Annotated in this window: 58 protein-coding genes (1 of these 58 cut by a window edge); 28 read left to right on the forward strand and 30 right to left on the reverse strand. The window is 68.0% G+C overall.

Annotated elements, in window-relative coordinates; genetic code table 11:
• Positions 1-440, forward strand: a 440-nt coding sequence (locus NX1_RS16710; RefSeq protein ID WP_068059602.1) for a nucleotidyltransferase family protein, incomplete at its 5' end; no start/stop codon positions are given.
• A gap of 15 nt (positions 441-455) precedes the next feature.
• Positions 456-1,496, forward strand: coding sequence for an XdhC family protein (locus NX1_RS16715; RefSeq protein ID WP_068059605.1), 1,041 nt, complete (start codon positions 456-458; stop codon positions 1,494-1,496).
• Positions 1,497-1,506: 10 nt separating this feature from the next.
• Here NX1_RS16715 and NX1_RS16720 read toward each other — a convergent pair whose 3' ends face one another.
• The 4 genes from NX1_RS16720 to NX1_RS16735 form a co-directional block, all read right to left on the reverse strand.
• Positions 1,507-2,601 carry an ABC transporter substrate-binding protein gene (locus tag NX1_RS16720; protein ID WP_068059608.1) on the reverse strand — a complete coding sequence of 365 codons (1,095 nt, stop codon included), beginning with the start codon at positions 2,599-2,601 and terminating at the stop codon, positions 1,507-1,509.
• A gap of 68 nt (positions 2,602-2,669) precedes the next feature.
• Complete coding sequence (locus tag NX1_RS16725; RefSeq protein ID WP_068059612.1) at positions 2,670-3,467, reverse strand: ABC transporter permease; 798 nt, start codon at positions 3,465-3,467, stop codon at positions 2,670-2,672.
• The gene (locus NX1_RS16730; protein ID WP_068059615.1) at positions 3,464-4,210 is read right to left on the reverse strand and encodes an ABC transporter permease; all 747 of its coding nucleotides are present in this window, start codon (positions 4,208-4,210) and stop codon (positions 3,464-3,466) included. The genes NX1_RS16725 and NX1_RS16730 overlap by 4 nt, the downstream gene beginning before the upstream one ends.
• Positions 4,207-5,049 carry an ABC transporter ATP-binding protein gene (locus tag NX1_RS16735; protein WP_068059618.1) on the reverse strand — a complete coding sequence of 281 codons (843 nt, stop codon included), beginning with the start codon at positions 5,047-5,049 and terminating at the stop codon, positions 4,207-4,209. Before NX1_RS16735 ends, NX1_RS16730 begins: the two co-directional genes overlap by 4 nt.
• Before the next feature lie 195 nt (positions 5,050-5,244).
• Here NX1_RS16735 and NX1_RS16740 point away from each other — a divergent pair, with 195 nt between their 5' ends.
• Positions 5,245-5,985 (forward strand): nicotinamide mononucleotide transporter family protein, encoded by a 741-nt coding sequence (locus tag NX1_RS16740; RefSeq protein WP_084501496.1) that lies wholly within the window; start codon positions 5,245-5,247, stop codon positions 5,983-5,985.
• 131 nt (positions 5,986-6,116) lie between these two features.
• Here the strand turns inward: NX1_RS16740 and NX1_RS16745 are convergent, their stop codons facing one another.
• From NX1_RS16745 to NX1_RS16770, 6 genes are all read right to left on the reverse strand, one after another.
• A complete protein-coding gene (locus NX1_RS16745; protein ID WP_068059621.1) occupies positions 6,117-6,908 on the reverse strand; it encodes a DeoR/GlpR family DNA-binding transcription regulator in 792 nt (263 codons plus the stop codon).
• 123 nt (positions 6,909-7,031) lie between these two features.
• Entirely contained in the window at positions 7,032-7,685 is a 654-nt protein-coding gene (locus tag NX1_RS16750; RefSeq protein WP_068059624.1) for a TetR/AcrR family transcriptional regulator, read from the reverse strand.
• A 313-nt stretch (positions 7,686-7,998) separates the two neighbouring features.
• Positions 7,999-8,937, reverse strand: a complete 939-nt coding sequence (locus NX1_RS16755; protein ID WP_218024136.1) for an extracellular catalytic domain type 1 short-chain-length polyhydroxyalkanoate depolymerase — start codon at positions 8,935-8,937, stop codon at positions 7,999-8,001.
• Positions 8,938-8,972: 35 nt separating this feature from the next.
• A complete protein-coding gene (locus NX1_RS16760) occupies positions 8,973-9,872 on the reverse strand; it encodes a carbohydrate ABC transporter permease (protein ID WP_068059628.1) in 900 nt (299 codons plus the stop codon).
• On the reverse strand, positions 9,869-10,750 hold the full coding sequence (locus NX1_RS16765; protein WP_218024137.1) for a carbohydrate ABC transporter permease: 882 nt from the start codon (positions 10,748-10,750) through the stop codon (positions 9,869-9,871). Before NX1_RS16765 ends, NX1_RS16760 begins: the two co-directional genes overlap by 4 nt.
• 1 nt (position 10,751) lies before the next feature.
• Entirely contained in the window at positions 10,752-11,996 is a 1,245-nt protein-coding gene (locus NX1_RS16770; protein ID WP_068059634.1) for an extracellular solute-binding protein, read from the reverse strand.
• A 126-nt stretch (positions 11,997-12,122) separates the two neighbouring features.
• On the opposite strand from NX1_RS16770, the gene NX1_RS16775 reads away from it, so the two are divergent.
• The 5 genes from NX1_RS16775 to NX1_RS16795 all read left to right on the forward strand — a co-directional run bounded on the left by NX1_RS16775 (position 12,123) and on the right by NX1_RS16795 (position 17,182).
• Positions 12,123-13,067 carry an SIS domain-containing protein gene (locus NX1_RS16775; protein ID WP_068059637.1) on the forward strand — a complete coding sequence of 315 codons (945 nt, stop codon included), beginning with the start codon at positions 12,123-12,125 and terminating at the stop codon, positions 13,065-13,067.
• An 85-nt stretch (positions 13,068-13,152) separates the two neighbouring features.
• Positions 13,153-14,130, forward strand: coding sequence for an ROK family protein (locus NX1_RS16780; RefSeq protein WP_084501497.1), 978 nt, complete (start codon positions 13,153-13,155; stop codon positions 14,128-14,130).
• Positions 14,131-14,188: 58 nt separating this feature from the next.
• A complete protein-coding gene (locus tag NX1_RS16785; RefSeq protein ID WP_068059640.1) occupies positions 14,189-15,352 on the forward strand; it encodes an N-acetylglucosamine-6-phosphate deacetylase in 1,164 nt (387 codons plus the stop codon).
• Positions 15,349-16,302 (forward strand): 1-phosphofructokinase, encoded by a 954-nt coding sequence (locus NX1_RS16790; protein WP_084501498.1) that lies wholly within the window; start codon positions 15,349-15,351, stop codon positions 16,300-16,302. The genes NX1_RS16785 and NX1_RS16790 overlap by 4 nt, the downstream gene beginning before the upstream one ends.
• A gap of 16 nt (positions 16,303-16,318) precedes the next feature.
• The gene (locus NX1_RS16795; protein WP_068059646.1) at positions 16,319-17,182 is read left to right on the forward strand and encodes a class II fructose-bisphosphate aldolase; all 864 of its coding nucleotides are present in this window, start codon (positions 16,319-16,321) and stop codon (positions 17,180-17,182) included.
• Here NX1_RS16795 and NX1_RS16800 read toward each other — a convergent pair.
• Both NX1_RS16800 and NX1_RS16805 read right to left on the reverse strand, forming a co-directional pair.
• Entirely contained in the window at positions 17,158-17,592 is a 435-nt protein-coding gene (locus NX1_RS16800; RefSeq protein ID WP_068059648.1) for a DUF4254 domain-containing protein, read from the reverse strand. The two genes, NX1_RS16795 and NX1_RS16800, sit on opposite strands and share 25 nt — an antisense overlap.
• A 138-nt stretch (positions 17,593-17,730) precedes the next feature.
• Positions 17,731-18,024 (reverse strand): site-specific integrase, encoded by a 294-nt coding sequence (locus NX1_RS16805; RefSeq protein ID WP_068059650.1) that lies wholly within the window; start codon positions 18,022-18,024, stop codon positions 17,731-17,733.
• Between the two features lie 189 nt (positions 18,025-18,213).
• Here NX1_RS16805 and NX1_RS16810 point away from each other — a divergent pair, with 189 nt between their 5' ends.
• Together NX1_RS16810 and NX1_RS16815 are read left to right on the forward strand one after the other, a co-directional pair.
• Complete coding sequence (locus NX1_RS16810; protein ID WP_068059654.1) at positions 18,214-19,074, forward strand: helix-turn-helix domain-containing protein; 861 nt, start codon at positions 18,214-18,216, stop codon at positions 19,072-19,074.
• Between the two features lie 25 nt (positions 19,075-19,099).
• Positions 19,100-19,318: a DUF397 domain-containing protein gene (locus NX1_RS16815; protein WP_068059672.1), complete on the forward strand. Its 219-nt coding sequence runs from the start codon at positions 19,100-19,102 to the stop codon at positions 19,316-19,318.
• 231 nt (positions 19,319-19,549) lie between these two features.
• On the opposite strand, the gene NX1_RS16820 is transcribed toward NX1_RS16815, so the two are convergent.
• The 4 genes from NX1_RS16820 to NX1_RS16835 all read right to left on the reverse strand — a co-directional run bounded on the left by NX1_RS16820 (position 19,550) and on the right by NX1_RS16835 (position 23,322).
• A complete protein-coding gene (locus NX1_RS16820; RefSeq protein WP_068059681.1) occupies positions 19,550-19,879 on the reverse strand; it encodes a DUF3349 domain-containing protein in 330 nt (109 codons plus the stop codon).
• A gap of 11 nt (positions 19,880-19,890) precedes the next feature.
• On the reverse strand, positions 19,891-20,175 hold the full coding sequence (locus NX1_RS16825) for a hypothetical protein (RefSeq protein WP_068059685.1): 285 nt from the start codon (positions 20,173-20,175) through the stop codon (positions 19,891-19,893).
• 9 nt (positions 20,176-20,184) lie between these two features.
• Entirely contained in the window at positions 20,185-21,534 is a 1,350-nt protein-coding gene (locus NX1_RS16830; protein WP_084501500.1) for an inorganic phosphate transporter, read from the reverse strand.
• A gap of 213 nt (positions 21,535-21,747) precedes the next feature.
• On the reverse strand, positions 21,748-23,322 hold the full coding sequence (locus tag NX1_RS16835) for an ATP-dependent DNA ligase (RefSeq protein WP_068059688.1): 1,575 nt from the start codon (positions 23,320-23,322) through the stop codon (positions 21,748-21,750).
• 92 nt (positions 23,323-23,414) lie between these two features.
• On the opposite strand from NX1_RS16835, the gene ramB reads away from it, so the two are divergent.
• Complete coding sequence (gene ramB, locus NX1_RS16840) at positions 23,415-24,821, forward strand: acetate metabolism transcriptional regulator RamB (RefSeq protein ID WP_068059691.1); 1,407 nt, start codon at positions 23,415-23,417, stop codon at positions 24,819-24,821.
• A gap of 202 nt (positions 24,822-25,023) precedes the next feature.
• Here ramB and NX1_RS16845 read toward each other — a convergent pair whose 3' ends face one another.
• Positions 25,024-26,259, reverse strand: coding sequence for an MFS transporter (locus NX1_RS16845; protein ID WP_068059694.1), 1,236 nt, complete (start codon positions 26,257-26,259; stop codon positions 25,024-25,026).
• 74 nt (positions 26,260-26,333) lie between these two features.
• Between NX1_RS16845 and NX1_RS16850 the strand changes: the two genes are divergently transcribed.
• Positions 26,334-27,173: a TetR/AcrR family transcriptional regulator gene (locus tag NX1_RS16850; RefSeq protein WP_068059698.1), complete on the forward strand. Its 840-nt coding sequence runs from the start codon at positions 26,334-26,336 to the stop codon at positions 27,171-27,173.
• 50 nt (positions 27,174-27,223) lie between these two features.
• Here NX1_RS16850 and NX1_RS16855 read toward each other — a convergent pair whose 3' ends face one another.
• Complete coding sequence (locus NX1_RS16855) at positions 27,224-29,050, reverse strand: acyl-CoA dehydrogenase (RefSeq protein WP_068059701.1); 1,827 nt, start codon at positions 29,048-29,050, stop codon at positions 27,224-27,226.
• A gap of 453 nt (positions 29,051-29,503) precedes the next feature.
• Here NX1_RS16855 and urtA point away from each other — a divergent pair, with 453 nt between their 5' ends.
• From urtA to urtE, 5 genes are all read left to right on the forward strand, one after another.
• Positions 29,504-30,775 (forward strand): urea ABC transporter substrate-binding protein, encoded by a 1,272-nt coding sequence (urtA, locus tag NX1_RS16860; RefSeq protein WP_068059708.1) that lies wholly within the window; start codon positions 29,504-29,506, stop codon positions 30,773-30,775.
• A 127-nt stretch (positions 30,776-30,902) separates the two neighbouring features.
• Positions 30,903-31,787 carry an urea ABC transporter permease subunit UrtB gene (gene urtB / locus NX1_RS16865; protein WP_068059711.1) on the forward strand — a complete coding sequence of 295 codons (885 nt, stop codon included), beginning with the start codon at positions 30,903-30,905 and terminating at the stop codon, positions 31,785-31,787.
• Positions 31,784-32,956 carry an urea ABC transporter permease subunit UrtC gene (gene urtC, locus NX1_RS16870; RefSeq protein WP_068059712.1) on the forward strand — a complete coding sequence of 391 codons (1,173 nt, stop codon included), beginning with the start codon at positions 31,784-31,786 and terminating at the stop codon, positions 32,954-32,956. The genes urtB and urtC overlap by 4 nt, the downstream gene beginning before the upstream one ends.
• Entirely contained in the window at positions 32,953-33,813 is an 861-nt protein-coding gene (urtD, locus tag NX1_RS16875) for an urea ABC transporter ATP-binding protein UrtD (RefSeq protein WP_068059714.1), read from the forward strand. Before urtC ends, urtD begins: the two co-directional genes overlap by 4 nt.
• Positions 33,806-34,498, forward strand: coding sequence for an urea ABC transporter ATP-binding subunit UrtE (gene urtE, locus NX1_RS16880; RefSeq protein WP_068059717.1), 693 nt, complete (start codon positions 33,806-33,808; stop codon positions 34,496-34,498). The genes urtD and urtE overlap by 8 nt, the downstream gene beginning before the upstream one ends.
• A 6-nt stretch (positions 34,499-34,504) precedes the next feature.
• Here the strand turns inward: urtE and NX1_RS16885 are convergent, their stop codons facing one another.
• The gene (locus NX1_RS16885; RefSeq protein WP_068059720.1) at positions 34,505-35,389 is read right to left on the reverse strand and encodes a nuclease-related domain-containing protein; all 885 of its coding nucleotides are present in this window, start codon (positions 35,387-35,389) and stop codon (positions 34,505-34,507) included.
• A 213-nt stretch (positions 35,390-35,602) separates the two neighbouring features.
• Here NX1_RS16885 and NX1_RS16890 point away from each other — a divergent pair, with 213 nt between their 5' ends.
• A complete protein-coding gene (locus tag NX1_RS16890; RefSeq protein WP_068059724.1) occupies positions 35,603-36,148 on the forward strand; it encodes a carboxymuconolactone decarboxylase family protein in 546 nt (181 codons plus the stop codon).
• Positions 36,149-36,306: 158 nt separating this feature from the next.
• Positions 36,307-36,684, forward strand: a complete 378-nt coding sequence (locus tag NX1_RS16895) for a VOC family protein (RefSeq protein ID WP_068059727.1) — start codon at positions 36,307-36,309, stop codon at positions 36,682-36,684.
• 61 nt (positions 36,685-36,745) lie between these two features.
• Here NX1_RS16895 and NX1_RS16900 read toward each other — a convergent pair whose 3' ends face one another.
• Positions 36,746-37,594, reverse strand: coding sequence for an SDR family oxidoreductase (locus NX1_RS16900; RefSeq protein WP_068059730.1), 849 nt, complete (start codon positions 37,592-37,594; stop codon positions 36,746-36,748).
• Between the two features lie 99 nt (positions 37,595-37,693).
• Here NX1_RS16900 and NX1_RS16905 point away from each other — a divergent pair, with 99 nt between their 5' ends.
• Positions 37,694-38,092 carry a winged helix-turn-helix transcriptional regulator gene (locus NX1_RS16905; protein WP_068059733.1) on the forward strand — a complete coding sequence of 133 codons (399 nt, stop codon included), beginning with the start codon at positions 37,694-37,696 and terminating at the stop codon, positions 38,090-38,092.
• Positions 38,093-38,139: 47 nt separating this feature from the next.
• Positions 38,140-38,556, forward strand: a complete 417-nt coding sequence (locus NX1_RS16910) for a PPOX class F420-dependent oxidoreductase (protein ID WP_068059736.1) — start codon at positions 38,140-38,142, stop codon at positions 38,554-38,556.
• A 93-nt stretch (positions 38,557-38,649) separates the two neighbouring features.
• Here the strand turns inward: NX1_RS16910 and NX1_RS16915 are convergent, their stop codons facing one another.
• Positions 38,650-39,348 (reverse strand): polysaccharide deacetylase family protein, encoded by a 699-nt coding sequence (locus NX1_RS16915; RefSeq protein ID WP_068060000.1) that lies wholly within the window; start codon positions 39,346-39,348, stop codon positions 38,650-38,652.
• A gap of 229 nt (positions 39,349-39,577) precedes the next feature.
• Entirely contained in the window at positions 39,578-40,978 is a 1,401-nt protein-coding gene (lpdA, locus tag NX1_RS16920; RefSeq protein WP_068059739.1) for a dihydrolipoyl dehydrogenase, read from the reverse strand.
• A 154-nt stretch (positions 40,979-41,132) separates the two neighbouring features.
• On the opposite strand from lpdA, the gene NX1_RS16925 reads away from it, so the two are divergent.
• Positions 41,133-42,179 carry an AraC family transcriptional regulator gene (locus NX1_RS16925; RefSeq protein ID WP_068059742.1) on the forward strand — a complete coding sequence of 349 codons (1,047 nt, stop codon included), beginning with the start codon at positions 41,133-41,135 and terminating at the stop codon, positions 42,177-42,179.
• A 434-nt stretch (positions 42,180-42,613) separates the two neighbouring features.
• Positions 42,614-43,648, forward strand: a complete 1,035-nt coding sequence (locus NX1_RS16930) for an NADP-dependent oxidoreductase (protein ID WP_068059745.1) — start codon at positions 42,614-42,616, stop codon at positions 43,646-43,648.
• Positions 43,649-43,654: 6 nt separating this feature from the next.
• Here the strand turns inward: NX1_RS16930 and NX1_RS16935 are convergent, their stop codons facing one another.
• Positions 43,655-44,629, reverse strand: coding sequence for a dipeptidase (locus NX1_RS16935; RefSeq protein WP_068059748.1), 975 nt, complete (start codon positions 44,627-44,629; stop codon positions 43,655-43,657).
• A 205-nt stretch (positions 44,630-44,834) separates the two neighbouring features.
• Between NX1_RS16935 and NX1_RS16940 the strand changes: the two genes are divergently transcribed.
• Positions 44,835-45,380, forward strand: coding sequence for an AMIN-like domain-containing (lipo)protein (locus NX1_RS16940; protein ID WP_068059751.1), 546 nt, complete (start codon positions 44,835-44,837; stop codon positions 45,378-45,380).
• A 118-nt stretch (positions 45,381-45,498) separates the two neighbouring features.
• Positions 45,499-47,568, forward strand: a complete 2,070-nt coding sequence (locus NX1_RS16945; protein ID WP_084501501.1) for a prolyl oligopeptidase family serine peptidase — start codon at positions 45,499-45,501, stop codon at positions 47,566-47,568.
• Position 47,569: 1 nt separating this feature from the next.
• Here the strand turns inward: NX1_RS16945 and NX1_RS16950 are convergent, their stop codons facing one another.
• The 6 genes from NX1_RS16950 to NX1_RS16975 form a co-directional block, all read right to left on the reverse strand.
• A complete protein-coding gene (locus tag NX1_RS16950) occupies positions 47,570-48,925 on the reverse strand; it encodes a WS/DGAT/MGAT family O-acyltransferase (protein WP_068059755.1) in 1,356 nt (451 codons plus the stop codon).
• Positions 48,926-49,059: 134 nt separating this feature from the next.
• On the reverse strand, positions 49,060-49,920 hold the full coding sequence (locus tag NX1_RS16955) for an alpha/beta hydrolase family protein (RefSeq protein ID WP_068059759.1): 861 nt from the start codon (positions 49,918-49,920) through the stop codon (positions 49,060-49,062).
• 62 nt (positions 49,921-49,982) lie between these two features.
• Positions 49,983-50,615 (reverse strand): TetR/AcrR family transcriptional regulator, encoded by a 633-nt coding sequence (locus tag NX1_RS16960; protein ID WP_068059761.1) that lies wholly within the window; start codon positions 50,613-50,615, stop codon positions 49,983-49,985.
• 252 nt (positions 50,616-50,867) lie between these two features.
• Positions 50,868-51,662 carry an HAD-IIA family hydrolase gene (locus tag NX1_RS16965; RefSeq protein ID WP_068059764.1) on the reverse strand — a complete coding sequence of 265 codons (795 nt, stop codon included), beginning with the start codon at positions 51,660-51,662 and terminating at the stop codon, positions 50,868-50,870.
• Between the two features lie 228 nt (positions 51,663-51,890).
• Positions 51,891-52,550, reverse strand: a complete 660-nt coding sequence (locus tag NX1_RS16970; RefSeq protein WP_157119813.1) for a DUF8020 domain-containing protein — start codon at positions 52,548-52,550, stop codon at positions 51,891-51,893.
• 326 nt (positions 52,551-52,876) lie between these two features.
• The gene (locus tag NX1_RS16975; protein ID WP_245668537.1) at positions 52,877-53,329 is read right to left on the reverse strand and encodes a MarR family winged helix-turn-helix transcriptional regulator; all 453 of its coding nucleotides are present in this window, start codon (positions 53,327-53,329) and stop codon (positions 52,877-52,879) included.
• Between the two features lie 104 nt (positions 53,330-53,433).
• On the opposite strand from NX1_RS16975, the gene NX1_RS16980 reads away from it, so the two are divergent.
• The 3 genes from NX1_RS16980 to NX1_RS16990 all read left to right on the forward strand — a co-directional run bounded on the left by NX1_RS16980 (position 53,434) and on the right by NX1_RS16990 (position 56,032).
• On the forward strand, positions 53,434-54,411 hold the full coding sequence (locus tag NX1_RS16980) for an SMP-30/gluconolactonase/LRE family protein (RefSeq protein ID WP_068059772.1): 978 nt from the start codon (positions 53,434-53,436) through the stop codon (positions 54,409-54,411).
• A gap of 18 nt (positions 54,412-54,429) precedes the next feature.
• Positions 54,430-55,119, forward strand: coding sequence for a ZIP family metal transporter (locus NX1_RS16985; protein WP_068059775.1), 690 nt, complete (start codon positions 54,430-54,432; stop codon positions 55,117-55,119).
• A 103-nt stretch (positions 55,120-55,222) separates the two neighbouring features.
• The gene (locus NX1_RS16990; RefSeq protein ID WP_245668538.1) at positions 55,223-56,032 is read left to right on the forward strand and encodes a DUF6585 family protein; all 810 of its coding nucleotides are present in this window, start codon (positions 55,223-55,225) and stop codon (positions 56,030-56,032) included.
• A gap of 39 nt (positions 56,033-56,071) precedes the next feature.
• Here NX1_RS16990 and NX1_RS16995 read toward each other — a convergent pair whose 3' ends face one another.
• Positions 56,072-56,344: the 3' portion of a Uma2 family endonuclease gene (locus tag NX1_RS16995; protein WP_068060008.1), read on the reverse strand. Its footprint extends 324 nt past the window's final position; 273 of the gene's 597 nt are visible here — the last part of the coding sequence; its start codon lies off the right edge, out of view; it ends in the stop codon at positions 56,072-56,074.

Below are 56,344 nucleotides of genomic sequence, written 5' to 3' on the forward strand. Positions count from 1 at the left end.
TCATCGTGGTGCTCGGCGCCACAGGGCCCGCACCGGAGGCGGTCGGACTGCCCGCGGGCGCGGTGCCCGTCTGGGCGGCCGACTGGGCGACCGGCGTCGGCGCCTCGCTGCGGGCCGGGCTGCGTGCGGCGGCGCTGACCCCGGCCAGGGCCGTCGCGATCATGCCGGTGGATACCCCCGATGTCGGCCCCGACGTCGTCGCGCGGGTCCTTGCTGCGGAGCGTGAAGCGGCGAGCGGGCTGGCCCGCGCTGTGTTCCATGACACACCTGGCCACCCCGTTGTGATCGACCACAAGCACTGGACCTCGGTGAGCGCCGAGGCGACAGGAGATTCGGGAGCGCGTACCTATTTGTCCAGTAGGGACGATATGGTGTGCGTCACGTGCGACGATTTGGCGACGGGAAGGGATCATGACTTTCCGGCCTCGACCGCACGCTGATCGGAGCGGAAACTGATGCGCGACATCATCGACGACCTCTTGCGGGTATGGCACTCGGGCCGGATCGGTGGCCTGGCCACCATCGTGCGGACCGTGGGTTCGGGGCGGCTGCCGGTGGGCACAGCGATGCTGGTCGACGCCAACGGCTCCGTGTACGGCTCCGGGATGGGCGGCTCGGTGGAGACCGCGATGCACGAGGCCGCGGTGACCGCGGCGCGCACCGGGCGGCGGACCATGCACCGCCTACCTGTGCCGCCCGGCGAGCCAGGAATGGAAGCGGGCGGCATGATCGATGTCTTCGCCGAACCCTTCTCCAGTCATGAATTCCCCGAATTCCCCACTGTCGCATCCGAAATCGCCGCGCATCGACGGGTTACGATCTTCACCGTGGTGTGGAACCCAGACCCCGATGTGATCGGCCAGCACCTGATCACCGGTCAGCGGCACAACACCGAACTGGTCGCGCTGCCCGAATCCGACGTGTTCATCTCGTCCTTCGCCCCGCCGCCCCGGCTGATCATCTTCGGCGCCAACTCCTACGCCGCCGCGCTGACCGTGCAGGCCAGGTTGCTCGGCTACCGCGTCACCATCTGCGATTCGCGCGAGGAGTTCGCCACGCCCGACGCCTTCCCCGGCGCCGAAGTGGTGGTGGACTGGCCGCACCGCTACCTGAACACTCTCTCCGCGGCGGGCGAAATCGACTCGACCACAGGCATTGTCGTGCTCGCCCACGATCCGAAGTTCGAAATCCCTTTGCTCACGGTAGCTTTGCGCTTGCCCGAGCTCGGCTACCTCGGCGCGGCGGGCTCGTACTCGGCGCACGCCAGGCGCCTCGACGACCTGCGCGCGGGCGGTTTCGACGAGGCGACGCTGTCGCGGCTGCACTCCCCCGCGGGCCTGGACGTCGGGGCGCGCACGGCGGCCGAAACCGCAGTGGCCATCGCCGCCGAACTGCTGGCCACCCGATCCGGTCGGTCGGGGCGTCAGCAGTCCGGGAATGCCGAGGTGATCCACGCCGAGCAGGCATTCGGCGCCAGGGCCACCGTCGGGTTGTGACGCCGCGGGCTCAGCCCTTCAGGCTCGGGTTCTCGGCGTAGACCTCGCGCAACACCGATAGGTCGAACAGCTGATCGGCCCTGATGTCGATCTTGGCGGTGCGCAGCGCGGCGATGTTCTGTTCGACCAGCGCGTCGGTCATGGTGAGCAGTCCGTTCGCGGCGGTGTCGGCGGAGACCACCAGATCGTTCTGCGCGATGGCTTCCTTGGTCTGTTCCGCCGGGTCGAGGTTGAGATCCTTGCCGTAGATTTCGACGGCGAGACGCGCGGATTCGGCGGGCGCGGCGACCGCGTCCTTCCACCCTCGGATCTCCGCCGCGAGGAACGCCTTGAGCTTCTCGCGCTCGTTGTCGATGGTGGATTGCTTCACCGTGAGCGTCTCCGCGACCAGCGGCAGGCCGAAATCGGCGAACAGGAAGTGGGCGTTCGCAAAACCCTTGGCGGCCAGCGTGATCGGCTCGTTCGTCACATAGCTGACCCAGCCGTCCACCTCGCCGCTGGCCAGCGGCGTCGGGTCGAACTGCGCGGGCACGATGGTCACGTCGCCCGGCTTCATGCCGTTGGCGGCCAACAGCGCCGTGAAGATGAGCTGATTGGTGTCCTGCACCCCGATCTTGCGGCCCTTCATGTCCTGCGGGGAGTTGATGGGCTTGGCCGCGGAGCTGACGATCGCGAACGGGTTCTTCTGATAGGTGGTCGCGACGATCTTGGCGGGCAATCCCTCGAGGATCGCGGGCGCGGTGGTCTGCGGCGCGGAAAGCCCGAGCCACACCTTTCCGGTGTCGAGCCCGGCCTCGACCGACGTACTCGCCGCGCCGCCCGCCATCAGATTCACCGAACCGAACCCGGCCTCCCGGAAATAGCCGCGGGAGTCGGCGAAATACTCGCCCGCGAATTCGATGTTCTTGATCCAGGACAGCTGGATCGCGACGGTCCCGAAGCGGGAGCCGTCCTGGATCGAGCCACTCGACGAGCCGCCCGCGTCGTCGCCGCAGGCGGCGAGCGCGCCGACGCCGCCGAGCGCGGCTCCGGTGAGCGCCGAATAACGAAGGAAGGACCTGCGGTTCAGGTTCGCCCCGAACGAAGAGCGTTGCACGGGTGTCATGGGCCGAATTTAGGTGGATTCGGTTTCGTTTTCTTTACTTTCACGTTCCCAATACCGAATCGCGACGATCAGTCGCGCCCGGCGTCGGGGCCGAACCGGGCGAGCACCAGATTCTCGACGACGCCGACGATCGCGTACAGCAGCACCGATACCAGCGTGACGATCACGATCGACGCCCACAACTCGTTGTACCGGAACGTGGGAATCGCGCGAATCAGGCTGGCTCCGAGACCGGTTCCGCTGCCGAGCCATTCGCCGATCAACGCGCCGATCAGGGCTCCGGGCACCGAGATTCGCGCCGCCGCGAACACCGCGGGCAAGGCCGCAGGCACCGCCACCATCCGCAGCGCCGTCCAGCGTGAACCGCCGTACGCAGCGATCAGTTCCATGGCCTGACGGGGTGCGCTGCGCAGTCCGGTCATGATCATCACCAGCGCCGGGAAGAGTACGACGATCGCGGCCATCACGGTCACTCCGCCGAGTCCGCGGCCGAACACCAGCACGATGATCGGCGTGAGCGCCACCAGCGGCACCGAACGCAGCAGCATGGCCACCGGCATGAAGGTGTGCTCAACGGTGCGAAACGACACGAACAGCGCGGCGAGCGCCATGGCCGCCGCCATGCCGACGCCGAAGCCGAGCGCCGCGTCGCGCAGCGTGATCTGCAGGTTGTCGAGAATGGCCGCGCGCGCTTGCGGCGCGCCGGGCGAGGTGACCAGATAGCGCCACACATCGCCGGGTGTCTTTCCCACCCGTGGACCCACCTGCGGGAACGCCTCCAGGAACCCCCACCAGATCACCAGCATGAGCAGCAGCGAGGTCACCAGCGGGAACAGGAACGCGCCGAGACGACGCAGCACGGTCATCGCGCCTCCTCCCCGGTCCACGGCGTGACCAACCGAGCCGTCAGCGCCACGATCGCGTAGCCGAGCCCGGCCAGCGCGGCGGCAGCCAGCGCCATGCCCCAGGTGCGCGGCACGTTGTAGGCGGTCTGCGCGGCGGTCAGCGCGACGCCGATCCCGCTGTCGACACCGCCCAGATACTCACCGATGATCGCGCCGAGCACGGCCGAGGGCGCGGCGATCTTCAACGCCGCGAATGTATTCGGCAGCGCGGCGATCAGCTGGACCCGGTACAGCCGTTGCCAGCGCCCGCCGCCGTAGGCGCGCACCAGGTCCAAGCTCGCCGGATCGGCCGAGCGCAGACCGGCGAGGGTGCCGACCATCGTGGTGAAGAAGCAGTACATCGCGGCGAGGAACACCGTCGGCGTGCGTCCGCCGAAGACCACCAGGATGATCGGGCCGAGCGCGAGCAGCGGCGTGCAGTAGGACAGGATCGCCAGCTGGGTGGCCAGCGACTCGAATTGCGGGATCAGCGCCACCGCCACCGCGAGGCCGATGGCAAGCGCGTTGCCCCAGAGGAAGCCTTTCAGCGCGCCGATCGCGGTGATCTCGAAGTTCGGGCCGTACAGCTGCCAGCCGTCGGTGTACATGGTGTGCAGCACCCGCCACGGGCTCGGGATGGTGCCGCCCGCGAGGCCGAGCGCCGCGGCGAGCCACCACACCCCGACGAGGCCCAGGATGCCGAGCAGTCCACCGAGCCGCTTCACGACACACCGCCCGCGTCCGGCGCACGATCGCCGCCGCGTTCGAAAGCGACTCCGCCCGTGCCGGTCTTGCCGAACAGCAGCTCGGAGAGATAGTCGGACAACTTGTGGAATTCCGGGGTGCGCATCATCTCCGGCAGCCGCGGCCGCGGCAGATCGATCTCCACCAGCTCGAGCACCCGGCCAGGGCGCGGGCTCATCACCGCCACCACGTCGGACAGGAAGACCGCCTCGGCGATGCCGTGCGTGACCATCAACGTGGTCGCGGGCTTCTCGGTCCAGATCCGCAATAGCTCCAGGTTGAGCTTCTGCCTGGTCATGTCGTCGAGCGCGCCGAAGGGCTCGTCGAGCAGCAGCACGGTCGGCTGCACGACCAGCGCACGCGCGATGGAGACGCGCTGCCGCATGCCGCCCGACAACTGCGCGGGTTTGGCCTTCTCGAAGCCCTCCAAGCCCACGAGCGCGACCAAGTCGGCGATCTGCCCGGGATCGGGTTTCAGACCGGCCACCTGCAACGGCAGCTTGATATTGGATTCCACCGAGCGCCACGGGAGCAGCGCCGCGTCTTGGAACGCGATTCCGAGCTCGTGGCGGCCGCGCAGTTGCGCGGGCGTATGGCCGTCGATCAACGCGGTGCCAGCGGTCGGTTCCTCCAATCCGGCCAGAATCCGCAGCACGGTGGACTTTCCACAACCGGAAGGACCGAGCAGCGACAGGAACGCGCCCTGCTCGGTATGCAGATCGACCCCGTCCAGCGCGTGCACCGTGCGCCGCCCGGGCCGGAAGGACTTGCTCAGCCCGTCGATATGGATACCGGTCCCCCCGGCGTGCTCGGTGCTCATTCGGCCACGATAGAAGGGCCTGGTTGCACCGATATTGCGATTCGCGTGGCCAGATTGCGCAATCGTTACGCGCCGAGGGTTTTTCGCGGCCATGCGCGGCGGATCGGGCGGCGACCGCACCGGACACGGCGTCCCACCGGACGGCGCCGGCCGCTGATATTTGGCATCACGCCGAGCCGAACCCGCCCCTCGCGGATGAGAACGCGAGTTCCGCTGGTTGCACAGCAGGTGAACCCGCTCAGCACCTTGCTCGACGCCGAACTGCACATCGCGGGCTCGGCGATCCTCTGGCGCGAGATCATCGGCAATGGGTTCGGCCTGGCCGCCGCGGTGGGCGGCATGCGGCGGCGCGTGTGGGCGTGGCCGGTGGGCATCGCGGGTAACGCGCTGCTGTTCACGGTCTTCGTCGGCGGCGTCTTCAACACGCCGCAGCAGCTGAACATGGCTGGGCAGGCCGGGCGACAGCTCATGTTCATCGCGGTGAGCGTGTTCGGCTGGTGGCAGTGGTACCGGCACGCGCGCCTCGACACCGGATTGGAGCACCGCGGCGTGGATCCGCGCTGGGCGACGACGCGCGAACGCGTGCTGCTGGTCGCCGCGATGCTCCTCGGCACGGTGGTCTTCGCCCAGCTGTTCGCCTGGATCGGTTCCTACGGCCCGTGGGCGGAGGCCTGGATCTTCACGGGTTCGGTGCTCGCCACCTACGGCATGGCCCGCGGCTCAGCCGAATTCTGGCTGATCTGGATCGCGGTGGACGTCGTCGGCGTCCCGCTCCTGCTGAAGGCGGGCTACTACCCGTCCGCCACGCTGTATCTGATCTACGCGGGGTTCGTCGCCTGGGGTTTCGCCGTCTGGGTCCGCACCATGCGCACCGAATCGACGAACACCGACACCCACCAGGCAGTGACGGTGTCGGGCCGCGCCGCGACCGGCTGATCACGCCCGCGCTGCCTCGCCGTCCCGCCGGCGCGAGCAGGTCTGCGAACACATTGCGTTGGGTAAGCGATATCGGCGAAAAAGGCCCGGCGCGTCTTGCGGCATGCCGGGCCGGTGGTCGCGAAGCGGAACTACACCAGGTCCACTCGGACCCCGGTCGCGCGGATGGCCGCGACGGCGGCCGGGTCGGCCTTGGTGTCGGTGATGAGGACGTGTACCTGGTCGATGCCGCAGATGCGGGCGAGGGCGGAGCGTTCGAGTTTGTCGGAGGTGGCGACCACCATGACGAAGCCGGAGCGGCGCACCATCTCCGTGGTGACCCCCGCCTCATCGATGTGCCTGCATTGCGCTCCGCCCTCGGCGGAGATCGCGTTGACGCCCAGAATCACCGTGTCCAAACGTAATTCGGCCAGCGCGCGCTCGGCGAGCGGCCCGTGCAGTTCGTAGGATTCGCGGCGCGCCACGCCGCCGAGACAGATGGTGCGCAGGTGCGGGCGCAGCACCATCTCGCCCGCGATGTTGAGCGCGTTGGTGACGATGGTCAGCTGGTCGTCGCCGGATCCGGCCAGATCGGAGCGGCCCGCAAGCGCCCTGGCCACCGCGGTGGTGGTGGTGCCGCCGTTCATGCCGACCACCGCGGCGGGGTCGACCAGCGCCGCGGCGTGCTCCGCGATGCGCTGTTTGGCCTCGCCGCCGGTCTGCCGGTAGCGGGCGGGCAGGTCGTAGGCGACCGTGGTGGCCACGACGCCGCCGTGCGTCCGGGTGGCCAGCTGCTGTTCGGCGAGCGCGGTGAAATCGCGGCGTACCGTCGCCGGCGACACCTGTAGCCGCTCGGCGGCCTCCTCCACCGAGAGCCGCCCCGATTCGGCGAGCAGCTCGAGCAGCCGGTTCCACCGCTGCGGACGATCCGTCGGTCCGGTCATCTCACACCGCCCCGACCCGGACGACGTGCCGTTTCTCCATGCACGCCAACAATCTGACCACAGCCACGCTGCCAAACCGTAGAGATTGCCCGCGCCGTTCGCCAATGCGGGCCACGCGCGTACTCACCCAGCGGCGAGCCCGGAATTGACCACGTAGGCGATCTCCTCGCAGATGTCGTCCAGCGAGATCCGCACGTCGGGCTGGGTGCTCTGCACCAGTTCCTGCGCCAGCGAGTTGACCGTCCCGAGCACCGCGAGGGCGAACAGATCGAAGCGGCGGCGCTTGGTTTCCCCACGTTCGACGGCGCGCTCGGCCTCGGCGATCAGCAGAGCCGAGAGCAGCCTGCGCTGTTTCCTGCGCCATTCCTCGACCACCGGGCTGACCCCAACCACCTCGACGTAGCAGACCCGAGCCGACCGCTGGTCGGCGCAGGTCACCTCGAGATACGCGCGGAACCCCTCGGCCACTCGCTGCGCCAACGGGTCGTTCGCGTTGTGCGCCAACGTTTCCGAAGCCCGCGCCACGGCCCGCTTGGTGATCCGGTCCACCAGGGCGATGAGCAGCGCCTCCCGGCTGCCCATGTCCTCGTAGAAGCTGCGCGTGGAGACGTTCGCTTCGGTGCACAGGCGCTCGATGGAGGTGGCCGCGTACCCCTGGGTGCCGAACAGCTCCAGTGCGGCGTCGATGAGCCGGGTCCGCCGCTGCGCCACGCGCTGCTCCTTGGACAGTCCCGCGTAATTGCGCCCGTCCGTGGATCCGCCGTCGTGCCGTGCCACGGCTCGATGCTACTCGTCTTCGGTGCGGTTCCGCGCCGCCGGAGGCAGCGGCCGGGCAGCCCCGCGGACGGCATCCGACCATGCGATCACCGCTGTCGATCCACCGGATCGCGAAGGCTTGCATCGTTGGGCGGCAACGGATTTGGGCACCCGCGCGAGCCGCGGCTCGTTCGGCACGCACGCGCCTCCTGGCCGCGGGTTGATCACCCTGGGTCTGCCGAACAGCCCCTCCCAGTCGGTGGTCGGCACAAGGACCACGCGCAATGCGGCGATTGTCGAGGCACCGCGTGACAGAATGCCGCGGGCAACGCGATCAGTGAGCGGAGAAGAAGTTCCAGATGGTCTCCGACGCGTCGATCTGGTGGCTGACGGGCCCGACCACGACCTCGGGCAGACGCCCCTCGCTCCCCGGCCAGGTGTGCCCGCCGTTGGTGATGGTGTAGAGAACGACGTCGACATTTCCCGGGCACCGCGACGCGTCCAAGGTGACGGAGGTGCCGTCGTCGGTGCGCGCGGGCAGCTGACTGCTGACCGGCGGCGGGCAGTTGTTCTTCGCGCGCCACAGCTGCTGGGTGGCCGCCACGGACAGGACCGGCTGGGTGCCCGCGGCGCCGCGATTACCCGACGTGACCCGAACGACCCCGCCTTCGTACGGCACGATCCGGTCGGCCGTTCCGTGTATCTGGAGGACCGGAAGTGGTTGGGCCAGTGTGCAATCGGGCTCGTTCGCGACGGCGAGCGAGCCCGCCACCGGCGCGATCGCGGCGAGCCGGCCGCTCAGGCGGCAGCCGAGATTCTGCGTGAGCATGCCGCCGTTGGACATCCCGGTGGCGTAGACCCGGGCCGGGTCGACGTCGTAGGCGGCGATCATGTGGTCGATCAGCGCCGCGACGAACCCGACGTCGTCGACACCGGCCGCGCCTGCGCGGGTATCGGCGCCCCTGCCGTCGTTCCACGACCTGTCGACGCCCTCGGGATACACCGCGATGAAGCCGTTGGCGTCGGCCAGGCGGTTGAAACCGCTCGTCTCCGCCATCTGCGCGGCGCTGCCGCCTCCGCCGTGGAAGACGAGGACCGCCGCGGGACGGCCCTGCGCGGGCGCCGCCGGGCGGTGGACCAGGTAGTGGCGTTGGGCGCCCGCGTGGTCGAGGGTGAGGTAGGGATCGTCGGGACTCTTCGCGGACGAATGCCCGCAGGCGGCGGTCAGGACCAAGGCCGCGCAGACGACGGCGCCGGCCAACGTTTTCAGCACGATGTCGATGGTAGGAGCCCGGCACGCGCCTCGCCTCACTTCACGCTGCCCGCGGTCAATCCCGCGACCAAGCGCTTCTCGATGAGGGCGAACAGGACGACCACCGGCACGATGCCGACGGTGGAGATCGCGAACACGTACTGCCACGCGGTGTCGTACTGGCCGACGAACTTGGTCAACGCCACCGACAGCGGCTGATTCTCCGGCGTGGTGAGCACGACCAGGCTCGCCGCGAATTCGTTCCAGCACGCGACGATCGTGAAGATGGTCGCGGTGACGATGCCCGGCCAGACCAGCGGCAGACTGACTTTGGTCAGGATCTGCCAGCGATTCAGCCCGTCCAACTGCGCGGCTTCCTCGATCTCCACCGGGATGGCGGCGAAGAAGCTGTGCAGGATCCACACCGCGAAGGACAGATTGAACGCGGCGTTCACCAGGATCATGGCCAGCCAGGTGTCGTTGATGCCGAGTGCGAAGAACTGCCGGATCAGACCGGTCACCAGCACCGTCGGCTGCAACATCTGAGTGATCAGCACCAGGCCGAGAAACGCGGCGCGTCCCGGAAACCGGTGTCGCGCCGTGTGATACGCCGCGGGAACGGCGGCGACTAGCACGATAAGCGTGGCGCTGACGGCGATGGCGACGGTGCTGACCATGTTGAACGGCAGCGGCGTTTCCGGGGTGTCCCACATCGTCGCGTAGTTGTCCGGGTGCCAGGACTGCGGCAGATAAGTCGGTGGGATACGCAGGATCTCTGCTTTGCTCTTCAACGAGCCGAGCACCATCACGACGAACGGCGTCAGGAAGATCGCGGCGATCACGAGGCCGATCGCCGTCAGGTCCCAACGACGACGCTTCGCTCGCGGTGGCGCCTCACTCCTTGTGGCGCTGGGCTTCTCGGCCGAGCACACCCTGATGTCGGTCCCTGCGGTCATGCGTCGACCTGCCGTGTCGGCCGCACCACTCGCGCGTAGATCGCGATGATCACCACGATCAGCGCGAAGTTCAGCACGCTCATCGCGGCGGCGGTGTCGATCTGCTGGTTCTGCCGGATCAGTTTGAAGGTCAGCGTCGTCGTGGTGTCGGCCGAGAAGCCCGCGATGCTGCCGGTGATCACCTGCAGGATCGGCAGCGAGTTGAACACGTTGATGATGTTGACGACCGTGGCGACGGCGATGGCCGGACGCAGCTGCGGCAGTGTGAGATAGCGGTAGCGCTGCCACGGTCCCGCGCCGTCGACCCGTCCCGCTTCCTCGATCTCGGCCGGAATGGATTGCAGCCCGGCCAGAATCGTGTAGGCGGTGAACGGGACCGAGACGAACACCGCGACACCGATCGCCACCAGGAACGCGGTCGTCGGCTGTTTGGTGAATCCGTATCCCCGGTCGAGCAGGCCGATGTCGACGAGAAAGCGATTGGCGATGCCGACGTCGGGATCGAGCATGTAGTAGAAGATCGTCGTCGTCATCACCACCGAGGCGGCCCACGGCACCAGGATCGCCAAGCGCACGGCGGTGCGGCCGGGGAAATCCTTGTTCAGGAACTGCGCCAGCCCTGCGGAGAGCACCAGGGTGATCAGCACGACGCTGATCACCCAGACCACGGTGTGCGCGAGTACCGTGCCGAGTTCGCCGATGTCGAACAGGGCACGGAAGTTCGCCAGTCCGGCGGGGCCGCGATCCTGACCGTAGGCGCTGAGGTCCCTGGTACTGGTCCACAGCATGTAGCCGACGGGGAACGCGACGATCGCCGCGATCAGCAGCAAGGCGGGCCCGAGCCACGGGACCGCCGCGAGCATCGCTCTGCGCCGCACGCTATTTCGCGGCTTCTTGAATGCGCGCGAGTACCTGCGCCGGGTCGGCGCCCTGCGCGATGGTGCCCATTTGCTGCCGGATGGCGCCTTGCGCCGCAGCCCATTTCGGATTGTTGCTCGGGTAGAACTTGGCCACCGGCAGCGTCGCGGCGAACGCCTTGGTGACCGGATCCTGCGCGAGTTCGGCTGCGCCGCTCTGGGTGATCGGGATGAAGCCCTCGTTCTTCACGAAATTCGCGTACACGCTCGCGCCGTAGAAGTAGTCGAGGAACTTCTTGATCGTCTCGGTCTTCCTGCCGTCCTTCTTGAACGCCATCAGGTGGTCGGCGACACCGAGAGTCACCGGTTCGCCGGATTTCGTCGGAGAGGGCGCGGTGGCGTACTTCAGCGCCGGATTCTTGGCGGCGATCTGGCCGATGGTCGGCGGCAGGCCTTCGATCATGCCGACCTTGCCCTGGATGAAGGCGTTGATCACGTCCTTGCGGTCGGTCGCGCCCGGATTCGGCTGTGTCGCATTGGCATCGATGAGCGAGCGCATGGCGCGGGCACCCTCCAGGTTGGCCGGGGTGTCGACGGTGATCTCACCGCCATGCGACCAGTCGCCGCCCGCGCCGAAGGTCCAGATCGAGGTCTCGCCCTGCGCCTCCTCGCTGCCGAGCGGCAGACCGTAGCCGGAGACGCCGTCGCCGAGCGCCTGGATCTTCGCCGCCGCCTCGGTGAGCTCGGCCCAGGTCTTGGGCGGCGCCGTCACCCCGGCCCGCGCGAAAAGGTCGGTGTTGTAGAACAGGGTGCGCGTCGAGGCGAACAGCGGAAGCGCGTACTGGGTTCCGTCGAGCGAGGCGTTCTTCGCGAAACCAGGCTGGATGTCGGCGAGCACCTGCGGGGAGACGATTTCGGCTGCCGGGTGGAGCATTCCGTCGCCCGCGAAACTGGCGTACGCGTCGATGTTCAGTACGTCCGGCGTGGTGGACTGCGACTGGAGCTTGGTCCGCACCACGTCGTTGATCGAGTTCCACGACTCCAGTTGGAGATTCACCTTCAGGCCGGGATTCTGCCGCTCGAACTCGGCGATGATCCCGTCCCACAGCGCCTTTGTTCCGTTGGCGCCGTCACTGTAGACCGGAGCGAGGAAGTTGATCGTGGTGGCGGAGTCGGCGGAATCGTCGGAGCCGAAGCCGCACGAGGCGACCGCGAGTGCGGCGGCCAGCGCGGCGCCCGTGAGCAGGCGGCGGAGTGGTCGTTTCACGAAGCGAACCTTTCAAATTTGCACCCCCGGCGCCTACCGACCGCCGATGATGAAGCGAAACGTGTCGATGGGTTGAATTTAGCGCGAATGATGATCAAATGTGACTGTTTTGAGCATTAAGTTGACATGAACGATCATTCGACCGATGCTGTTCTCGTGCCGCTCTCCGCGAACTCAGACCCCGCCACTCACCTGGCCACCGAGGTCGCCACCCAGCCCGACGACTGGGCGCGCGCCGCGAGTACCGCCGCCGAACACCGCGCCGTGCTACCACATCCGGGTGAGCGGGTGGCCGTGATCGGCTGCGGCACTTCACTGTTCATGTCGCGCGCGATCGCCGCGCTGCGCGAGGACGCGGGCCACGGCCTCACCGACGCTTGGCCCGCCAGTCAGGTGCGCCGCGGTCGCGACTACGACCGCTACCTGGTCATCTGCCGATCGGGCACCACCACCGAGGTGATTTCGGCGATGCGCGAAATCCCCGCGCATATTCCGCGCACGGTGATCTGCAGCAGCCCCGGCACCCCGGTACTGGACTTGGGCGACCCGATCCTCATCGAGGAGGTCGACGAGCGCTCGGTTGTGCAGACCCGCTTCGCCACCACCACGCTGGCGATCCTGCGCTGGCATCTGGGCGAGGACCTCGGCCCGGCCGTCGAGCAGGCGCGCGGGGTGCTCGCCGAGGATCCCGCGCGGTCGCTGGCCGGGGTGCGCGGCGCGGAGCAGATCACCTTCGTCGGTATGGGATTCGCGGGCGCGCTGGCCGAGGAGGCCGGGCTCAAGCTACGCGAGTCCTGCCAGTCCTGGGCCGAGTCCTACCTCGCGACGGAGTACCGGCACGGTCCGATCAGCATCGCGGCACCTGGCCGTGCGGTCTGGGCGCTCGGCCCACTGGTGCCGAACTTCGCCGCCGACGTCGCCGCCACCGGGGCGCACTTGGAACACCGCGATATCGATCCGATGGCGGAACTGGTCCGGGTGCACCGGCTCTGCGTCCTCCGCGCGGCCGACCTCGGCCTCGATCCCGACCATCCGCGCAGCTTGAATCGGTCAGTCGTCCTGGACCAGTGACCGGTACACCGCCGTGTTCACGCGCCCGCCCCGGTTCCCGGAGTCGCCGACGACAAGATCGCCGACGGTAACTACGCTCCCGAAGATGGACACACACCGCGTCGGCAGCAGCGCATCCGCGCTGGCTCCTGGCGCGGAGTCTTCTCTCGCGCCGGACGCGCTCACCTTGGGTTTGGACGTTGGCGGCACCACCATCAAGGGCGAGATCGCCGACGCGTCCGGCACGGCGCTCGCGGCGGGCGCGGTGCCGACCCCGCGGGGCGCGGCGGCGTTCGAGGCGATGGAAGCGCTGGGCGACAGCCTGCTCGCCGAGTTGCCCGCGGATCGACGTGGACTGCTCGGCCGGGCAGCGGTGCTGCTGCCCGGCATCGTCGACACGGAGCGGTCGATCGCCGTCTTCAGCGGCAATATCGGCTGGCGTGACGTGCACGTCGGCGATCGGTTCACGCGACACTGGGGAGTCCCGGTGTTGATCGAACACGATGTGGCCGTGGCGGGCTGGGCCGAATGGCGTTTCGGCGCGGGACGCGGCCACGACGACGTCGTGGTGATCGTGCTCGGCACCGGCGTGAGCGGCACGCTCGCCGCGGGCGGCCGTCTGGTGCGCAGCGGGTTCGGCCAAGCGGGCGAGTACGGACACATCCCCGTGCGACCCGCCGACGGGTTGCCCTGCCCCTGCGGCAATGTCGGCTGTGTGGAGACGCTGGCATCGGCGACCGCCATCACACGCAACTACATTCGTCGGTCTGGCCGCGAAGTCGACGGTGCGGCAGCGGTTTTCGCGCTTCTACCCGGCGCTCCCGCCGCAGCGCGAGCGGTGGACGACGCCGTGGCCGCGCTCGCGGACGGACTGCTCGGCGTCATCCACGCGGCCTGCCCAGAGCTCGTCGTGCTCGGCGGTGGCCTGGCCGGTGCGGGCGCCGCACTCAGCGAGCCATTGCAGGCCGCGTTGACGCAGCGCCTCCGCGTGGTCCCGGTCCCCGAGGTCGTGCTCGGCGAATTCGGCGCGCGCGCCGGACTCACCGGCGCGACTCTCTTCGCCAGGCATGGAGCCCTCCTATGAGTGAGCGAAGCCAGTGGTCTCGGCTCCACCGTGTCCGCGCGCGGCGAACGGAGGAGCGATGACAGGCACTTCCACCGAGCTGGAAATCCGCGGCCGGATCATCTCCGCGTCGTTCGACCTGACCGACGGCGTGATCTCGGTGCGCGGCGATCGCATAGTCGCGGTCCGGCCGATGGCCGAATGGCTCGCCTTCCAACCGGATTCGGCACCGCCGAAGTTCTCCGGCGTGATACTCCCCGGCCTGGTGGACATCCACAACCACGGCGGCTCCGGCCACCGGTTCGACACCGTCGACGCGGAGGAGGCGAGCGCGGCCGCCCGGTTCCACCACGCGCACGGTTCGACGACCGTGCTCGCCAGTGTGGTGACCGGGCCGGTGGACGACATGGTCGCGCAGATCACGACGCTGCGCACGCTCGCCGCAGAAGGCATCCTCGCGGGCATCCACGCCGAGGGCCCGTTCCTCGCGGCCGCCCGCTGCGGCGCGCAGGATCCGCGCTACCTGCTCGATCCCGACCCGGCCGTGATAGATCGACTGCTGGCAGCCGCGGACGGTTATCTGCGGGTGTGCACCATCGCGCCGGAGTTGCCCGGCTACGAGGCGGTGGCCCGACGGCTCACCGACAACGACGTGGCGATCTCGCTGGGTCACAGCGACACCGATTTCGCGCGGTTCCGTCAGGCGCTCGCGCCGAGCGGCTCGGCCCGCCTGGTGACCCACCTCGCCAACGGCATGCCGCCGCTGCACCATCGCGAACCTGGACCGGTCGCGGCCGCGCTCACCGCCGCCGCCTCGGGCCACGCGGTGGTCGAGCTGATCGGCGACGGTGTGCATGTCGACCCCGGTTTCGGCGCAATGGTTTTCGCGGCCGCACCGCGCCAGGTCGCGCTGGTCACCGACGCCATGCAGGCCGCGGGGATGCCGGACGGCGAGTATCGGCTCGGTCCGCAGGCCGTCCGGGTGGTCGACGGCGTTGCCAGGGTGGCCAACGGGTCGATCGCGGGCGGCACGGCGACTCTGGCGCAATGTCTTTCGTGGGCGGTCCGGGAGTGTGGCGTGCCGCTGCCCGACGCGGTGCGCGCCGCGACCGCCGTACCAGCCGCCGCCGCGGGCTTGACCGATGTCGGCGACCTCAGGACCGACCAGTACGCCGACCTGCTGATTGTCGATGACGACCTGCAGTTGCGCCGGGTGCTCAGACATGGACAGTGGTTGACGTGATCCTCACTGTGACAATGAATCCCGCCTACGACATGACCTATCGCGTGGAGCGTTTCGACCGGGGGCAGGCGCACCGCGTTCGCTCCGTCGAGCAGCGCATCGGCGGTAAGGGCATCAACGTGACGCGGGTGCTGAACCAGCTCGGCAAGTACGCGCGGGCGACCGGGTTCTCCGACCACGCCTTCGCCGCCGCCGCCGAGCTGGAGATGCCGGTCGATTTCGTGCACGCGTTGCCGTGGGTCCGGCGCACAGTGGTGATCAGCGAATCCCGCGACGGCACCGCGACGGCCCTGTGGGAGCCAGGCGCCCGCGTCTCCAACCCGCACGCCGCCGAGCAACTCGCCGTCCGGGTCTCGGGTCTGCTCCCCGATATCAACGGCCTCGTGATCTCTGGATCGCTACCGGGCGGCATAGACCCGGGCCTACCCGCCGAACTCGCCCGCTCCGCGGTCGCCGCGGGCGTACCCACCATCTGCGACGTGGACGGCGAGGCGCTGCGGCTGGCCTGCGCCGTCCCCGGCGTGATTCTGATGCCGAATATGGAAGAGCTGGAACGTCTTTCCGGACGGTCCCCGCAGACGCCGGAGGAGGTGGTTGCGGCCGCCCGCCCGCTGATCGATCGCGGCGTGCGAGCCGTCGTCGCCACCCGCGGTCCGGACGGCATGATCGCGGTCACCGAGGAGGGCGCGTGGTTCGCCGGGCTGCCCGAGCCACTGGCCGGAAATCCTACCGGCGCGGGCGATTCCGCCGCGGCGGCGGTGATCGCGGCGCTGTGCGCCCGCACCGAACCCGACTGGCCCGCGATCCTCACCGACGCCGTGGCCACCGCGGCGGCGGCCGTGGTCATCCCGGTGGCCGGTGAGATCGACCGCTGCCTGCGCACCCGTCTTACACCGACCGTCCGGGTCGACAAGCTCGCCGCCCCGGAGTCCGAAGAGACCACGCCGTGATCGCGGAGGCTCGTCGATGCCCCTGACCCCTGTACCCGATCTCATCGCCGCCGCGAGACCGGGCGGCCTCGGCGCCTTCAACGTGATCACGCTGGAACACGCGGAGGCCATCGCCGGCGCCGCCGAGGCCGCGAAACGACCTGTGGTTCTGCAACTTTCCGAGAACACCGTCCGCTATCACGGCGCTCTCGCCCCGCTGGCGCTCGCCTGCCTCCGCATCGCCGCGGACAGCTCGGCCCCCGTCGCGGTGCATCTCGACCACGCCACCTCCTTCGACCTGGTGGCCGCCGCGGTCGAGCTCGGCATCCGGTCGATCATGTTCGACGCGTCCGCCATCGACTACGCGGGCAATGTCGCCGCCACAACCGAAGTCGCGCGGTGGTGCCGCGACCGCGGGGTGTTCGTCGAGGCCGAACTCGGCGAGGTGGGCGGCAAGAACGGCGCGCACGCGCCCGGGGTCCGCACCGATCCGGACGAGGCCGTCGAGTTCGTCACCGCCACCGGCGTCGACGCGCTCGCCGTCGCGGTCGGTTCCGCGCACGCGATGCACGCGCGCACTGCCGAGCTCGACCTCGAGCTCATCGGCAGACTGGCCACGAAAGTCCCCGTGCCGCTGGTTCTGCACGGTTCCTCCGGTGTGCCCGACACGGGTCTGCGAGCCGCAATCGAGCACGGCATGACCAAGGTCAATATCGCGACGCGGCTCAATGTTCTGCTTTCCGAAGCGGTTCGCGGCGTCCTCGGCGGCGACGCCGAGCTTTCCGATCCACGCAAGTACCTCGCTCCCGGCCGCGCCGCGGTGCGCGCGGAGGTCGAGCGTTTCCTGCGTCTGCTGGCCGATCAACCCGAGAGCGCTCATCGGCAGGGACCGCCGAGGTAGGGCAGCCGGCGGATGCCCGCCGATACCTCGAGCGCCAAATCCTGGTACCCGAGCGCCAGTTCGGCGAGGCGCTCCCAATCGTCGTGCACCACCCAATCCGGTTCCGACGCCAGCGAGGCGAAGGCGCGGGCGGAGAACTGGGCGAGGCGGTCGATCACCATGCCGACGGATTCGGTGTGCATGTGCGCGCCGCCGTGCGCCGGCGGGAGTTCGGTGGCGACCCAGCGGTCGATGCCGAGCACCAGCCGCACTCGGTGCTGATCGATGTCTCCGGTGGCGTCGATTTCGGTGTTCAGTCGCTGTACGTGCAGCCCGCCGAGCGAGTAGGCGGCTTGCAGCACCGGGTGTTCGTCGCTGGGCTTGTTACGAAACGCCCTGAGCACTTGCTTTTTCGATGGCAGTGGTTCCACCGCGCATCCCCCTGTTCGAATCGTGGTGCGGGACAACGTTCTTGCGGGGCGAGACGCCCGAATCCGGCGCGCAGGCGGCCGGAGAAACATGCACAGTCCGGAGGCGCGACGCAGCGAGGCAGCGCCGACCGGCCGAATTCAGCGGCGACGACCGCCGCGATCGCCGAAGAAGCCGCGCGGTAGCGCCTTCTCCCAAGGCCTTTCGTTGACCGCGAGACCGATGGCCTCCAGCGCGGTGAGACCCACGTGCGAGGCCAGATCGTTCATCAGCGCGACGGTGTCGGCCGCCTGCATCGCGGCGGCGGCCTGCTCGGTGGTCAGCATCCGGCCGCGCAGATAGGACACCACCCAAGCGTCGTCGCTGACGCGCCGCGCCTGGTGCGGCGTTCGATCGCCGACCATCCAGAAATTACCCACAACATGCACAGACATCCGACCCCTCGATCCCGCCGGGCGGGACCGGCCGGCGAACACCCGCGATGTGACATGAGACATACTGAGGCTAGGTGAGTATCGCGTTGCGAGTCAAGTTGACCATTCGACCGGGTTGTGCGGGCCGGTCAACGCGGGGAGTACGGTTCTCTGCACGCATCGCTAGAGCTGGAAGGACACCATCCAACGATGGCACCACTCTCGCCGACGGTCGCGCGTCGGGAACTGATGCTCCGCATCGGGCGGAGGCGCAAGCAGAACGATGTCAGTGTGTCCGCGATAGCCAGGGAACTAGGCTTCTCGATCTCCTACTGGTCGAAGGTGGAAAAGGAGCACGTCCTCGCCGAATCGAAACTGGACGAGCTGATGAAGCTGCTCGATTTCGACGAGGCGGAACGCCAAGAGCTGCACGAACTTCGCGACGTCGCCAGGCAGCGTGGCTGGTGGACGAACTACTCCGGGCTGCTTTCCGACGAGATCAGCCGCCTGTACGGCCTCGAACACGGCGCCGACAGTGCGCGCACCTACGAAAGCATCCTGATTCCAGGCCTTTTGCAGACCGCCGACTACGCACGCGCGCTCATCGCGAACGATCGCGCGCGGATCCGCCAAGTCGAGATCGACCGGCTGGTGGAGATCCGGCTGCGCCGCCAGCAGCGGCTGAAGGGCGCGGAACCGTTGCGGCTCACCGCGATCGTCAACGAGGCCGCGCTGTCCCAGCAGATCGGCGGCCCCGAGGTCATGTCGGACCAAGTACGTCACCTCGCCGCGCTCATCGAGGAGCACGTGGAGACCTTGGACCTGCGCGTCATTCCGTTCGAGGCGACCGGCGGCGGGTTGCTCGGCGGGGCGACGTTCCATCTGCTCGGCTTCGACAAGTCGGTGATGCCCGATGTCGCGTGGACCGAGACGCTGGTCCACCACGCCGTCATCGAGGAGACCGAGCCGGTGCGCCACCTCGATACCTTGTTCGCGAACGCTTTGGCCGAACAAGCACTTTCGCGCGAGGAGTCGCTGTCGGTGCTGGAAAGCAAGATTTCCGGCGGGTAGCGATTCCGGCACGTAGCATCGCGGCATGAACAGCATGTCGTCAGCCGGGACGGGCTGGTTCAAGTCGTCGCATTCCAGCGATTCCGTGGCTTGCGTGCAGGTCAAGTTCGAGCCGGGCCGGGTGCTGATCCGGGACACCAAGTACCGTGGCGTGCGGGACCGGCGGCCGATGCTCACCTGCTCGCCCGCGGACTGGGCCGCGCTCACCGCGGGCATTCGGGCGGGCGAATTCGACCGCCGCTGAACTTGGTTCACAGCCGACTCCCAGCCACGGCACCGCCGATCTCGAGGTGGGCGGCCGAGGATCGACACCGTCGATGAACGGAAGGCCCCGCGGCGCTCCACGCGGGGGGCCTCCACTTCCCTTCGCGACACGGTCGCTCACTGCCCTGAGCACCACACCGCCGGTCCGGCGGCGCCGCCCCTCGCAGGCGCCGCCGGCCCGCACTACGGGCGAGTCGGCGTCGGCTTCGGTTCAGTCCGCCTCGGGCAGCGGTTCGGCCAGCGGCCAGCCACCCGCCGCGAGATGCGCGGCGACCCTCTCGACATCCCGCTGATCCGGCTGTTCCATGGCGATTCTGGCGATCGCGGCCACGATGTCGTCGTGCCCGATCTCGGAGTCGGGATTGCCGCTCGCCAACTCCTCGGCGATGGCGGCCACCTCGTAATCGGTGAGGTGGCGATGCAGCACCGCGAACAGCGCGACGTAATCCGACTGCGGAATGCCCTGCGGGTATCCGGCGCGCAGCCAGCCGATGACGCGGCCGAGGACCTTGGGCCGGGAGGTTTGCGTGTGATCGGTCAATGCAGCGCCCTTCAGGACTGTCCGAACAGGTGAATGCCGAACTTGGCGGCGAGGAACGCCTTCGCGGTGTAGAGGATTCCGGTGACGATCGCGAGGACGATCAGCGCGAAACACGCGTAGGCGCCGGCCAGTGCCGGGTAGTTCCTTCGGGCGACGCTGCCGTCCCGGCCAACGGTATCGGCCGAAGACCACAGCCGCACCCCGACCGCGAAGACGATCGGCAGCCCGGCCCCCAGGATCAGGGACACCGCGACCACCTTCCACAGCGAATTCAGGTTCGTGACGAGCGTATGCACTGCTGCTCCCTAGAGCTGGGCCGAACGGGTGGGCGGATGCGCGGGCGTGGCGGGGCCGCCATTGCTTGGTTGGACGTCGTGCGCGCGATCGTCACCCGGGTGGCCGTTGCGCGGTCGGATCTCGTGCGGTTGATCGCCACGGGGTCGATCTTCACCGCGCGGTTCGTCGCCGGGCTTCGCGGCGCCTGCGGCGACCGTCGGCGTGTCCGAAGGCCCTGGCGCGTCGCCGCCCGGCCACTCGTTGACGTTGGTGGTGTCGACCGGGTTGCGACGAGACCGCAGCCACATCGCCGCGGCAAGCACGACGAGAAGTCCGAACACCACCAGCACGCCGGGCAGGCCGCCGATGAAATGCGCGATGGCCCAGCAAATCGCGCCCGCCAGACCGGCCAGCGGCAGCGTGAGCAGCCATGCCACGACCATCCGTCCCATCACCGACCAGCGCACCTCGGCGCCTTTGCCGAGCCCGCTGCCCAGGATGGAACCGGTCGCCGTCTGGGTGGTCGAGAGCGGCAGCCCGAAGTGGGCCGAGGTGAGGATGATCGCGGCGGAGGAGGACTCGGCGGCCAGTCCCTGCGGCGACTCGATCTCCACCAGCCCCTTGCCGAGGGTGCGGATGATCCGCCAGCCGCCGAGATAGGTGCCCGCGGCGATGGCCACCGCGCACGCCGCCATCACCCACAGCGGCATCTCGTCGTTCTTGGTGAGCGTCCCGTGCGCGACCAGCGCGAGGAAGATGACACCCATCGTCTTCTGCGCGTCGTTGGTGCCGTGCGCGAGGGAGACCAGCGAGGCCGAACCGATCTGTCCCCAGCGGAAGCCCGCCTTGACCTTATCTTCGTCGGACTTCGCGGTGATCCGGTAGACCCATCGGGTGCCGACGGCCGAGACCAGGGCGGCGACCACCGGGGCGAGCACCGCGGGCAGCACGATCTTGGTGAGCACGCCGTCGGAGCCGGACGCCCAGATCACCCCGCCCCAGCCGAGCGAGGCGATGGTGGCGCCGATGAGGCCGCCGAACAGCGCGTGCGAGGAACTCGACGGCAGGCCGAACAGCCAGGTCAGCAAATTCCACAGGATGCCGCCGACCAAACCGGCCAGGACGATGATCAGCAGATCGTGTCCGCTCACCGCACCGAGCTGCACGATGCCTTTGGCCACCGTGGCCGCCACCTCGACCGAGAGAAACGCGCCGATCAGGTTCAACACCGCCGAGACCGCGACGGCGACCCGCGGCCGCAGCGCGCCGGTCGCGATGGACGTCGCCATGGCGTTCGCCGTGTCGTGAAAGCCGTTGGTGAAATCGAAAGCGAGTGCCGTGACTATCACGATCAGCAGAACCAGTAATTCGACGGTCACGACTCCAGTGTGAGGCACCGCCGGTGCCGATTGCCATGCGGTAACCGCCTGCCGGACAGCCATCCGGATGCGCTAGCGTGGACGCCCGTGGTGGCGCCCGGCGCGGTCGTGAACCGCGAACCGCGCTTGTGACCTGGTCAGACGCTCAGCGACGACCGGAGGACATCGAACCGGCGCGGCCGCGGTGGACTCGATCGTCGACGCGCCGCAGACCTACGGCAGCAGCGCGCGGACGGCGTCGATGGTGTCGGCGTCGATGGGCTCTTTGTCGGGCCGATACCGGACGACGCGAGCGAACCGAAGCGCGACGCCGCCGGGATAGCGCGGACTCACCTGGACGCCGTCCAGAGCGATCTCCACGACCAGCTCCGGCCAGAGGTAGACGGTGTGCTGGTCGCGAGAGCGCTCGTGGCGCGGGAACTCGGCGGTCTGCCACTGCAACAACGCGTCGGTGAGGCCCTTGAACGTCTTGCCGACCATGACGGGCTCACCGGTCATCGGGTCGCGCGCGCCTAGATGCAGATTCGACAGATAACCGGTCCGGCGGCCGTAGCCCCACTCCGCGCCGAGCACGATCAGGTCCATGGTGTGCGTCGGCTTGATCTTCAGCCAGGCGCGGCCACGGCGACCGGCGGCGTACGGCGCGGTCAGCGACTTGACCATCACGCCCTCGTGCCCGGCGGCCAGCGCGCCGTCGAAGTATTCGGCGGCGGCCTCCGCGTCGGGCCGGATCAGCGCGGGAATGGTGTGCTCGCCCGCCACCTGCGACAGCGCGGCGCGCCGCTCCGAGAGCGGGGCGTCGAGCAGGTCCCGGCCGTCCAGATGCAGGCAGTCGAAGAAGTACGGGTGGAGCAACAGCTCCCTGGTCGAGCTCACCGCGGGAACCAGCGGCCCTGCGGCGGCGCCGGGCGGCAGTTTCGCCTCACCGCTCGGATCGGCGGTGGCGAAGCGGCTCATGGTCTCCTGGAACGGCCGTGGCCGCCCGGAATCGTTGAGCGCCAAGGTCTCCCCGTCGAGCACGACGCTGGTGCACCGCAGCCCCGCGACGAGCCGCACCAGTTCGGGCACGCCGGCGGTGATGTCGCGCAAGGTCCTGGTGAAGACGCGGACGTCGGTCCCGTCGCGGTGCACTTGGATTCGCGCGCCGTCCAGCTTGTGCTCGACGCTGACCTCGCCGTCGAACTCGTCCATCGCCTCGTCGAGCGCCGAACCCGGTGAGGCGAGCATCGGCTGGATCGGCCTGCCCACCTCGAGCCGGAACGCGGCGAGCGCCTCCGCCCCTCCGGTCAGCGCCGCGGCGGCGGTGACCGGCAGCTGCCCGGAGAGCATGTACGCGCGCCGGACCTGATCGACGGGCACCGCGGCGGCCGCGGCGACCGCCTCTGCGACGAGCGCGGTCAGCGCGCCCTGCCGGATCTCGCCGGTGAGCAAGCGCAACAGGAACGACTGCTCGGCGGCAGTGGCCGAAGACCACAGCGTGGTCAGCAGCTCCTTACGCCGGTTGGCCGATCCCTTTCCCGCGACGGTGGCCAGTTCGCCGAATACCTTGTCGACCGCCGCGACCGATAGCGTCGCCACCGGTGACGGCGTACCGTCCAGCCCGGTCAGGGTGCGCCAGCCGGTGCCGATGCGGCCCTGGCGCAACTCGCCCGAGACCCACGCGACAACGGGCGCGAGCTCGTCCGGCGCGGCCGCGCCGAGCAGCTCCGCCAGCGCGGCCACCTTCGTTTTACGGGACCGAGTCGCGCGAACGGTCTCCGATGTCTCAACGACTTCCGAGAACAGCACCCTTCGACGGTAACCCGAGGCTGTGACATATTGCTCAGCTCCACTGTTAATTTCCATTGGCAAGGCTGCGAAACAGCCCATAAACTGGACATATGGCCAAAACGTACGTCGGCGCGCGCCTCCGTCAGCTGCGCACCGAGCGAGGGTTGAGCCAGGTCTCGCTCGCCCAGAAGCTGGAGATCTCGGCCAGCTACCTGAACCAGATCGAGCACGATGTGCGCCCGCTCACCGTGCCCGTGCTGCTGAAGATCAGCGAGGTCTTCGGCGTCGACGCGACCTTCTTCTCCTCCGCCGACGACACCCGGCTCATCGCCGAGCTGCAAGAGGTCGTCATGGATCAGGAGCTCGGCATCGAGGCCGATACCCAGGAGATCGCCGACATGGTCTCCGCGCATCCGAGCCTTGCCCGCGCGATGGTCGCCATGCACAACCGTTACCGCAACACCAGCGCCCAGCTCGCGGCCGCCACCGAGGACCGCTTCGCCGACGGCGCGGGCAGCGCCACCATCAGCAAGCCGCACGAGGAAGTGCGCGACTACTTCTATCAGCGGCAGAATTACATCCACGAATTGGACACCGCCGCAGAGGAACTCACGGCCCGCATCCGGTTCCACGGCGGCGACGTGCCCAGCGAGATCGCGAGCAGGCTGCGCTCGCACGACGTGAAGATCCTGGAGCGCATCGATCTCGGCGAGGGCGTGCTGCACCGCTACGACACCGAGTCCAGGGTGCTCGAGATCGCTCCGCACCTTTCCGGCGGCCAGCGCACCTTCAAGCTCGCCGCCGAGCTCGCCTACTTCGAGTGCGGCGATCTGCTCGAAAAGCTGGTGGAAGAGGGCAATTTCGCGTCCGAGGACACCCGCAGGCTGGCGATGCTCGGCTTGGCCAACTACTTCGCCGCGGCCACCGTCTTGCCCTACACGCATTTTCACGAGGTGGCCGAGGACTTCCGCTACGACATCGAGCGGCTCTCGGCGTTCTTCAGCCAGAGCTACGAGACCATCTGCCATCGGCTGTCCACGCTGCAACGGCCCAAGCTGCGCGGTGTTCCGTTCTCCTTCGTCCGGGTCGACCGGGCGGGCAATATGTCCAAGCGCCAGTCCGCCACCGGTTTCCACTTCTCCTCCAGCGGCGGCACCTGCCCGCTGTGGAACGTCTACGAGACCTTCGCCTACCCCGGCAAGATCATGACCCAGATCGCGCAGATGCCCGACGGACGCAAGTACCTCTGGATCGCCCGCACCGTCGAGCGGCGCGCCACACGCTACGGCCAGCCGAGCAAGACCTTCGCGATCGGCCTCGGCTGCGAACTGCGCCATGCGGGCCGGGTCGTCTACGCCGACGGCATCGACCTCGACGAGGTGCAGCCGACCCCGATCGGCGCCGGCTGCCGCGTCTGCGAGCGCGCCAATTGCCCGCAGCGCGCCTTCCCCCCGCTCGGCAAGGTGCTCGACATCAGCGAGCACCGCAGTTCGGTCTCGCCCTACGTGCTGAAATGACTTCCGCCACTTGATCAGCGGTCATCGCCGAGCCCGAGTCTGCCAACCCGCCACAGTCCCACCACTGACGTTCCCACATATCGCGTGTACGCCTCACACAGGCGGTGCCTATGTGAGGCGTACGGAATGCGTGTGACGTTGAAATCACTTGCGGCACATCGAGGGAGCGCGGCTTCGGAGCGGTGGCACCGCGAGCCTCAGGTCACCCCGCGGTTGTCATCGCCCGCTGAATGCGGACGCCGAGCAGGGTCAAGCCGAGCGCGGCGAGCAGTAGGACCGCCAGCGTCCACGCCAGTGCCGAAAAGCCGTGCGGCGCGGCGGCTGCCGCCACCACCGGACCGACCGTCGCGCCGACGTAGAAGCTGAACATCGCCACCGATGAGGCCGCGGCCCTGGATTCGCCGCCCAGCTCGCCCGCGCTCTGCAACACCGCGGGCGCGATGATGCCCAGTCCGCCGACCAGCACGGCGAGAAGCACGGTCAGCACCGCCAGATGTGCGCCCTCGAAGGTGGCCGTGACCATGGCCGCGGCCGCGATGAGCACGCCGAGCATGATCTGGCCGTGTTTGGTCAGCCGCGCCAGCGGGACCGCGAGCAGCGGAAGTGCGAACATCACCGGCAGCGCTCCCGCGCGCAGCGTCAACAGTTCGCCGGAACCGTGCACGATGCCGACCAACTCGATGCCGGTGTACACACCCACCATCACGGCCATGCTCAACGCGCCCGCGCCGAGCATCGGCAACAGCGGACGGATGCGCAGCACCGCGGGGATGGCGGCGTAGCTGTGGCGCAGCGGCCGGTCGCGGCCGGTCGGCGCGTCGTCGAGCATCACCGCGCGCAGCGCGGCGGCCAACACCACGAAAATCATTGCCGAGCCGAGGAATACGGCGCGCCACGGAAACGACGCGACGAGAGATTGCGAGACGATCTGGGCGACCACCGTCGCGGCGAGAAACGAGGTCGCCACCGACATGGTGACCACCGCGCGATGCGCGGGCGCGACACGAGTCGCGACGTAGGCCATCAGCGCGGGCGGAATCGAGCCGACCACCAGCCCCTGCACGATGCGCAGGGCGACCGCCACCGGCGCACTCACGGCCAAACCGGTCAATAGGGTGACCACTGCGGCGACCAGCATGCCGGTGATGAGTACTTTGCGATGGCCATAGCGATCCGAGAGCGGGCCGAAGAGCACGAAACCGCCCGCGTAGCCGAAGGCGAATGCGCTGATGATCCAGGTCATCACGCCCGAGCCCACTTGCCACTCGGCCCGCATGGCCGTGAAAAGCGGAATCGGTACGTACATCTGGCCGGTGGCGAGGAGAGCGGACAGGACGAAGACGGGCAGGATGCGACCGGTGTGCGCCCCCGGCGAGAGTTCGCGCGAGGACGAGCGGACCGGAGCACCGGTCACGGCGGGGATTGTCGGCGTTGCCATAGCGACGAAGGTACGACCGCGCCGGCTCGATGTCAACCAAATAGTTGGTTTAAAACGGTGGTAAAGTCTGTGCCATGACGGTCACCACCAAGCGCAGCGACGCCACCAGGCAGGCGCTGCTGCAGGCTGCCCGCGCCGAATTCGCCGAGCACGGCCTCTCCGGAGCGCGCGTCGACCGGATCGCCGAGGCGGCCGGTGTGAACAAGGAGCGGATCTACGGACTTTTCGGCAGCAAGGACAAGCTTTTCGACGTCATCGTCGTCGACACCATGCGCGAATTCATCGACGTGGTGCAGCCGCTCGCCGAATCCGATCCCGGCGAGTACGTGGGCAAACTGTTCGACTATCACCGCGCGAACCCGCAGCTGCTGCGCCTCTTGCAATGGGAAGCGCTGCACCGCGGCGCGGAAGCGCACGACGTGAACGGCTGGCGCGCCGCACACTACGAGCGCAAGTTCGACTACGCGCAGCAGACTTTCGCGGACGAGCCAGATCCGAGGCTCGTGCTTCTGGCACTGTGCGGTCTGGCGAACTGGACCCACGCCGTCCCACAGGTCACCCGGCTGCTGCTCGGCGCGGCGGCCGAGGACACCAACGCCACCCGTGATTTCATGAAGCGGTTCGCCAGATCCGCGCTGGGCCATGCCGCGGCGGAGCGGCCGAGGCATGTGGTCAACAGGTTGACCGGCGAGCAGATGACCGCGACCGAACCCCCGCCCGCCGAGGACAACGACCCGGTCGACCGCGCGGCAGCCCGGCTACGCGCGGCGCAGGCCGCCGCGGAGACCGCGCGCGAGGAACTCGCCGCGGCCCTCCGGGCGGCGCACGCCGAGGGCGCGGGCGCCAACCAACTCGCCAGGCAAGTCGCCGGAACCCTGTCCCGCCCGGTCGTGCTGAAACTCCTCGCCGACTGAGCACCGGCCCGAGCTCCCAGAACGAACGTCGAGGCGCTCGACCGCCGTACTCAGAACGCCGCTTCGTCCAACTCCATGATGTCGTTGTCGATCGCCGCGAGAACCTTCCTGGTCGCCGTCAGCTGCGGCAGCACGTTCTTGGCGAAAAAGCTCGCCACCGCGACCTTTCCGGCATAGAACGACCGATCCTTCGGCTCCGCGTCACCGGTCAGCGCCGCTGCGGCGATCTCGGCCTGGACGAGCAGTCGCCAGCCGATGAGCAGGTCGCCGACGGCGAGCAGGAAGCGCACCGATCCGAGGCCGACCTTGTACAGCTCGGCGGGCGACTGCTGGGCCGCCATCACGAATCCGGTGAGCGTCGCGGCCATCGCCTGCACGTCGGCCTGCGCCGTGCGCAGCAGTTCGCGTTCGGTCTCGAAGCGCCCGCTCGGGGCGTCGAGGAAGGCGGCGATCCGGCCGTCGACGTGCGCGAGCGCCGCGCCCTTGTCCCGAATGATCTTGCGGAAGAAGAAGTCCTGCGCCTGGATGGCGGTGGTGCCCTCGTACAACGAGTCGATCTTGGCGTCGCGGATGTACTGTTCGATCGGGTAATCCTGCAAGTACCCCGAACCGCCGAGTGTCTGAAGGGATTCCGTCAGATACTGGTAGGCCCGCTCCGAGCCGACGCCCTTCACGACGGGCAGCAGCAGATCGTTCACCCGTTGCGCCAGGTCGGTGTCGGCGCCCGAAACCAGCTGCGCCACATCGGCATTCTGATGTGCGGCGGTGTAGAGGTACACCGCGCGCAGACCCTCGGCGTAGGCCTTCTGCAGCGCCAGCGAGCGACGCACGTCCGGGTGGCGGGTGACGGCGACGCGCGGGGCCGCTTTGTCCGCCATCTGGGTCAGGTCCGCGCCCTGCACGCGCTCCTTGGCGTAGGCCAGCGCGTTCAGGTATCCGGTCGAGAGGGTGCCGGAGGATTTGATGCCGACCATCATGCGGGCGTTCTCGATCACCTGGAACATCTGGGCGATGCCGTTGTGCACGTCGCCGACCAGCCAGCCCTTGGCGGGGACCGCGCCGCCGAAGGTCAGCTCACAGGTCGGCGAGGACTTCAGGCCCATCTTGTGCTCGACGCCCGTCACGTAGACGCCATTGCGGTCGCCCAGCTCGAGCGTCTCGTGGTCGAACAGGAACTTCGGCACGTAGAACAGCGACAGCCCCTTGGTGCCGGGCCCGGCGCCTTCCGGACGGGCCAGCACCAGGTGGAAGACGTTCTCGGCGGTGTCGCCGACATCGCCGCCGGAGATGAAGCGCTTGACGCCCTCGATGTGCCAGGAGCCGTCCTCCTGCGCGATCGCCTTCGTGCGGCCCGCGCCGACGTCCGAGCCCGCGTCCGGCTCGGTCAGCACCATCGTGCCCTGCCAGCCCTTCTCGTAGCCCAGGGTGGCCCAGTGCTTCTGCTGCTCGTTGCCCACGTTGTACAGCACCGACGACATCACCGTGCCCATGCTGAAGAAGCTGGCCGACGGGTTGGCGCAGGTCATCATCTCGTTGACCGCCCAGACCACCGCAGCGGGCGCGGCCGTGCCGCCCATGCCCTCCGGCATGCCGAGCCTGCCCCAGTCGGCCTCGCGCACCGCGGCGACGGTTCTGCGCAACGGCTCCGGTACGGAGATCTCGAAGGTGCTCGCGTCGTAGACGACGGGCTCACGGTCGGCCGCGACGAAGGAATCCGCGATCGGGCCCTCGGCGAGACGCTTCACCTCGGCGAGGATCTCGCGCACGGTGTCGGAGTCGAGGTCGCCGTAGGCGCCGGTATCGAGGAGTTTGTCCAGCCCCAGCACCTCGAAAAGGTTGAATTCGATGTCGCGTACGTTCGCCTTGTAGTGCCCCACCTAGTCCTCCTCGACTCATGCGCCGTGGTCCCGCCACTCCATGCTCCGACGCTTTTGACGATGTACAAAACGCAGCCTGCCGCACCGGGAATCGGCTACGCAACCGTAGGGAAATCCGGGACGTCGGAAGCCCGCCGATGACCGGGCGCCGCGACGAGCAACGGTGAAGCATCCACTCGTGGACGCGTAATAACTCGCCGGTATTACGGTCCGGCTACGGACCTCACCCCGATCGACCTCAGGGTTGCGAAAAGGTTTCACACGGGCGAAACATCGGCAACGGACTCGTCACCGAGAGATATTCCGGCGCAACAACTTCTGTCTACTCTTCGCACCACGAATACGCGTTGTATACACCCCGGTCGACAGCCGTGACCGGGGCAAACGCGGCGTATTCGAGCGTGGCGCAGCCAGCGCCGCCGCACACCGGACGAAGTGAGAGGGTTCCGCCCGATGTCAGATTCCCGTGCCGCTCATCGGCATCGTTCCCGCCTGACCAGAGCACTGGTCGCGCCAACCGCGGTTGCGCTCGCCGGCCTGTTGCTGACCGCCTGCGGCGCCAAGGACGACGCCGCCACCGGCTCCAACGCGGCCTCCTGCGTCGACACCTCGGCAAACACCATCAAGGTCGGTTCGCTGCACTCGCTGTCGGGGACCATGGCCATCTCCGAGGTCACCGTCGCCAACTCCACCAAGCTGGCTGTCGACCAGATCAACGCGGCGGGCGGCGTGCTCGGCAAGAAGATCGAACTGGTGCTGGAGGACGGCGCTTCGGACCCGAAGACCTTCGCGGAGAAGGCCGAAAAGCTCATCAGCTCCGACTGTGTCGCCGCGGTGTTCGGCGGCTGGACCTCGTCGAGCCGAAAAGCCATGAAGCCCAAGTTCGAAAGTCTCAACTCACTGCTCTACTACCCCGTCCAGTACGAGGGCCTGGAGGACAGCAAGAACATCTTCTACACCGGCGCCACCACCAACCAGCAGATCGTGCCCGCGCTGGATTATCTGAAGCAGAAGGGCATCACGTCCCTGTACCTGGTCGGCTCCGACTACGTCTTCCCGCAGACCGCCAACCGCGAGATCAAGGCGTACGCCGCGGCCAACGGTATCGAGATCAAGGGCGAGGACTACACACCGCTCGGCTCCACCGACTTCTCGACCATCGTCAACAAGGTACGAAATGCGAAGGCGGGCGCGGTCTTCAACACGCTCAACGGCGATTCGAACGTGGCCTTCTTCCGCGAGTACACCAACGCGGGCCTGAAAGCCACTGAGATGCCAGTGGTTTCGGTGTCCATCGCCGAGGAAGAGGTCGCGGGCATCGGCGCGCAGAACATCGCGGGCCAGCTGACGGCGTGGAACTACTACCAGACGGTCGACACCCCGCAGAACAAGGCGTTCGTCGACGCGTACAAGGCCGCCTTCGGCGCGGACAAGCCCACCTCGGACCCGATGGAGGCCGCCTACGCCTCGGTCTACCTGTGGAAGAACACCGTCGAGAAGGCGAAGTCGTTCAAGGTCGAGGACATCCAGGCCGTGGCCGACGGCGTCAGCTTCGAGGCTCCGGAGGGCCTGGTCACCATCGACGGCGCCAACCACCACATCACCAAGACCGCCCGCATCGGCGAAATCCGCGCCGACGGCCTGATCTACACGGTGTGGGACTCCGGCAAGCCCATCCAGCCCGACCCGTACCTGAAGTCCTACGGCTGGGCCAAGGGCCTGTAACAACGCCACCCTGCTGCGGCCTGGGGCTGGTGGGAACGCATCACCCGCGCCCTGCCAGCCCCGTCCAGGGTGAGTCTTACGAGCCCGTTCGCGCGCGCCGGCGCGCCAACAACACAGGAGCTACTTCATGGACGTGTTGATCGGCCAGCTCTTCACTGGGTTGAGCCTGGGATCTATTCTGCTGCTCGCCGCCCTCGGCCTCTCGCTCACATTCGGTCAGATGGGCGTGATCAACATGGCACACGGCGAATTCATCATGGCAGGCTGCTACACCACCTACGTCGTGCAGAAGGTGATCTCATCGGCGGGGGTTTCGCTGCTGGTGTCGCTGGTCGTCGGGTTCCTGGTGGGCGGCGTGCTCGGCGCGGCGCTGGAGATGGGCCTTATTCGCTGGATGTACGACCGCCCGCTGGACACGCTGCTCGTCACGTTCGGCGTGGGCCTGGTGTTGCAGCAGTTCGCGCGCGACATCTTCGGTGCGCCCGCCAAGAACGTCCTCGCTCCCGAATGGCTCAGCGGCGGCGTCACCATCATGGGCGCGGTCGTCCCGAAGACGCGCATCTTCATCCTGGTCCTTGCGGTTCTCGCGGTGACCGTGCTCGCGGCGGCGCTGAAGGCGACGCCACTCGGCAGGCGCATCCGCGCGGTCGTGCAGAACCGCGGCCTGGCCGAAACCAGCGGCGTCTCCAGCCGTTTCACCGATATCAGCACCTTCTTCATCGGCTCCGGTCTGGCCGGCGTCGCCGGCGTAGCGCTCACACTCATCGGCTCCACCAGCCCCACCATCGGCCAGAGCTATCTGATCGACGCGTTCCTCGTCGTGGTGATCGGCGGACTCGGTCAGATCAAGGGCACGGTGATCGCCGCGTTCGCGCTCGGACTGCTCAATTCCTACATCGAGTACGAGACCACCGCGTCCATCGCGAAGGTCGTGGTCTTCGTGCTGATCGTCGTCTTCCTGCAGATTCGCCCGCAGGGCCTGTTCACCGTCCGGACAAGGAGTTTGGCATGACCACGCTGACCAGACACTGGCGTGAGCGCTCCTCGCTGACCACGCTCGGCGGTTTCGCCCTCGCGGCGATCCTGCTGTTCGCGGTGGCGCCCGCGGTGCTCAGCGACTTCCGGCTGAACCTGCTCGCGAAGTTTCTGTGCTTCGCGATCGTGGCCGCGGGCATCGGCTTGGCGTGGGGGCGCGGCGGCATGCTGACTCTCGGCCAAGGCGTGTTCTTCGGCATCGGCGCGTATCTCATGGCGATGCACCTGCAGATGTCCGACGCCGCGCGGCTCGGCAACGACGTGCCGGAGTTCATGGAGATCGCGGGCATTCGCGAATTGCCCGGATTCTGGCAGCCTTTCGCGTCCGCGCCGGTGGCGATCATCGGCATTCTGGTGCTGCCCGCCGCGGTCGCTGCCCTGCTCGGCTACGGCGTATTCAAGCGCAGGGTCAAGGGCGCCTACTTCGCCATCCTGAGCCAGGCGCTGGCCGCCGCGCTGGCCATCCTGCTCACCGGGCAGCAGGCGCTCGGCGGGTTCACCGGGCTCTCGGACTTCCGCGCGTTCTTCGGTTTCAAGCTCTCCGACCCGGTCAATCGGCAGATGCTGTTCTTCATCGCGGCGGGGACGCTGCTGGTGGTGGTCGCGCTGGTTCGCCAGTTGATGCACAGCCGCTACGGCGAATTGCTGGTCGCGGTGCGCGATCAAGAGGAGCGGGTGCGCTTCCTCGGCTACGACCCGGCCAATATCAAGATCGTCGCGTACGTTGTCGCGGCCTTCTTCGCGGGCATCGCGGGCGCGCTGTTCACGCCGATCGTCGGCATCATCTCCCCCGCCGACATCGGCGTGGTGCCCTCCATCGCCTTCCTGATCGGCGTCGCCATCGGCGGACGCACGACACTGCTCGGTCCGGTGCTCGGCGCGATCGGTGTGGCGTGGGCGCAGACCGCGTTCTCCGAACAGTTCCCGTCCGGCTGGACCTACCTGCAAGGCGTGTTGTTCATCGTGGTCGTCGGATTCGTCCCGGCCGGGCTCGCGGGTGTCTGGCCGATGGCGAAGGGCGTCCTGGAGGGCAGGTTCCGTCGCCCGGGCTCGGGCTCGCCGGTCACGGTCCGCGAGAGCGCGCCGCCTGCTGACGCAGTACCCGTCGAACCGAAGGTCGCCGAGGAGAAGGTGGAATCCCGATGACGACATCGACCAGTGAACCGAAGCTCGGCGGCAACGCGGGCATGGACAGCGAATACCTCGAGATCCGCGGGCTCTCGGTGAGTTTCGACGGATTCAGAGCGGTCACCGACGTGGATCTGACGGTGTTGCAAGGCGATCTGCGCTTCCTCATCGGACCCAACGGCGCGGGCAAGACGACGCTCATCGACGCGATCACCGGCCTCGTTCCCGCGACAGGTTCGGCGCAGAAGTCCGGCACCGAACTGCTCGGCAAGAAGGTGCACCGGATCGCCCGCCTCGGCGTCGGGCGAACGTTTCAGACGGCGAGCGTGTTCGAGCAGCTCAGCGTGTTGCAGAACCTCGACATCGCGGCGGGGGCGGGTCGTTCGCCGCTGAGCTTGTTACGCAGGCGCAAGTCCGTGCTGCCGAGTATCGAAGAGGCGCTGGAGATCACCGGCCTGGCCGCCCTGCGCGACCAACCCGCCGGCGTGCTCGCGCACGGCCAGAAGCAGTGGCTGGAGATCGGCATGCTGCTGGTGCAGAACGCCGCCGTGCTGCTGCTCGACGAACCGGTCGCGGGCATGAGCGCCGAGGAGCGCGAGGAGACCGGAAACCTGTTGCGCCGCATCGGCGCCGAACGGGTCGTAGTGGTGGTCGAGCACGACATGGAGTTCATGCGCTCGTTCGCCACGTCGGTGACCGTCCTCGCGGGCGGCCGGGTGCTCAGCGAGGGCACCGTCGAACAGGTGCAAGCCGATCCGCGGGTGCAGGAGGTCTACCTCGGCACCGCGGCGGCCATCGGCACCGAGCTCGAAGACGAAACCACCGCGCACAGCGTCGAAGCCTCAGCGCAGAACAAGGAGTCCGCCGATGCTTGAACTGATCGACGTCCACTCCGGCTACGGCCGCACCGAGGTGATTCACGGCGTGTCGGTGACGGTTCCCGACGACAGCGTGGTGGCGATCATGGGCCACAACGGCGCGGGCAAGACCACGCTGTTGCGTACCGCGGTCGGCTTGATCGCCACCAAGTCCGGGCGGATCGCCTTCGACGGCGAACCGATCACCAAACTCTCGCCCTCGCGCCGGGTGAAGCGCGGCATCGCGTACGTACCGCAGGGGCAGCAGAGTTTTCCACAGCTCTCCACAGCGGAGAACCTCCAGGTGGTGGCCGACGGGCGTAAGCGCGGCAAGGCGCTGATCGACGAGTCGCTCGATCTCTTCCCCGCGCTGCGGGAGCTTTTGAGCCGCAAGGCCGGTCTGCTCTCCGGCGGTCAACGCCAGCAGCTGGCCATCGCGCGCGCCCTGATCACCGAACCCAGGCTGCTCATCCTCGACGAGCCGACCGAGGGCATCCAGCCGTCGGTGGTGGCCGAGATCGAGCGCACCATCATCGAATTGACGACGAGGGGCGGGCTGAGCGTGCTGCTGGTCGAGCAGCACATCGGTTTCGCTCTGCAAGCGGCGCAACGGTATTACGTCCTGCAATCCGGCCGGGTCACCTCCACCGGCGACGGCGGGGCGCGCGCGGAGACCGAAGTCCGCTCGGCGATGGCGATCTGAGGCCGTTCAGCAGTCGGTCTGGAACGGATAGCAGTCGCGCGGCCGGTACGGCGGCGGGGACGGGACCACCGTGCTCGACGTGGCCTCCCGCTCCGAACCGGGATGCGGCTCGTCGCGCGCCACCGCGGTGACGACGACGCCGAACACCACCAGCATGCCGATCACTGCCGCCGCGACGACCGCCCAGATCGCCGCGTGCTGGGAGCGAGTCGACGGGCGCGGCGGCGGCGGAGCGGGCGGCGTTGGCGCGAGGGCGGCGACCGGCAGGTGCGAATGCGCCGCGAGCTCGTCGAAGCCGTCGGCGATCAGTTCGGCCCGCGACGGCGCCGTCACGCCGAGCGCCGTGGCCGCCGAGATGACCCGGTCCGCGCTCCAGCTGCGCGGCCCGGCCGCGAAACCTTCCAAGTAGATGCGTAATTCGGTGGCATCGGGGACATTGGCGACGACGACATCGACACCCGAGCGCACATTCGTCCGCGCGGGGCGCACCACAACGCCACGAAAGGGGATCAGCGCGACCACGCCGCACACATGGCCCGGATCGATCAGCGCCCGTTCGAGTTTGCTCTTGACCGCGTACACGGCCTGTTCCAGGCGTTGGATCGGATGCGCGGCGTTCTCGTCGTCGAAATCGGCGGTGGTGTCGCTGATGGTGAACGGCTCGTCGTCCGAGACGCCGAGAATGCCGCTCTGGCGTCGCCGGAAACCTCTGACCTCGACCACCGTGACGCCGCGCGGCGTGATCACCACCGCGTCGATCTGACGAGTTCCGTTGTCTCCCACCTGCGCGTCGACCGCGGCGAAGGCGGTCGACGGAAAGGCCCGCAGGCAGTCGACGAATTCCTGCTCGGCACCGGAGAGCTGCGCTCCGGGCCTGATCTTCACCAGCATGTGCCTCGACCCCTGCTCAACCTGTGTTCGCACCAGCAGCGCAGCCCGCCCACGGCCCCGGCGGTCCGCACCGGTACTGATGATGCCGGTCCGCACCCGCGAAAACCACTGGAAAGCGGAAAGGCGCGGGTAGGCTCGGCTCTCGGTCCGGCGCGAGGCGACCGGACCCGAACACGATGGCGGGGAGGCCCTCACCGCGCGGAAGGCGGAAGCATGGTTTCGATGTCGCAACCACGGATCGCACCGGGACGTCTCAAGGAACTCGGGCCGGTGAATTGGGCTGTCTGGCAGGTGCTCTCGCGCGCCGCGGGCACGTCCGACGCGCACCTGTTCAGCACGCTCGGCCGCACCAAGGGACTCTTCCGCGGCTGGCTGCACTACTCGGGGCGCTTGATGCCGGGCGGACGGCTGCCGCGGCACGAATCCGAGCTTGTCATCATTCGCGTCGCCCACCTGCGCAGCTGCGAATACGAGATGGACCATCACATCAGGCTCGGCCGTCGCGCCGGCGTCACGCCGGAGATCCTGGAGCGGCTGCGCACCGGAGCCGCCGATCCCGATTGGACGGACAAGCACCGCGCGCTGCTGGAGGCGGTCGACCAGCTCGTGGCGACCCGCGACATCGACGACGCCACCTGGGCGAGGCTGGCCGCGTACTACGACGAGCGCAGCCTCATCGAGATCGTGCTGCTGGTCAATCAGTACGAGGGACTGGCCTCGACCATCACCGCCCTGCGCATCCAACGCGACGGACTCTGAGCGCACACCGGTTTCCGATCGGGCGCGGCGCGGCGCGGCGCGGCGCGGCGCGGCGCGGGAGAGTAGGGCGTGATCCAGGTCATAGTGCACGTCGCCGGAAATTTCTCTACAACGTACACCGTACTAAGTACAGAGTTTTTCCGCCCCGAGGAGCACCCATGCGCATCACCGCATCCGCCATCTCGCTCAATGTCGCCGACCCGCAGGCTTCGGCGAAGTTCGTGATCGACCATCTCGGGTTCACCGAGAAGATGTCCGCCGACGGGTTCGTCTCGCTGGAGCGGCCCGACGCCGGGATGAATCTCATCTACCTGCGCACCGGCCTGCCGACCTTCAAGCCGGCGAGCGCGGCGGGCAGCGCCGGCGACGGGTTGCTCGTGGTGTTCGTTGTCGACGACATCGACGCCGAGTACGCCCGCCTCCAGACCGAGGGGGTGCCGATCGTTACGCCCATCGAGACCGAGGAGTGGGGTGAGCGGTACTTCCAGATGACGGACCCGAACGGGATCGTCGTCCAGCTCGTGCAGTGGGTATGACGCCGAACGCCGGTGCGCGGTCCACCAGCGTGGATCGCGCACCGGCGCAAGCGTTCTCGGCTCAGGAGAGGGCGGCGCGGAAGACCTCGACCGCCGGGGTCGACGGACGACCGAGCAGCTTCTGCAGGTCGCCTGAGTCGACGTCGAGCACGCCCGCGGCGATGCCCGTGTCGGCGTCGGCCAGCGCCTTCGCGTATACGGCGGGCAGTCCGGCCTGTTCGAGCACAGCGGCGTAATCCGCCTCGGCGAGATTCTCGTAGCGCACCGGCTTGCCAGCCGCCTCCGAAATGGCCTGCGCCAGTTCGGCATAGGTGAGCCGTTCGTCACCGCCCAGCTCGTATACCCGCCCCTCGTGGCCGTCGGTGGTGAGCACGCGCGCCGCGGCGGCCGCGTAGTCCGCGCGGGACGCGCCGGCCACCCGGCCCTGTCCCGCCGCGCCGTGCAGCACACCGGATTCCACCGCGTGCGCCAGGCCGCCGAGGTAGTTCTCCCAGTACCAGCTGTTGCGCAGCAGCGTGTACGGCACGGTGGATTCCGCCAATACCGCTTCGGTGCCGCGGTGCTCCTGTGCCAGAATCAGCGGGTTCTCGGTGGCGCCGGGAATGCTGGTGTAGGCGAGCAGTTGGACGCCCGCGCGCTCGGCGGCGCGAATCACGTTGGTGTGCTGCCCGACTCGCTCACCGAACTCGTTGCCGGAGATCAGCAGCAGCCGGTCGACCCCCGCCAGCGCGCGATCGAGCGCGGCGGCGTCACCGTAGGCGGCCTGCCGCACGTCGACGCCGCGCTCGGCCAAGTCGGCGACCTTCTGCGGATCACGCACGATCGCGACGGGGGTTTCGCCCGCGCGCAGCAGTTCTTCGACGACGAGCCGACCCAGCTGTCCGCTTGCTCCGGCGATGGCGACGGTCATGACTTCCTCCAAGGTTGTGCACTGAACTGCTTGTACTAACTATTAGTAAGTACTATGCATTCCGTGGATACTTTGGTCAAGTCGGGTACTATCGAGAACATGACCACCCAGCGCATCCCGTCGGAGGACACCGACGACCCGACGCTGGAAGCCGACGTCTTCGCGCGGAATTGCACGTCGAGACCGGTTTTGCAGAATGTGGCGAGCCGGTGGGGCACTCTCGCCATGGTGGCGCTGCGGGAGGGGCCGTACCGCTTCAGCGCGCTGCGCAGACGGGTCGACGGTGTGAGCGAACGCATGCTCTCGCAGACATTGCAAGCACTGGAACGCGACGGCATGGTGCATCGCGAGGTCAAGGAGACCATCCCGCCGCGCGTGGAATACACGCTCACCGAACTCGGCGCCGAGGTGGCCGACCAGCTCGAGGCGCTCATTCAGGTGGTGGAGACGAACATGCCGCGAGTCCGCGAGGCCCAGGCCGCCTACCACCGCGATTGATCGCACCCGCCGGGAACGACCGCGCCCGGCGATAGGTTGCAGGAGACATGGAACTCTCCGAAGCCGTCGATTTCGCTCGCTCCGCTCGCCGTTCCGTGCTGACCACGATCCGCCGCAACGGCAGGCCGCAGCTGTCCAACGTGCTGCACGTCGTCGGAGACGACGACATCATCCGCATCTCCATCACCGCCGACCGCGCCAAGTATCACAATCTGCGCCGCGACCCCTGGGCGGCGCTGCACGTCACCCGCGACGATTTCTTCGCCTACGCCGTCCTCGAAGGGACCGTCGAACTCACGCCCGTCGCCGCCGACCCCGACGATCCCACCGTCGAGGAGCTCGTCGCCTACTACCGCGCGGCCTCCGGCGAACACCCCGACTGGTCCGACTACCGGCGCTCGATGGTCGAAGAACACCGCGTCCTCGCCCGCTTCATGCCCAACAACGCCTACGGCACGCTCTGATCCACTCGATCGCACCGTGTGACGAACCAGGCACCGGCCGATGCAACCCAGTGACGACGAGTTCGAACACGCCTCGGCCCGGTAGTCGCCCACTCAGCGGGTGAGGAGTTGGGAGACAGGGAGGAAGGTGTAGCCGTCGGCGCGCAGTTCGGCGACTATGCGCGGGATCGCGGCGAGGGAGTCCGGGTTGCTCATTATGTGCAGCAGGATGATGGAGCCGGGGCGGACCTCGGCGACGGTTTCACGGACGACTTCGTCGGTGGTGGCAACCTTGCCGGAGTCCGGTTCCACGTCCCACATGACGGTGGTGCGGTCGTGGTCGGCGAGGTATTCGGGCAGCGACCAGAGTTTCTTGCCGTAGGGCGGGCGGAAGGTGATGGGGCCGCGGTAGCCGGTTTTCGCGATCTCGGCGTCGGTATCCTCGATCTCGGCGCGCACGGTCTCGTCGGAGACGAACACCATGCGGCGGTGGTTGTAGGTGTGGTTACCGATCTCGTGACCCGCGGCCGCGATCGCCCTGCCCGTATCGGGCCGCGCGGCGAGATCACGCCCGTTCAGGTAGAAGGTGGCCGTAATGCCCGCGTCGGCAAGTACTTTCAGCACCTCGGGCGCGTTGTCGGAAGGTCCGTCGTCGAGCGTCAGCGCGACCACCTTGTCCGCGGTGTCGACTCGATCCACCAGCCGCCCCGCCACCTGGTACGTGCGTGAGTTCATCAGGAAATAGGTGCCGACCGCCACCAGCACCACGAGCACGAGGGCGAGCGCGAACCCGACCGACAACCGGCGAAGCATCTTCGCTGTATACCAGAAATCCCGGCCGAACCACTTCCGCGCCAACGGCATTCGGCCGAGGCAATATCCCCGCTCTCCCAACCACCCCCAGGGCGAGTCTTACGAGCCCGTTCACGGCCCGTCTCGCTTCCGAGCGGTCGAGACGCACGCGACGAAGTCGCAAGTCTCGACCGCTCGGAAGCGAGACACTAGGGGGCCGCGAACCCGCGCGCGCCAGCGCGCCGACAACTCAGAAGTTGATCATGTGGCCCGCGAGACCGTGAATGGCCTCCTGCAGCGCCTCGCTGAGCGTCGGGTGGGTGTGCACGTTCCGCGCGAGCTCGTTGACCGTGAGATCCCACTTCTGGGCCAGGGTCAGCTCGGGCAGCAGCTCCGAGACGTCGGGTCCGATCAGGTGGCCGCCGATCAGCTCGCCGTACTTGGCATCGGAGATCAGCTTCACGAAACCGGTCGCGTCGCCGAGACCGTGCGCCTTGCCGTTGGCGGTGAACGGGAAGGTCGCGACCTTCACGTCGTAGCCCTCGGCGCGCGCCTGCTCCTCGGTGAGACCGAAGCTGGCCACCTGCGGCTGACAGAAGGTGGCGCGCGGCATCATCCGGTAGTCGCCGAGGGCGAGGGTCTCCGCACCGCCGATGGTCTCGGCGGCGACCACGCCCTGCGCCTCCGCGACGTGCGCGAGCTGCAGCTTCCCGGTGACGTCGCCGATGGCGTAGATGTGCGGCACGTTGGTGCGCATGTAGTCGTCGATCGCGATGGCGCCGCGCTCCAGCTGCACGCCGGTGTTCTCCAGGCCGTAGCCGTCCACTCGCGGCGCGAAGCCGACGGCCTGCAGCACCTTGTCGACGGTGACGGTCTCCAGCGCGCCGGTCTTGTTGTCCTTGATCGAGACGGTGACCTTGGCGCCGTCGTCGTCGATGGACTGCACGGCCGCACCGGTGGTGATGGTGATGCCGAGCTTCTTGTACGCCTTGGTGATCTCCTTGGAGACGTCGGCGTCCTCGTTGGGCAGCGCGCGGTCGAGGAACTCAACGATGCGCACGTCGACGCCGTAGTTCTTCAGGACGTAGCCGAACTCCATGCCGATCGCGCCCGCGCCGACGATCAGGATCGAACCGGGCAGGTCCCTGGTGAGGATCTGCTCTTCGTAGGTGACGACGTTGGCGCTGAGCTGGGTGCCAGGCAGCAGCTTGGTGACGGTGCCCGTCGCGATGATCACGTTGTCGAACGTGACGGTCTCGGTGCCGCCCTTGGACAGCTCGACCGAGAGCGTGTTCGCGTCGACGAAGGTGCCCTTGCCGTCGAACTCGTCGATCTTGTTCTTCTTCATCAGGAAGTGGACGCCCTTGACCCGGCCGTCCGCCACCTTGCGGCTGCGGTCGAACGCCGCGCCGAAGTCGAAGCTCGCCTCACCGGAGATGCCGAAGGTCTTGGCTTCTTTGGTGAAAATGTGCGCGAGCTCGGCATTGCGCAGCAACGCCTTCGACGGGATGCAGCCCACGTTCAGGCACACACCGCCCCAGTATTTCTGCTCGACGATCGCTGTTCGCAGGCCGAGTTGAGCGGCGCGGATCGCGGCGACATAACCGCCGGGACCAGCGCCGAGAACGACGACATCGTAGTGGGAAGTCACGTCACCGAGCCTAACTCCGCCGCGCTGAGTTCACCCATCGTCCCCCCGCTTCGGTGAGAAGCCGGGCGCGCGGGGTCGGATCGGCGCGGGACGAGGGCCGCCGAGGCGGCGACGACCTAGGCGTGAGCGGCCTCGACGGCACTACTGTTGGCTCGTGACGAACAGCGGATCGAGCGGCGTGAGCCCGTCCCGGCCGCTGGACCCGATCGACGGCACCACCTCGACTCATCTCGTTCGCCTTGTCCGTGATGTCGTCCGGTCGACGAACGCCGGCCCCGCGCGGCTGGCCCGCATTCCCGCCATCGACGACGCCGCGCTGACCGGCGAACTCAACCGGATTCCGCTGCGCTCGCTGATCGATCTGTGGGAGTTGCTCGCGCTGACCAGGCCGGAGCCGGGCGCAGGTCTCGCGGTGGCGGCCGCCGCACCGCTCGGCACCCTGACGACGTGGGACTACCTCGTCACCAATGGGCCGACGCTGGCCGACGCCCTGCGGGCGGCCCAGCCCTATCACCGGTTGGTGACCGCCGCCGAGGAGGGCTTCGAGCTGGACCATCCCGGCGAACTCACCGTCGGCTACCGCACGTCGGCGGGCGACCCCGCCGTCGCGGCGGTGGTCAACGAGTACGTCCTCGCCTACTACCTGCGGCGCGCCCGCGAGGCGACCGGCCGCGAGGTGATCCCCGCCCGTCTCACTTTCAGCCGGTCCGCTCCCGCCGACCACGACGCGCTGACCGCAGCCTTCGGCACCGATCGCATCGAATTCGACGCGCCCTCCGACACCATCACCTTCACCGCGGCCGACGCCGACGCCCCGCTGCCGCGCGACGACCCGATGCTCGCCGAGCTGCTCCGCAACCACGCCGACCTGGTGCTGGCGGCGGCCAAGCCGCTCCCCGGCCCGCTGGAAGCATTCCGCCTCGCCCTGAACGCGGCCCTCGACGAGGGGCAGCCATCGCTTTCCCCGGTCGCCCGCCGGTTGGCCGTGAGCCCACGCACTTTGCAGCGCCAACTGGCCGAACACGACACCGGCTGGCGCCAGGAGATCGACCTGGCCCGCTACGAACGCGCGACATCCCTTCTCGACCAGGGACTTACCACCGCCACCGTGGCAAGCCGTCTCGGCTTCACCGACGACCGCGCCCTCCGCAAAGCCTTCCACCGCTGGACCGGAACATCTCCTTCCGCCCGGCACACCTGACGCCGCGCTTCCCGACGGTGCTCAGCCGGCGAAGTGCGCAGCACCCGTAAGACCACACCTGCCACAGCGGCGAGCCCACCGCCGGCCCGCGAGTGCGCGCTACGTCGTCGCACAGCTTCCATACGCCTGGCAGAACGCCTACCTCCTGCGAAGCGTGCATCCCCGCTGCGAGGCCATACCCATCGGTAGAACCACACACGCCGGTCTGCCGTCCGGCCGTGCCGTCACATATGTCGCCCGCGCTTCACAGACGGGCTCGCCCGTGTGAAGCGTTCGCAGCGCCTGTGGGGCCACGCCTGCCTCAGCGCCGAGAGCGTGGCGTGTTGGGACCGGGCGGTGGCGTCGCGGGACCTGGGACGGGTGCTTGGGCGCTCATAGCGTCATGGGTGCCGGATGGAACGGTCCGGAATGTCCCCGAAGGAATTGCGAAACATATGAACACTCAATCGATTTCAACCACAACGTTGCCAGTGAGCACGCGTGGAATCCAGCTGGCGTCGCGTCCTGATGGTGCGCCGACGGCGGCGAACTTCGCGTTGGCGACCCGTCCGATTCCCGAACTCGCGGAGGGGCAGATTCTGGTGCGCAACACCTGGATGTCGGTCGATCCGTACATGCGTGGGCGGATGGACGATCGCCCGTCCTACATCGCTCCGTTCGAGGTGGGTGAGGTCATGGAGGGCTCGGCGATCGGGGAGGTGATCGCCTCGCGGTCGGCGCGGATCGCGGTGGGCGATCAGGTGACCCACTTCGCGGGCTGGCGCGAGCACGCGGTGGTCGACGCGGAGTTGGTGACGCCGATCGACACGGGCTCGGCTGCGCCGCAGCGCTTTCTCGGCGCGTTGGGTACCACCGGCCTCACGGCGTACGCGGCGCTGACCGACGTGGCGCCGGTCCGGCCCGGCGATACCGTCCTCGTTTCGGCGGCGGCGGGTGCGGTGGGCAGCGTCGCCGGGCAGATCGCCAAGGCGCTGGGGGCGGGGCGAGTGGTCGGCTCGGCGGGCGGACCCGCGAAAACCCGCCTGTCGCTGGACGAATTCGGATTCGACGCCGCCATCGACTACCGCGCGGGCGACCTGGCGGGACAGCTCGCCGCGGCGGCGCCGGATGGCATCGATGTCTACCTCGACAGCGTCGGCGGCGAGCTCCTGCGCGTCGCCGTGGCGGCCATGCGACCGAGGGGACGCGTCGCGCTGGTCGGCGCGATCAGCGGCTACAACGGCGCCACCGGTGAGCCGGGCCCCGACCTGTACCTGGCTGCCACCAAAGAGGTTTCGCTGCGCGGCATGCTGGTGACCAGTTACCTTCCGCTCTCCGGCGAGTACCTCGCGAAGGCCGCCCGCTGGCTCGCCGACGGCACCCTGCGCACCAGGGAAACCGTCTACGAAGGGCTCGAGCAGGCGCCCGCCGCGTTCCTCGGCGTACTGTCCGGAGCCAACACCGGCAAGATGCTGGTGCGCTTGGGGTAAGCCGATTCAGCCCCGCCACACCTGCTCGGCGACCCGGCGAAAGTTCCCGCCGAACACCGCGACTCGCTCGTCCTCGGTGAACCCGCGCGCGGCGAGTTCCGCGTCCAACCCGGCTCCCACGCCGACACCTAGCAGGTCCTCCGGCGGAACCCATTGGAGCGGACCCCATTTGGTGTACGCATCGGAGAAGGCCGTGGGGTTGGCGAGCAGTTCGGCGTTGAAGTCGGCGGCGTCGAAGGAGTAGTCGGAGCCGATGCCGATGTGTTCGACGCCGACCAGGTCCGCGCCGTAGCGGATGTGGTCGGCCATCGCCGCGACGCGCTCGGCTCGCTCGTCGGGCGCGTTGCGGCCCAGGAAGATTCCGACGCCGTTGATGCCGATGACGCCGCCGGTCTCGGCACACGCCCTGGCCTGGTCGTCGGTGATGTTGCGCGGGTGATCCCACAGGGCGGCGAAATTGGCATGGCTGTAGATCATCGGCACGGTGGTGCGCGCGGCGAGGTCGAGTCCCGTGCGCCGGGAGCAGTGCGAGCCGTCGACGAACACGCCGACCTCGTTGAGCTTGCGCACCAGGTCCCTGCCATAGGTGGTGAGGCCGGTGTCCTCGGTGTCCAGGCAACCGCAGCCCGCCTCGTTGGCGTGGTTGTAGGTCGGCAGCAGCGAGCGCACGCCGAGTTCGTGGAACACCTCGACGTTGTCCAGGTCGCCGCCGAGCGGACCGGCGTCCTCGAGATCGAAAGAGAGCGCGATCCGCTCAGGATCCCCGATGTCGTCGAGACCGGCGACCAGCCGGAATCGCCCGTCCGCCAGCGCATCACGGCGGAACTGGCGCACCAGCGCCAGCGCGTCGGCGGTGCGCTGCGGCGAGTATCCGATGTTCACCGACAGGTGGGAGCCGAGCGGATACCTGGCCAGCTCCGTGATGTCCGCGGAGGGCAGCAGCGGCAGACAGCAGTGCTGTTCCCACAGGAAGGGAGACAAATTCGGACTCCTGTCGCTCGGTACGGGACTCCGATCCTAGAAGCGGAGCCGAACGGAACCCGTCCCGAACTCGCGCGCGACGAAGCCGACGGCAGCCATGAGCGGCGAATTCGAGACGCATCCGCGACTCGGCCGTGGCTAACGGAACGTCGGATTCGACCGATTTCCAAGTTGTTTCGATCCCCAATGCCCAAGGCGGTGCGACGTGCGTCGCTTCCTCGTACTGATTTCCGCGCTGATCGCCGGAATCGGACTCCTCATCGTTCCCGGCCCGGCCCTCGCGACTCCCTCCTACTGCGGTTTGGACTGGGGTTCGATGGACAAGTCGAACCCCGGTCACTCGACCGCTCCGATCACGAATGTGCGTTCCGGTCGCCACCAGTGCTTCGACCGGCTCGTCATCGACGTAGCGGGCCCGGTCACCGGCTACCGGGCCGCCTATGTCGGCTCGGTGACGATGGACGCGTCGGGTGCGCCCGTGCCGCTGCGCGGCGACGCGTTCCTCAGCGTGACGGTGCACGCGCCCGCCTACGACGACGCGGGCAACGGTACCTACCAGCCCGACGATCGCGGCGAACTGGCCAGAGTCGGCGGTTATCAAACCTTCCGTCAGATCGCCTGGGCGGGCTCGTTCGAAGGCCAGACCACCTTCGGTGTCGGCGTGCGCGCGCGGCTGCCGTTCCGGGTGTACACGCTGGACGGACCCGGCGCAGGATCGCGGGTAGTGCTCGACGTCGCACACTTCTGGTAACCGCGCACGCAGGGAGGACGTCGCTCAGCAACAATAATGATATGAGGGAACGCAGTGAGCGAATCATGTGCCAGCGCGCTTCGCGCATGCCGGAGCCGAGCGCCAGCGAGGCGCAGGCATGAGCGGCGTTGAGCAGAACGTGACGGATCCCTACCTCTGGCTCGAAGAAGTGACCGGCGAGCAACCCCTGGCATGGGCGCGCGCACACAACGAGGTGGTCGGTCAGCGCTTCGCGTCGACCGAGCGGTTCACCGACCTGGAGCGCCGCATCCTTGACATGCTCGACACCGATACCAAGATCGCCTATCCGGGCCGTCGCGGGCGCTGGCTGTACAACTTCTGGCGCGACGCCGAGCACCCGCGCGGCCTGTGGCGCCGCACCACGTTCGCCGAGTACGCCAAGGACTCGCCCGACTGGGACATCCTGATCGACCTCGACGCCCTTGCCGACGCCGAGGACGAGAACTGGGTGTGGGGCGGCGCCGCGGTGCTGCGTCCCGAGCAGTCGCGCGCGCTCGTCAGCCTGTCGCGGGGCGGCGCCGACGCCAAGGTAGTTCGCGAATTCGACATCGAGCGAAGGGAATTCATCGACCCGGCGGACGGTGGCTACTTCCTGCCCGAGGCGAAATCCGAGATCAGGTGGATCGACGTCGACTCGGTATACGTCGGCACCGACTTCGGCCCTGGTTCGCTGACCGAATCCGGCTATCCACGCATCGCCAAGCGCTGGCGCCGTGGTACCGAACTCGCCGATGCCGAAACGGTTTTCGAGGGCACGGTGGACGACGTCGCGGTGTCCGCGGGCTACGACCGCACGCCCGGCTACGAACGCCATTTCGTCGGCCGCGCCACCGACTTCTTCAACGAAGAGGTGCACCTCATCGAGCCGGACGGCTCGCTGCGCCACATCGACGTGCCGAGCGACGCCAGCGAGTCCTGGTACAAGGACTGGCTGCTGGTACGGCTGAAGTCGCCGTGGGAGGTGGGCGGCGTGACCTATCCGGCCGGCGCCCTGCTGGCCACCGATTTCGAGAGCTTCCTCGCCGGCGCAAGGGATTTCGAGGCGCTCTTCACGCCCGACGCGCACACCTCGCTGCACGGCTACGGCTGGACCGAGAACCACCTGCTGCTCATCACCCTGCAAGACGTCCAGACCAAGCTGCACGTGCTGACCCCGGGACCGGACGGATGGACCGTCGAGCCGCTGGCCGACACCCCGCCGATGGCCACGACCAGCGTCATGAACCTGGACCCGCTCGAGGGCGGCGACGAGTTCATGCTCACCACGAGCGGATTCACCACGCCCGCCACACTGCTGGCCAGCGCGGTCGGCGGCAGCACCGAGCAACTCAAGCAGGAGCCCGCCTTCTTCGACGCGGACGGCGTGGAGACCGAGCAGTTCTTCGCCCGGTCCGACGACGGAACGATGGTGCCGTACTTCGTGATTCGGCACCGCGACAGCAAGGACGTCCCCGGTCCCACCGTCATGTCCGGCTACGGCGGCTTCGAGGTCTCCCGCACACCCGCCTACAGCGGCGCCTCCGGCATGGGCTGGCTGGAGCGCGGCGGCACCTGGGTGATGACCAACATCCGCGGCGGCGGCGAGTACGGTCCCGAATGGCACACGTCGGTCCAGAAGGCCAACCGCCACAAGGTCTACGAGGATTTCGCCGCCATCGCAAGGGATCTGGTCGACCGTGGCATCACCACGCCCGCGCAGCTCGGCGCGGTGGGCGGGAGCAACGGCGGTCTGCTGATGGGCGTGATGCTGACCCGGTATCCGGAACTGTTCGGCGCCATCGTCTGCCAGGTCCCGCTGCTCGACATGAAGCGCTACCACCTGCTGCTGGCGGGCGCCTCCTGGATGGCGGAGTACGGCGACCCGGACAAGCCGGAGGAATGGGAGTACATCGGCGAGTACTCGCCGTATCAGAACACCAGCGCCGACGCCGACTACCCGCCGATCCTGATCACCACCTCCACCCGCGACGACCGCGTGCACCCCGGCCACGCCCGCAAGATGGCGGCGCTGTTGGAGGAGCAGGGCCACACGTTCTGGTACCACGAGAACATCGAGGGCGGACACGGCGGCGCGGCGGACAACAAGCAGATGGCTTTCCAGGCCGCGCTCATCTACGAGTTCTTCACCCAGATGCTCATGGAGGGCGACGAACAGCGGGCGCGCTGAACTACGCCGTGACGTGCTCGAGCTCTGTCAGCCCCTCCTCCAGGTGCCGGAGAATCCGCTGGAGGTGGGGCACGCTGCGGCGGCAGCCGACCACGCCGAAATCGAGGTTGCCCGCGTTGGAGGTGACGGTGATGTTGAGCGCCTGACCGTCCAGCACGATAGACATCGGGTAGTTGCCGTCCAGCCGCGCGCCGTTCCAGTACATCGGTTCGCGCGGCCCCGGCACATTGGAGATCACGATGTTGAACGGCGGGCGCGTCATGGCGACGAAGCCGGGCACGCTCGACAGGCCGAGCGGCGCGATCATCAACGCCGACACCGCGAGCGCCTCCACCTTCGGCATCTGCGCGAACAGCCGCTTGCCCTCGCTCATGGACGCGCTGACCGCGCGCAGGCGCTCGCCCGCGTCGGACAGATCGGTGCCGAGGTTGCACAGAATGGTGCCCACCGCGTTGCCGCTCGCCTCGCCCGCGCCTTCCCGCCGCAGCGACACCGGAACCATGGCGATCAGCGATCGATCCGGCAGCGCGTTGTGTTCGAGCAGATAGGCGCGCAGCGCCGCCGAGCACATCGTGAGCACCACATCGTTGACGGTGACGCCCGCGGCCGCCTGCACCGCCCTGATCCGCGCCAGCGGCCACGACTGCGCCGCGCATCGCCGCGCTCCCCCGATCGGCACGTTGAACATGGAGTCCGGCGCGTCGAACGGAAGGGTGAGCCGATGCTCCGCCAAGGCCTGCTTGGCCAGCCTCAGCGTCGATGGCGCGAGCCTGCCGAGACCGCGCAGCGCACCCGTCGCGCGCCCGGCCAGCGACGGACCAGGTCCGTGTCCGCGCTGGTCCGCGAGGCTCCACGGCACCCGCACGTCGGTCGCGTATGGATCGGTGCTCAGCGTGCGCTGCAACAGGCGTTGCGCGGCGACGCCGTCGATCAGTGCGTGGTGGACCTTGGTGTAGACCGCGAGCCTGCCGTCGTTCAACCCTTCGATCAAACGCTGCTCCCACAGCGGCCGATGCCGGTCGAGCAGGCTGCTGTGCAGGCGCGATGTGAGGTCGAGCAGCTCACGGACCCGGCCCGGCGATGGGAGGGCGGCGCGACGCAGGTGATAGTCCAGATCCACCTCGGCGTCGTAGGACCAGGTGAGATTCGAGATGCCGCCCAACACGGTGCCGGGACGCTTGCGGAACACCCGTTTGCTTACCGGGATCGCGAGCATCTGTTCGTGAATGGTCCTGGCGAAATCGGGTCCGGCGTCGTCCGGCGGCTGGAACAGCTGGAGGGAACCCACGTGCATCGGGTGTTCCCTCGACTCGTTCACCAGGAAGATCGCGTCTGGCGGAGATATCAACTCGACCATGTGCCCGTCCCTTGCCGAACTCGGGTCGAAGCAATGTACCGCTTCGGCCGGAGAGCTCGGCCGGATTCGGGGCCGAGGTGCGCCGCTGTGACCACGCTGATATCTACGGACGCGACGCCGAGCCCGCGCCGCGATCACCGATCGCGCAACCACTTCTCGATGCGGTCGACGGTGGAGTTCGGGTCCGGGATCCAGCCGTTGTGTCCCAACCGTTCCGGCTGATGCCAGGTGGTCAGCTCGGCAGCGGGCATCTTGCCGACCAGGTGCTCGGCCGACCCGCGCGGAGTGAGCTCGTCGCCCGCGATGGTGATCGACAGGACCGGCAGCTTCAGCCGGGCGATGCGTTCCTCGTAGTCGATATCGGCCCCGACCGGCACGAACCGGCCGGTGCGCGCCAACCGCGCCCAGTCGGAGATGAGCACCTTCGACTGCGGGCCGAAGCCGCCGACCGTGATCCGATCGCCCGGCCAGAAACCGGCGACGCTGGCGGTGAGCGAGGCCGCCGCGGTACCGAACAGCATGCCGGGACTGAACAATCCGCGATAACCCCGGTAGTACGGCGTGCCCGATGCGACGAGGATCAGCCCGCCCAGCCTGCCGCGGATCCGCGCCGCGTACATCACGGCGAGCTGACCGCCCATGCTGTGCCCGAGCAAGTACGGCGTGCTGGCCGGGAACCGATCGCGCACCGCCTGGAAGATCGCCGGGAAGTCCACCGAAACCAGCTCGTGGTAGCCGTAGGTGCTGGTCGGGCTCGGCCGGGGGCGGCTGTCGCCATTGCCGCGCAGTTCGCCGATGGCGGCGTCGAATCCGCGCGCGGCGAGTTGCTGGGCGACGAGTTCGTAGTAGGCGCCGGGCACGCCGAGCCCCGGCACGATCACCACGACCGGGCGCGGCGCGTCGGGCGTGACCGCATGCCGGTGCTGACCCTCGGCCGGTATCAACCGCACCGGAATGGTGCTGCCGTCCGGCACCTGGATCGGAACTGTCTCCATGCAGCGCACGCTACCGCGCGGCATCGCGCATCGCCGCGCGGGCAGCCCGGCCGCCCGGCCCGCTACGCGCCGACCGCACCCATGATCACTCGGCTGAGCACGCGGATCACGTCGTCCAGCGGCGGGCGCGGATCCGAGCCGCTCCACGAATCCACCACGTAGTTGACCGCGCCGATGATCGCCAGTACGCGCATTTCGTAATCGCCGGGCGGGATTTGGCCCTGCATGGCCGCGTCCTCCGCGGCACTGGCCAGCAGCGAACCCCACACGCGGCGTAGCTCGAGGCGGAACTTCTCCACCTTCGGTCCGGCGCCGACCACCTCGACGAGCGCCACTCGCGCCTTGCGCGGATCCGACCCGATGGACTCGACGTAGGCGCGCACCGCGGCATCGATGAGTTCGAGCGCTGAAGCGTCGGGCGTCTCCTCCAGCGCGGCAGTCACCGCTTCGCGCGACTCCTTGTCGATTTGCTCGTAGAGCTCGAGTAGGAGCGACTCGCGCCCGGTGAACTCCTCGTAGAACTGTCTTGAGGAGAGCCCGGCGTCTTTACAGATGGCGCCCACCGAACTATTGGCGTATCCGTCGCGCGCAAAGACCGTCAGGCCTGATTCCAGAAAACGCGCACGCCGCTGGCGTTGCCGGTCCTCTACGGGTTGCCCGGCATACATTCGTCCCGTATTCGCATCCTGTGACATTGCGCCAGACAATACCGAAGGGCCCGATCCCCTCGTCATGGATCGGGCCCTTCGTCTCAACCTTCGACCGACCGCGCGTTAGCCGAAAGTTGGCAGCCTGGTAGCTAGATCAATCATTCCTCCGATCCGACCATCGTGACTCTCTCGTCACTGGCTGTTTGCCGAAACGGACGATACCGAGTGATGCGCCGCGCGGGAAGGCTTTTGGAGGAAATTAGTAGAACTTTTTTAGCACGGACCGGTCCCTCTCGTTCACGAGGCGTCGCCGCTGGTCGACAGCAGTTCCGGCAGTTCGGCGACGGAGTCGATCACGTGGTCCGGCGCCGTGGTGGCCGCCGCGAGCACGCCAGGCCGGAATTTGCCGGTACGAACCAGCACCCCGGACATGCCGACGGCCTGTCCGGCCAGCACATCGGAATGCAGGTCGTCGCCGACCATCACGATCTCGGAGGGCTCCAAACCCATGAGTTGCGCGCAGGTACGGAAGCCCGTCGGGGCCGGCTTGCCGATCACCTCGATCTCCGCGTTGCCCGCCGCCGCAAGTCCCGGTAGGTATGCGCCCGTGTCGATGCGCAGTCCGTCGTCGGTCGCCCACGTGAGGCCGCCCTGCATAGCGACGGCGGGCACGCCGTCCAGCATGAGCTCGGCAACCCGGCTGAGCGCGGGATGCGTGAATTCCGTTCCGGCGCCGCCGATCACCACCACGTCGGGACGGTCCTCGACGAGCTCGAGCCCGGCGAGATCCTCGGCGATGTCGCCGTGATTCAACACCCAGACCCGCGCACCCGGATAGCGGCGCCGCAGAAATTCGGCCGTCAAACGACCCGCCGTGACGATTTCCCCGGTATCGATCTCGAATCCGGCCGTCTGTAAACGCTCGCCGATCTCGGCGCAGGTGCGCGAAGTGGTGTTGGTGAGAAATGCTCGGCGCAAACCTCTTTCGCGCAATTCGAGCACGGCGGACGACGCTCCGTCGAGCGGCCGCCAGGAAGTAACCAGCACGCCGTCGATGTCGTAGAGCACGCCCCTGATCTCGCCACTCGACATGAGTTCAGCCTACGACTGCATCGGGCGTCCCGCGCCAGGAACGCGTCGACCGGACGCAGGCCGAAGACGAAGAACGCCGTACTACCACCGACCGCCCCAGCGGGTGGACGCAGCACATGTGCGGCATGCGGTGGATGTGCGCGAGAGGAAGCGACGAGCGAAATAGCGAGGCGCTGTGCCGGATTCTCTCCAGCACAGCGCCTTTCGTATCAGATCAGCTGTGGCGTGTCAGGGCAGCACCTGCGGAATGGCATCCGGCACGACCGTACCCACGATCGCGCCGATCACGGCGCCCATGATGCCGGTGGTGATCACACCGACCACGGCGCACAATCCGTAACCGACGATGAATACCGCCAGGGTGGGGATGCAGGTGATGGCGGCGAGAACGGCTCCGACACCGGCGCCGGCGGCGGCGCCGTTCATGACCGGATCCGGATACTGGGCCTGCGGGTTGGTCGCGATGTCCTTCAGTTCGGCGCCCGTGGCCGCGGAAACCTCCGGGGTCTCCACCGACAGGGTGTGGCCGTCTTCGGACACCTTGGCGTCCAGCGCGATGGCGGTCCCGGACGGGGTGGTCACCTGGAGCGGAAGCTCGGTGACCGCCGCACCGGCGGCGTCGACGACCTTGACCGAGGACTCACCGAGGACGAACGTACCGGCGTCCAGCTTGGCGGAAACGGCGCTCAGATCGGGCGAAACCGTTGTGTGGTAGCCGATTTCGGCGGCCTGACCGGACGTCGACATAGCGCTGGCGAGCCGCGCCTGCTGATCGGCGTAGTCGGTGGCCGATGCCGCGCCTGCCCCGGCGAAGGTGGCTGCCGCGGCCAGCGGCAACACCCCGACGAGCGCCGTACGGCCGATCCGAAGTGCAGTGCGATAGAACATCGAATTCTCCCTCCCGACGCCCGAACCCCGGATGAAATGAAAGTTCATATCCCCCCCGGATGAATCGAACGCCGTAACGTGCGATGTGAACGCCTCATTCGTAGTCGCGCACGATCCAGAATGCAAATCATGTGACATAGCCAACAATTCGCAACGCGTTGCGCGACAAGCATTTACCGAGCGGCGAGCCGGTTCGAGCAGATGATCAGACGAAACACCCTGTGCCACAGCACATTACCTTTGTCACGAGTCGCCGACCGATTCGGCAGCTGGTATACCGTGTGGACTGTGCCCGAAAACGGTGCGCGACAGCGGTTCTCGCGGAACTACCCCGTCGGCGCGTCGCGGGTCGCGTCGTAGGCGTCGGCGCAGCGGGAGAGCAGCTCGCGGAGGGTCTCGCGTTCGGCGGCGGAGAACGCGTCGTCGACCGCCCGCTCCACCCGGATCGCACGCGCGTCGGCATCCCGCATGACCGCTTCGCCACGTTCGGTGAGGCGGGTCTCCAGCACGTTCTTGTGCCAGGCGTGCGGGGTCCGTTCGATGAACCCCCGCTCCTGCAAGTTGCCGAGCACAGTGTTCATGGTCGGCGGCGTGACGCCGCAGAGCCGGGCGAGGGCGGCGGCGGAGATCCCCGGGTTCTCGGAAAGGTGCAGCAGCGCCGAGTACTGGGCCGTCGTGACGCCCGCGGGCTTGAGGGCGGCGTTCTTCGCCATGGTCAGCGCCTGCTCCGCGCGCTTGACGTAAGAGCCGATGCGATCGGAGGCGGGCATGGACGTCATGCCTGGCATCGTATCCGCTCGTCATTTCATTAGAGCCTTGACGGACATTAGAACTCTAATCTATGTTCGTACTCGATCTACAATGGAATACGAAAGGCTCGAGCATGCCAACCACACGCCCACTGGCGATCGCAGCTCTCGCGCTGGCCGCCGCGCTCTCCGGGTGCGGCTCCCCCGACGAAGGGCCGCGCATCGCCACCGCGTACGAACTCCCCGGTGATCGCGTCTATCCCGAGGGCATCGCCCGGGACGCCCGCACCGGAGACACCTACGTCGGCTCGTACACCACCGGTGCCGTCTACCGCGCCACCCCTGGCGCGCAGAAGGCGGAGGTCTTCCTGCCCGCGGGCGCCGACGGCCGAAAGACCGCCAACGGAATGAAAGTCGACGGGGCGGGCCGGCTCTGGGTGACCGACTCGACCGCCGGCGTCGACGTGTACGACACCGCGACCCGCGCGCTGATCGCCCACTTCGACGTCCCCGGACCCGACCCACGCTTCGTCAACGACGTCGTCATCACGCCGGACGGCAGCGCCTACATCACCGACAGCACCCGCGCGGTGGTCTACCGGGTCACGCCGGATCAGGTGACCGCGGCCGCCGCCCAGGGCAGGCGCGGGGAACTGACACCGCGATTCGAGCTGGCGGGCGTCATCGAACCGCGCGAACAAGGAGGATTCAGCCTCAACGGCTTGGTCGCGGACTCCGCCGGCCGGTACCTGCTGGTCGTCGACATGGTGGGCGGGGATCTCTACCGCGTCGATCTCACCGCCGACGCGCCGATTCGCAAGGTCGACCTGCGCGGCGGCGACCTGATCAATGCCGACGGACTCGAGCTGCGCGGCGACACATTGTGGGCAGCGCACAACAAGACCAACACGATCTCGCGGTGGACGCTCACCGAGGACGGCGCCGCGGCCCGGCTGGACGAACAGCTCACCGACGAGTCGCTCGGCATTCCAACCACTTTGGTGCGCGACGACGACCGCACGCTGGTGGTCGCTTCACAGTTCGACAAGGGCGGACCGATGGGGGAAGGCACTCCTGGCGTCTTCCGCATCGTCGCGGTGAACGGCATCTGAGCCTTTAGGGTTGGCCGCATGGTGACCGCACTGCTCTATGGTCTGGGCACCGCCGTGCCCCTGCTCGTCGGCGCGGCGATCGGACTGCGCTGGACGCTGCCGAAGGCGCTGCTCGCCTCGCTGATGGCCTTCGGCTCCGGCACGATGATCGCCGCGGTCTCCTCGGAACTGTTCGCGCCCGCCTTCCATCAGGCGGGCGTGCTCATCGCCGGAGCGGCGCTGCTCGCGGGCGCCGGGGTCTACGTGGTCGCCAACCATCTGATCGAGACCAGGCTGGGCCCCGCCGCCATCGGCTGGGCGCTGATGCTCGGCACCATCCTGGACGGCGTGCCGGAGAACACCGCGCTCGGCGTCTCGCTGACCGCGGGCGGCGGACTGGTGCTGCTGGTCGCGGTGGCCGTCGGCAATGTGCCGGAGGCCATCGGCGGCGCGGCGCTGATGCGTCGCGAGCACGATTTCGAGCGGGCCCGCGCGTTCGGACTGTGGGCGGCGACGGGCGCGGTGCTCGTTCTGGTCACCGTGCTCGGAAACAGTCTGGCGGACAATCTCTCCCCCACTCATATCAGCACCGTGCAGGCATTCGCGGGTGGCGCGACCATCGCCGTGCTGGCCGATTCGCTCATGCCAGAGGCTTACCGCGAGGGCGGTTGGTGGGTCGGAATGGCCACGGCAGCAGGTTTTCTGGTGGCCTTCGTGCTACAGGACTGATGCGCCGCAATAGCGACACGCATTTTTCCGGGGGTTGCAGTAGCGGTATTCGGTCCGGTGGCATACGCTTCGCGCGGATGAAAACCGCCTCATGGAGGGACTATTGACCACTCCGAGCATGCCGGAGGACGGTGCGGGCGGAACCGATGTCCGGCGAACCATACCGTTATCGCAGCTGATCCACCTGATGGCCGAATACGAAAAGCTCGGCACACACCGCCAGACTTTTCTCCCCGCACCGGTGAGCGACACGTTCGTGCGCGGATGCGGCATCGTCGCGGGCGGACTGGCGGCGGTCGGTGTCATCTGCGCGGCGGTCGGCTCGATCGGGGGCGGTATCGCGGTGGGAATCGTCGCGCTGTTCCCCGCCACGCTGGCCTCTGTGCGCGGACGTCAGAACCGCCAGAACCGTTCGGCCAGGCTGGATCTGTTCGATCGCGGCATGACCGTGTACCGGACCGGCGAGCAGATCGCCGGGTTCCGCTGGGACACGGCCGAAGTCCGGCAGCAGGTCATTCCGTTCCAGAACACCGCGCGCGCCGAATACTCGCTGGAGATGAGGGGTCCGGACGGGGCGCAGGCGTCTTTCGACGACACCGAATTCGCCGACGCGCGCGAATGGGGCAGGGCGATCCAGTCGGCCATCACGGGAACCCAGCTGCCGCGCGCCGTCGCCACCATCGATCGCGGCGACATCATGCAATTCGGCGACATCGGCTTGGACCTGACTGCCCTCATCTTCCGCAACCAGGCCTACCCGTGGGAACGCATCCAGCTCATCGATGCCCGCAGCGGCCTGGTCCGCATCAAGGTCGACGGCAGCTGGATCTCCCTCACCCCCGTCGCCGCCATCCCCAACTTCTACATCTTCAACGAACTGGCCGAACGCCTCCGCCTCCCGGCAACCGCCTGAAGCCGACGCCGCCGACCGCGATCGAACGTCGTCGGCGGCTTACACATCGAGCGAGCTGAACTCGACCTTCAGCGAGTACGGCTCGTTCAGCACCAGGACTTCTTGATGCGGCTCCGCGCGCCGATAGGCCGCGCTCGCCCAGTCGAGGCGATATTCCTGAATGATCTTCACGCGCAGTTCGTCATCGAGATGAACGACCAGGTAAACGGGTATTCCTTCGGCCGCGTATTCGGCTCGCTTGTCGACAGTGTCGACGTATTCGGACCCGGGTGACACCACCTCGACCACCAAGAGAACGCTGTCGGTGCACAG

Origin of the sequence: Nocardia xishanensis NBRC 101358, assembly GCF_001613365.1 — a bacterium.
Taxonomy (GTDB): domain Bacteria; phylum Actinomycetota; class Actinomycetes; order Mycobacteriales; family Mycobacteriaceae; genus Nocardia; species Nocardia xishanensis.

Excerpts from the sequence above, each read along its gene's own strand:
- NX1_RS16715 (WP_068059605.1), top strand. The coding sequence starts at position 456 with ATGCGCGACATCATCGACGACCTCTTGCGGGTATGGCACTCGGGCCGG.
- NX1_RS16720 (WP_068059608.1), bottom strand. The coding sequence starts at position 2,601 with ATGACACCCGTGCAACGCTCTTCGTTCGGGGCGAACCTGAACCGCAGG.
- NX1_RS16725 (WP_068059612.1), bottom strand. The coding sequence starts at position 3,467 with ATGACCGTGCTGCGTCGTCTCGGCGCGTTCCTGTTCCCGCTGGTGACC.
- NX1_RS16735 (WP_068059618.1), bottom strand. The coding sequence starts at position 5,049 with ATGAGCACCGAGCACGCCGGGGGGACCGGTATCCATATCGACGGGCTG.
- NX1_RS16740 (WP_084501496.1), top strand. The coding sequence starts at position 5,245 with ATGAGAACGCGAGTTCCGCTGGTTGCACAGCAGGTGAACCCGCTCAGC.
- NX1_RS16745 (WP_068059621.1), bottom strand. The coding sequence starts at position 6,908 with ATGACCGGACCGACGGATCGTCCGCAGCGGTGGAACCGGCTGCTCGAG.
- NX1_RS16760 (WP_068059628.1), bottom strand. The coding sequence starts at position 9,872 with ATGACCGCAGGGACCGACATCAGGGTGTGCTCGGCCGAGAAGCCCAGC.
- NX1_RS16775 (WP_068059637.1), top strand. The coding sequence starts at position 12,123 with ATGAACGATCATTCGACCGATGCTGTTCTCGTGCCGCTCTCCGCGAAC.
- NX1_RS16780 (WP_084501497.1), top strand. The coding sequence starts at position 13,153 with ATGGACACACACCGCGTCGGCAGCAGCGCATCCGCGCTGGCTCCTGGC.
- NX1_RS16785 (WP_068059640.1), top strand. The coding sequence starts at position 14,189 with ATGACAGGCACTTCCACCGAGCTGGAAATCCGCGGCCGGATCATCTCC.
- NX1_RS16795 (WP_068059646.1), top strand. The coding sequence starts at position 16,319 with ATGCCCCTGACCCCTGTACCCGATCTCATCGCCGCCGCGAGACCGGGC.
- NX1_RS16805 (WP_068059650.1), bottom strand. The coding sequence starts at position 18,024 with ATGTCTGTGCATGTTGTGGGTAATTTCTGGATGGTCGGCGATCGAACG.
- NX1_RS16810 (WP_068059654.1), top strand. The coding sequence starts at position 18,214 with ATGGCACCACTCTCGCCGACGGTCGCGCGTCGGGAACTGATGCTCCGC.
- NX1_RS16815 (WP_068059672.1), top strand. The coding sequence starts at position 19,100 with ATGAACAGCATGTCGTCAGCCGGGACGGGCTGGTTCAAGTCGTCGCAT.
- ramB (WP_068059691.1), top strand. The coding sequence starts at position 23,415 with ATGGCCAAAACGTACGTCGGCGCGCGCCTCCGTCAGCTGCGCACCGAG.
- NX1_RS16845 (WP_068059694.1), bottom strand. The coding sequence starts at position 26,259 with ATGGCAACGCCGACAATCCCCGCCGTGACCGGTGCTCCGGTCCGCTCG.
- NX1_RS16850 (WP_068059698.1), top strand. The coding sequence starts at position 26,334 with ATGACGGTCACCACCAAGCGCAGCGACGCCACCAGGCAGGCGCTGCTG.
- urtA (WP_068059708.1), top strand. The coding sequence starts at position 29,504 with ATGTCAGATTCCCGTGCCGCTCATCGGCATCGTTCCCGCCTGACCAGA.
- urtB (WP_068059711.1), top strand. The coding sequence starts at position 30,903 with ATGGACGTGTTGATCGGCCAGCTCTTCACTGGGTTGAGCCTGGGATCT.
- urtC (WP_068059712.1), top strand. The coding sequence starts at position 31,784 with ATGACCACGCTGACCAGACACTGGCGTGAGCGCTCCTCGCTGACCACG.
- urtD (WP_068059714.1), top strand. The coding sequence starts at position 32,953 with ATGACGACATCGACCAGTGAACCGAAGCTCGGCGGCAACGCGGGCATG.
- urtE (WP_068059717.1), top strand. The coding sequence starts at position 33,806 with ATGCTTGAACTGATCGACGTCCACTCCGGCTACGGCCGCACCGAGGTG.
- NX1_RS16885 (WP_068059720.1), bottom strand. The coding sequence starts at position 35,389 with ATGCTGGTGAAGATCAGGCCCGGAGCGCAGCTCTCCGGTGCCGAGCAG.
- NX1_RS16890 (WP_068059724.1), top strand. The coding sequence starts at position 35,603 with ATGGTTTCGATGTCGCAACCACGGATCGCACCGGGACGTCTCAAGGAA.
- NX1_RS16895 (WP_068059727.1), top strand. The coding sequence starts at position 36,307 with ATGCGCATCACCGCATCCGCCATCTCGCTCAATGTCGCCGACCCGCAG.
- NX1_RS16900 (WP_068059730.1), bottom strand. The coding sequence starts at position 37,594 with ATGACCGTCGCCATCGCCGGAGCAAGCGGACAGCTGGGTCGGCTCGTC.
- NX1_RS16905 (WP_068059733.1), top strand. The coding sequence starts at position 37,694 with ATGACCACCCAGCGCATCCCGTCGGAGGACACCGACGACCCGACGCTG.
- NX1_RS16910 (WP_068059736.1), top strand. The coding sequence starts at position 38,140 with ATGGAACTCTCCGAAGCCGTCGATTTCGCTCGCTCCGCTCGCCGTTCC.
- NX1_RS16915 (WP_068060000.1), bottom strand. The coding sequence starts at position 39,348 with ATGCTTCGCCGGTTGTCGGTCGGGTTCGCGCTCGCCCTCGTGCTCGTG.
- NX1_RS16930 (WP_068059745.1), top strand. The coding sequence starts at position 42,614 with ATGAACACTCAATCGATTTCAACCACAACGTTGCCAGTGAGCACGCGT.
- NX1_RS16945 (WP_084501501.1), top strand. The coding sequence starts at position 45,499 with ATGAGCGGCGTTGAGCAGAACGTGACGGATCCCTACCTCTGGCTCGAA.
- NX1_RS16950 (WP_068059755.1), bottom strand. The coding sequence starts at position 48,925 with ATGGTCGAGTTGATATCTCCGCCAGACGCGATCTTCCTGGTGAACGAG.
- NX1_RS16955 (WP_068059759.1), bottom strand. The coding sequence starts at position 49,920 with ATGGAGACAGTTCCGATCCAGGTGCCGGACGGCAGCACCATTCCGGTG.
- NX1_RS16960 (WP_068059761.1), bottom strand. The coding sequence starts at position 50,615 with ATGTCACAGGATGCGAATACGGGACGAATGTATGCCGGGCAACCCGTA.
- NX1_RS16965 (WP_068059764.1), bottom strand. The coding sequence starts at position 51,662 with ATGTCGAGTGGCGAGATCAGGGGCGTGCTCTACGACATCGACGGCGTG.
- NX1_RS16970 (WP_157119813.1), bottom strand. The coding sequence starts at position 52,550 with ATGTTCTATCGCACTGCACTTCGGATCGGCCGTACGGCGCTCGTCGGG.
- NX1_RS16975 (WP_245668537.1), bottom strand. The coding sequence starts at position 53,329 with ATGACGTCCATGCCCGCCTCCGATCGCATCGGCTCTTACGTCAAGCGC.
- NX1_RS16980 (WP_068059772.1), top strand. The coding sequence starts at position 53,434 with ATGCCAACCACACGCCCACTGGCGATCGCAGCTCTCGCGCTGGCCGCC.
- NX1_RS16985 (WP_068059775.1), top strand. The coding sequence starts at position 54,430 with ATGGTGACCGCACTGCTCTATGGTCTGGGCACCGCCGTGCCCCTGCTC.